The organism is Pseudomonas sp. DTU12.3, assembly GCF_004124275.1.
Lineage (GTDB): Bacteria > Pseudomonadota > Gammaproteobacteria > Pseudomonadales > Pseudomonadaceae > Aquipseudomonas > Aquipseudomonas helmanticensis.
Genome location: NZ_CP027218.1, coordinates 5693685 through 5751355 on the forward strand (window position 1 = coordinate 5693685; position 57671 = coordinate 5751355).

Below are 57671 nucleotides of genomic sequence, written 5' to 3' on the forward strand. Positions count from 1 at the left end.
GCATAGTGAGTGACCAGTTCAGCCTTGACCGGTTTCTCGGCCTGACTGAAGGCGAACACACCGAGTTGCGGCTGATCGCCCTTGCGGAATTTACTCGGGCCGCTCCACTTCAGGTACAGAGGTTTTTCCGAACGGACGAACTGTTTCTTCTGCCCGACCTGACCGTCATCGGCGATGGCGCGGGCGGTGATGCGCCAGCGGGTCAGCGAGTCCGGCATCTTGAAGGTGAAGCGGGTTTTGCCGTCGGCACCGGTCAACAACTCCGGCTGCCACGCGGCGGTGTCGACGTCTTCACGACGCGGACGCTCCAGCACTTTTACCCCACGCTCGCTGCGGTTGGCTTTGCCCGGTGCACCGGGGCTGCCCGGCAACGCGACGTCGTAACTGATGAACGACAGACTGGCGCTGGTGCGCACGTTGTTGCGGCGCGGGTGATAGAAGAACTGGTCGATAGTCGGCGCCACTTCCGGTTGCAGCGCATAGACCATTTCGTCGACGACGCTGACGGTCAGGTGCGCCGGGACTGCTTTGCCGGCGAACTGCGTGGTCAGGTCAACCGTGACCGTGTCGCCCGGCAGATACACCGCTTTGTCGGTGCTGATCGCCACGTCGATTTGCGGCGCGACAACCTTGATCCCGGCGTTCTGGAAGCTGTACTGCCCGCCCTTGGTGTAGAGCACGGAGAAGGTCAGGTTCGGTGCGAAGTTGTCTTTCACCGGGATGCGCGCGCGGTATTGGGTGTCGCTGAGTTTTTCCAGTTTCAGCCAGTCGCCGCCTTTGGCCAGCAGCGCGGTGGCTTCGACCTTGTCGCGCTCCAGCGACAGCAGAGCATCACTGACCGGTTCCGGGAAAGTGATCAGCGCCAGCGCTTCATCGCCGGCCTTGTACTCAGGCTTGTCGAGGACGATTTCCACGGTGCCCGGCACCGCTTTCACACCGTCGCCAGTGACCGAGTGCCCGGTGGCGCCAAGGACGCGGCCGTGCAGGTCTTTCAAGGTCAGGTTATAAGTGCCCGGACGTTCGAAAGCGAGACTGAAGCCCTTATCCGTCGCTGCGAGTTTGCCTTCGCCGGTGCTCTGGTCTTCCAGGCGCACCCAGCCATACGTGCTCGGCGTCACCGCTTTGCTTTGCTCGGTGCCGCCCTCGTTGGCGTAGCTGAACGCAACCTTGTCGCCGACCGCACTGAAGCGTTGCGGTGCGCTCAGACGGAAACTCGCCGCGCCACGGTCGATAAGGATTTCCTTGGTGGTCTTGACCCGGTACGCCGCGCCATCGCTGGCGAACACCGTGAGCATGTAGCGGCTCGGTTTGTCGGCGGCTGGCAGATCAAGGCTCGCGTTGCCTTTGCTGTCAGTGGTGAGTTCGGTGCTGGTCAGTTCCACCGGGAATTGCCCGAGGTATTGCAGTTCGTTGTCGACCATCGACAGTTGCTGGGCACGCAGGCTCAGGGTCAGCTTGGCGTTGGCCACCGGTTTGCCGTCCGGGTAGAGCAACACCAGACTGCCCTTCACCGGCTCGCCGGTGCGGTAATCCTGCTTGGCCAGGTTCAGCGAAATCTCGAAGTGCGGCTTGATGTATTCCGCCACGCGGAAAGCGCTGCTGTAGGCCTGATCCTTATAGTTGAAACGAATCTCGTAACCGCCCGCCACCGCGTTATCCGGCAACTGGAAGCGGCCCTGAGTGCCTGCCTTCGAATCGAGTTTCAGATCGAGGTGTTGCAACTCGGTGCCCGTCGCATCCAGCACACTGACGCTGACATCCGCCGCCCCCGGCAACACCGAATCCCGCGCGTTCTTGAACTCGCGGCCAACGATTTTCAGCGACACCCAATCACCCGGGCGATACAGCGGCCGGTCGGTAAAGGCATAGAGTTTGGTGTCGTAGATTTCGCTGTCGTAGTAGAAGTTTTCCGAGACGAACACGCCGCCCTCTTCGTCCTCGCCGATCACGAACGAACGTTCAGGGCTGACGTGTTTCAGCCGCAGCAAACCGTCGGCATCAGTCGCGCCACTGCTCATCACGCCGAGGCCATCGGTCCACAGCACATTGACCTTCGGCACCGAACTGCCTTCGTGTTTGCGCGCAGCCCAGACCAGCAATTCATCGCCGGCAATCTTGCTCACCGCGACGGTATTGGAGACGAACACCATGGTGGTCGCGCGGTACTTGCCAATCAGCGCTTCGACCAGATACAGACCCGGTTTGAGATTGCCCAGCGGAATGTAAACGTTGCCCGGCGCGACGCTGACGAAGTCGCTGGAAGAACCGGCCAGATTGACCCCGGCCGGTGGCTGAATTGGCTTGGCCTGCCACAACGGATAACGGAACTGGCTGACCACCGGCAGACCCGGAATCAGCGCAAATTGCGGCTGCGCGTCGTACGGTGTCGGTGCGGCGATGGCGTTGCCCATCTTCAGTTCCGGCACTTCCTCGGTGACCTGTTTGCGCGACTCATAAGAGAACGCGCGCTGCATCACCCGACGGGATTTGCGGTACCAGTTGTCCCACAGGTACGCGAGGGTGTTGGACAGACCTTCGCCCTTGAACTGGCCGTCGCTGACCACGCGGTGCAGGTTTTTCTGACGCTTGAGAAAATCCAGCGGCTTGTCGATGCGGTACACGCGAATGTCGGCGCCGCCATACGGCTCCATACGGAAACGACGGTAATCACGGCCCGGCGCTTCGAGGCGCACCATCGCCTGTTCATCGCTGGCGAAACTGCTGTCGGCCAGGAGGAAAAAGCTTTCGCCCGAGACCGGCGTGTAGTTGCTCGGCTCGACCGAATCTTCGGCGCTGACGGTGGCCATTGGCAGCAACAGCGCCAGCAGCAAAGGAATTCGGGAACAGAGTCGCAACATGCGGGCACCGGTCATTGGGAGAGAAAGTTCAGTCGATAGACGCCGATGAAGTTGGGGTTGGCTGCGTCGGGTATCCATCGGGTGTCCTTCCATGTCATGAGTTGCTGCAGGCTTGCCGAACGCATGCCGTTGTCAGTCGGGGTGGTGGTGCCGGTGTGATAGGCGATGTAGCGGCCCATCCAGATCATCAGGTGCTGGTCGTCGCCCTGATCGAAAAACATCAAGTCACCGGGCCGTGCCTGCGACACGTCGCGGCTGACCAGATGGCTGTTGAACTGAATCAGTTTGATCGCGTTGACGTACGGCCCGACCTTGCCGCCGCCCTGCTGCCATTGCTGGGCGAGCTTGCGTTGGTCATCGCTGAGCGACAGTTCCGGCGGCAGATAGCGGTTGGACAGGCCATTGCTGCGCAGCCATTTGTCGTCGTGGACTTTCAATGCTTCGTTGGCGGCAAAGCGCACCAGCCCGGCACAATCCTGCTGATACCAGCGCGGGCTTGGGCCTTGGCTCAGTTGCTCCTGGGCGATGCGCACGAACCAGGCGCGAAACACCTGGGATTGCGCAGGGTCCAGCGCCGGTGCTTCAACGGCGCGGGCGCCCGCACTGAGCAACAGCGCAAGCAGGCCGAGGCTGCGGATCAGTGCGGTCACAGCGCTTTCCATTCCAGCGGCAACCACTGCCAGTGGCCGTCGGGCTCGCTGCCTTCAGGCAAGGTCAGCGCGTATTTGCCGTAGCCGCCGAGGGTGCGCAGTTTCGGGATCAGGTAGGTTTGCGCGGCGTTGTAGAACACCGGCTCCATGTCCTGAGGCAGGCTGTCGAGGGTTTCCTGCTGCATCAGTTGCGCCATCGAATCCGGGCCGAAATAGATCGGCATCAGTACATCTTTGGGCAGCACGTCGGCCATCGGCGGGAAGCGTTTGTCGAGGGTGCCGAGAGCCTTGTCGACCAGTTTGTCGTCGAGGGAAAACAGCAGCGTCGAGCCGTGACGGGCGAGGCTGACTTTCATGAACGCCTTGCCGGAAATCGCGTCCGGGTTCTCGGCAGTCTTCGCCGCATACGGGCCGAAGTTGGAGCTGACCTGACGCTGCCAGACGTGGTTCTGGCCTTCTTGTTTCTCGACCACCGGGAAGACGTTTTCGTCGACATTGGCTTCGAACGCACCGACCATCGAACCGAAAAGCTTGCCGAGGTCGCCGTCGAGTTTGCTGCTGTCCTCATCTTTAAGGCTGGCCACCAATAGCGGCGTGTACAAACGCGAATCGGCGTACCAGCACAAGCCCGCCGCGCCGGCCACGTGATCGGTGAGGGTTTGCGCCACGGCTTCTTCGGCGCCGAGTTTCACCAGCAATGGCTTTTGCGGCTCGGCAGCCACGGGCAGGGTTACGCAAGCACTGGCGCCGAGCGGCATGGCTTGCCAGACCGGTTTGAAATCGAAGTCCGGCTGATTGTCCAGTTCGTCCATGGCGAGGTAGCTGTGCCACCCCTTGTCGTCCATGTCGAAACGCAGCCCGGCGAAGTTCGGGATGAAACGCTGATAACCCATGGCAAGGACGCTGGAATTCACCGACAGGCGCTGTTTGGTTTCCGCAGTTTTCGCCGGCAGACCGAACGCTTCAGGAAAGAGTTTTTCGCCGTTGAGCAGCGCCGCCAGTGCCTGTGGTGAAACGTGGCCGGACTCTTCGGAGGCACCGCTTTCAGGGTCGTAATATTTGGCGGGATTGGACAACACCACCAGTTTGTCGCCATGAGAGGCAAACAACAGGGCTTTGCTGGCGTTGTAGGTCAGCTGGTACAACGGCACCGTGTCGCCACCGACCTTGAGTTCCGCCATTTGGCTAAGCTGCGTGTCATCCAGCGCAACCTTCGCCAATGGCTCAAGCAATTTGGCCAGCCCGCCGCGATCCATCACCAACAGGAAATCCTTCAAGCGACCGTCAGCCCCGCGCCACAGTGCGACATCGGCCGGTTGGTCGAAAAGCTGTTCGATCAGGCTGTCCTGCAACTTCAGGTCATGCTCGTAGATGATCCGGCGCAGGCTGCCGATCAAGCCGAGACGATCGGCATGGGTTTCGTAATAGAAGACGAAATCTTCGGTGAGCGTGGCTTTGAGGAACGGCACCGTCAGCAGATCCTTGGGCAACTGGCTCAAGGAGCGGGTTTCCAGCAAGGCATCCGGTCGGCTCAGGCCAAGCTTGTCACTGGCCAGTTCCGCCGGTGGCGCTTTGGGCTTGTGCAAAAACCAGCCAAGACCGCCCGCCACCCCGGCCACCAGGCACAGCCCGACCAGCAGCAACGGCCATTTGCGGGAAGGTGGAGTCGCTGGCGTTTCGGCAGCTGGAGTCACAGTGTTATCACTCATCGTTAACAAAACCCGATTTCATCCGTGGCGGGATGCTTAATAGTTGAAAGTCTTGACCAGCAGCAGATCACCGATCGCCCGCAGGGGCACGATGAACGTTTCGCGTTTTTCGTCGACGGTGTTTTCGTTGAGCACCAGCGTGATTTGCGAGGTGATCACCTCGTTCTGATTGCTGGTCTCCTCGAAGTTATAGCCGCCGTTGCCGAAGTTGCCCCAATAGTTGACGTAAACCAGATAGGTGCCATGCAGCGGCGCGGTCATGGTGAACATTTCCGGGCCGGGGCCATCGACGCCATCCGGGTCCAGACCACCACCATTGCTCAGCGCCGGCTGCGCCCAGAAAGCATGCTGACCGTCGGGCGTGACAATGTGCAGATCGAGTTCGGCCTTCGGATCGTCCCATCCCAAGACAAGACGAATCCGCGCCGGCGTGCGCAAATTGTTTGCTTCATAAAATTGCACGCGTTTCAGCGACTGGCCTTCGGCGCTGATCACCTCGACACTGTTGGAGCCCGCGCCGAACGCGTAAGGCCGGGCGAAACGGCCCTGGTCGTCGGTGTACAGATTCAGTGGATTGCCATTCACGGCGAGGCTGTGCGGCGGACGCATATGACCGATGGCTTTGAGCTGACCCTGGATCATCGTGCGATTGCGCTGGATGCCGCGATCGATCGGTGGCGTCGGGTAGGCGACTTGCGGGTTTTCCGTGCGATCGAGCAAACCGTGATAGCGCCAGCCACCCACCGGTTCCGCCAGTTCGGCACTCGGCGCGGCCAGCAGCGCGGGCGCGCAGGCCAACCCGATCAGCAGCAAAAGAAATGAACGCATGTGACGCCTCCTGCCATGCCTGAACGAAACCTTGCACCCGATCCTCGGTACTTCACAGCGGTGAAACTGCGTTTCGTCTGAAAGACCCGTGACTATGGGGTCGTAGAAGGCGCGAAGATTAGCCATTCGGTGGTTTTTTAACAATCGGATACATGTGCTTTTGCTGTAGGAATCCAGCCAACCCGGTGGACGGTGAGCCGAATAGGCGTCATATTCGGCTCACAAAATGAGCCGAATAGCTTTTCTATTCGGCTCACGGACTCACGGCAGGTATAAATGGCAGCTCACTGGATCTGGCAACAGCCCGACTGGCCCGACTTCAACTGGCAGGCAGAACGCCTGGTACCGTTGTTGCGCGAGTGTGTACAGGCACAAGGTCAGTTGATGGGTATGGCCGGTTCAGTAGGCGATTCTTTGGGGGCTCAGACCGAACTGGATGCCCTTTTGCAGAATATCGTGACGTCTTCGGCCATCGAAGGTGAGCAACTGAATGTTGGCTCCGTACGGTCGTCCTTGGCGCGACGTTTGGGCCTGGAGTTGATCGACGGAGATAAAGTCAGTCAACGCAGTGAAGGTCTGGCGCAGCTCATGCTTGATGCCACCCGTCGATTTGCCGAACCGTTGACGCTGGAACGCCTGCTGGAATGGCACCAATGGCTGTTTCCCGATCAAGAAGCCGGCCTTACTGCGCGCTCAATGCATGTGGGTGCGCTGCGCGGTGATGAGCCAATGCAGGTGGTATCGGGTCGCATTGATCGTCCAACGGTTCATTTCGAGGCGCCACCTCGCAAAGGTCTTGAGCAGCAGCTCGACCCATTTCTCCAATGGTTCGAGGCCAGCCAGCATCAGACAGCACTGGACCCGATGCTACGCGCGGGCATCGCCCATTTCTGGTTTGTCACTTTGCATCCGTTTGACGATGGCAACGGTCGCCTGACCCGCACCATCACTGATCTGGCGCTGGCACAGGGCGAAGCGCAAGCCATCCGTTTCTACGCCATGTCGGCGAGCATTCTGGATGATCGTTCCGGCTACTATCGGATTCTGGAGTCAAGCCAGAAAGCCACACTGGATATCACAGAGTGGCTCACATGGTTTTTGCAAACGTTGCTACGAAGTCTGCAAGAAGCCATCACCCGGATTGAAAGCATGCTGGGCAAGACGCGTTTCTGGCAGGCACACCGCGAGTCCGAACTTTCGGCGGAGCAGGTCAAAGTGCTCAATCGCCTGCTCGACGGCGGCGAGCGGGGCTTTGAGCACGGCATCAGTGCCGGGCAATATCAAGCAGTGGTGAAAGTGTCGAAGGCCACAGCGACCCGCCACCTCGCGGAGTTGCTGGAGAAAGGTTGCCTGCAACGCTTACCGGGAGGTGGTCGGAGCACGCGCTATCAAATTCGTTATCCGGATTAGCACTGACAATGCCCACCTGTGGCGAGGGGATTTATCCCCGTTGGTCTGCGCAGCAGCCCCAAAAGCTACGAGCACCTATTTTCAGGTCTACCGAGTCAGCATTGATTACGACTGCTGCGCAGCCGAACGGGGATAAATCCCCTCGCCACATTGGATCTTTGTTTTCTCATGGGATATTTGTTCTCACAAGGGATATTTGTTCTCACAAGGGATCTTTGTATTCAGCCTAGATCTTTGCTCTGCACAAGGGATCTTTTCATTCAGAGGGGATCTTTATCCTGCACAAAGGATCATTTGTTCTGGCGCGCATCGCCCTGCTCATTTGCCCATAAACCCCCTATCTGCTAGTGTCGCGCCGGTTTAACGTCAACCGGAAATCGCCGCCATGGCCCGCAAAAAAGCTGCACTGGATTTCGAACAGTCCCTCGCCGACCTGCAAACATTGGTCGAGCGTCTGGAGAACGGTGAATTGTCGCTGGAAGACTCGCTGACCGCTTTCGAGCAGGGCATCGGTCTGACTCGTGACTGCCAGGCAGCGCTGGCGCAAGCCGAGCAGAAGGTACAAGTGCTGCTGGAGCGCGATGGCGAACTCGCCGAGGAACCCTTCGACGCGGAACAGCCAGAATGATTGCAGCGTATACGGCGAGCAGCCAGGCCCGGGTCAACGCGGCGCTGGAAAGCCTGTTCAGCGCCCCGTTGCCGGAACTCGCGCGGCTTTATGAAGCCATGCGCTACAGCGTGATGAACGGCGGCAAACGCGTGCGTCCGCTGCTGGCCTACGCTGCGTGCGAAGCGCTCGGTGGCAAGGCTGAGCAAGCCAACGGCGCGGCCTGCGCAGTCGAGTTGATCCACGCCTATTCGCTGGTGCACGACGATTTGCCGGCGATGGACGACGACGATCTGCGCCGCGGCCAGCCGACCACCCACAAAAAATTCGACGAAGCTTGCGCGATTCTTGCCGGCGACGGGTTGCAGAGTCTGGCGTTCAGCGCCCTGCTCGATCCGCGCCTGAGCGATTGCAGCAGCGACATCCGCCTGCAAATGGTCACCGCGCTGGCTCACGCCGCAGGCCCTGCGGGCATGGTTGGCGGTCAAGCCATCGACCTCGGTTCGGTCGGCCTCAAGCTCGATCAACAAGCCCTCGAACAGATGCACCGGCACAAGACCGGCGCGCTGATCGAAGTCAGCGTCAAACTCGGCGCCCTCGCTAGCGGTCGTGCCGAAAAGGATGAACTCAAGGCCTTGCAGACTTATGCACAGGCCATCGGTCTGGCCTTTCAGGTGCAGGACGACATCCTCGACGTCGAAAGCGATACCGAAACCCTCGGCAAACGCCAGGGCGCCGACATTGCCCGTGACAAGCCGACCTACCCGGCCCTGCTCGGTCTCGACGCCGCCAAAGCCTACGCGCTGGAACTGCGCGATCAGGCCCTGCATGCCCTGCGACCGTTTGACGCGGCAGCCGAGCCATTGCGCGAACTGGCCCGGTATATCGTCGAGCGCCGCAGCTGACGGCGAATCCGCCAAAAAAGACCAACGCGTGGGCAGGGGGCGATGCATCAGGTAAACTGCCGCATCTTCTATACCTATAACGATTCGCCTGATGCCCACGACGTTTCATGAGATTCCCCGCAAGCGCCCGACCACGCCCCTGCTCGACCGCGCGAATACGCCGGACGGCCTGCGCCGGTTAGGCGAAGCCGAGCTGGAAACCCTGGCCGATGAGTTGCGCCTGGAATTGCTCTACACGGTCGGTCAGACCGGTGGGCATTTCGGTGCCGGCCTGGGCGTGATCGAGCTGACCATCGCGTTGCATTACGTCTTCGACACGCCGGACGACCGTCTGCTGTGGGACGTTGGCCATCAGGCGTATCCGCACAAGATCCTCACCGGTCGCCGCGAGCGCATGGGCACCCTGCGCCAGAAGGACGGCATTGCTGCCTTCCCGCGCCGCGCCGAGAGCGAGTACGACACCTTTGGCGTCGGCCACTCCAGTACCTCGATCAGCGCCGCGCTGGGCATGGCGATTGCCGCCCGCCTGCAGAACAGTGATCGCAAGGCAATCGCCGTGATCGGCGACGGTGCGTTGACCGCCGGCATGGCTTTCGAGGCGCTGAACCACGCGCCGGAAGTCAACGCCAACATGCTGGTGATCCTCAACGACAACGACATGTCGATCTCGCGCAATGTCGGCGGCCTGTCCAATTATCTGGCGAAGATCCTTTCCAGCCGCACTTACGCGAGCATGCGTGAAGGCAGCAAAAAGGTCCTGTCGCGCCTGCCCGGCGCCTGGGAAATCGCCCGTCGTACCGAAGAATACGCAAAAGGCATGCTGGTTCCCGGCACGCTGTTCGAAGAGCTGGGCTGGAACTACATCGGCCCGATCGACGGCCATGACCTGCCGACCCTGATCGCGACGCTGCGCAACATGCGTGACCTCAAAGGTCCGCAGTTCCTGCACATCGTCACCAAGAAAGGCAAGGGTTTCGCCCCGGCGGAAGTCGACCCGATCGGTTACCACGCCATCACCAAGCTTGAACCACTGGACGCTCCGGCCGCTGCGCCGAAGAAAGCTGGCGGGCCGAAGTATTCGGCAGTGTTTGGCGAGTGGCTGTGCGACATGGCCGCTGCTGACCCACGCTTGGTCGGGATCACCCCGGCGATGAAGGAAGGCTCGGATCTGGTCGCATTCAGCGAACGTTTCCCGCTGCGCTACTTCGACGTGGCGATCGCCGAGCAACACGCGGTGACGTTCGCTGCCGGCATGGCTTGCGAAGGCGCGAAACCAGTAGTGGCGATCTATTCGACATTCCTCCAGCGCGGTTACGACCAACTGGTGCATGACGTCGCGGTGCAGAACCTCGACGTGCTGTTCGCCATCGACCGTGCCGGTCTGGTCGGCGAAGACGGCCCGACCCACGCTGGCAGCTTCGATCTGTCGTACCTGCGTTGCATCCCGGGCATGGTCATCATGACCCCGAGCGATGAAAACGAACTGCGCAAAATGCTCACCACCGGCCACCTCTACAACGGCCCGGCGGCAGTGCGTTATCCACGCGGCAACGGCCCGAACGCAACCATCGAGAAAGACCTGCAGCCAATCGAAATCGGCAAGGGCATCGTCCGTCGCCAAGGCAGCAAAGTCGCTCTGCTGGTGTTCGGTGTGCAATTGGCTGAAGCGCTGAAAGTCGCCGAGAAGCTCGATGCCACTGTGGTCGACATGCGTTTCGTCAAACCACTGGATGAAGCGCTGGTGCGCGAGATTGCCGGCAGCCATGAGTTGCTGGTGACCATCGAAGAGAACGCGATCATGGGCGGCGCCGGTGGCGCGGTCAGCGAGTTCCTCGCACGCGAGAACATCCTCAAGTCGATGCTGCATCTGGGCTTGCCGGACGTCTACGTCGAGCACGCCAAGCCTGCGCAGATGCTGGCCGAGTGCGGGCTGGACGAGGCCGGGATCGAAGCGTCGATTCGTCAGCGTCTGGCATTGCTCAACCGCTAAGCGCTCCCCCTGTAGGAGCTGCCGAGGGCTGCGATCTTTTGATCCTGCTATTCGGCAGCTCCGGAACTGTTCAAAAGCAAAATCAAAAGATCGCAGCCTTCGGCAGCTCCTACAGGGTTTTGCACAGACCATGGATTGCCATGAAATTTTCGCGCCTTGCCCTGTCCTTTCTGCTGCTGCCAACTGCCAACGCTTTCGCCGACACGTTTGAACGTGATCAGGCGCTGAAGCTGCCGGATGTGCTGATCTCCGCCAACCGTCAGGTTGAAGCGCGCAACGACAGCAGCGCCGCCAACACCGTGTTCACCCGAGAAGACATCGACCGTCTGCAGCCGAGCGACGTGCCGGACCTGCTGCGGCGTGTGCCCGGCGTGCAAGTGGCGCAGACCGGTGGGCGCGGCAGCCTGCCCGGCGTTTACATTCGCGGTACGCAATCGGCGCAGAGTCTGGTGTTGGTCGACGGTCAGCGCATCGGCAGCTCGACCTCCGGCGACAGCAATCTGCAACACTTGAACATCGAGCAGATCGAGCGCGTGGAAGTGTTGCGCGGTTCGCGTTCGGTGATTTATGGCAGCGACGCGATTGGCGGGGTGATTCAGATTTTCACCCGGCGCGGCGTCGAGCAGGGTTTGCAGCCACGGCTGCACGTCGGCTTCGGCAGCAACCAGACGTGGGAACGCAGCCTCGGCGTGTCCGGTGGCGATGAAAAAACCCGTTTCAATCTTGGCGCCAGCCTCGATGAAACCGCCGGGATCGATCGCACCCACGAGTCGTATCCGAGCGACAGCGACCACGACGCCTACCGCAACAAGTCCGTCAGCCTGAGCCTCAGCCATGTGCTGACCGATGACATCGAAATCGGTGCCAACCTGCTGGATAACCGTGGCAAGAGCGAGTTCGACAACCCGTTCGGTCGCTTTGACACCAACACTTTCGAGTCGGTGCAACAGCAGCCCTACAGCGATTTCGACGTCAGCAGCGTCAGCAGTTACGTCGATGCGCGGGTCAACGATATCTGGAAAACCCGCGTCGAATTCGGCCACACCGAGAACCGCGAGAAGACCCTCGACAAGCTCAGCGACGAACGCACCGTGTTCAACACCTACCGCGACTCCGTGAACTGGCAGAACGATCTGACCCTGGATGCACGTAACAGCCTGATCCTTGGCGGCGACTGGTACGAAGACCGGGTCAACAGCAGCACTGCATTCGACGAAGACAGCCGCTGGAACCGCGCCGCCTTCATTCAGCATCGTTATCAGGCCGACAGTTTCTCCACGGAACTGGGTCTGCGCCACGACGACAATCAGCAGTTCGGCAGCCAGAACACCTGGAGCGGCACGTTCACCCTGCCGCTGAATCCGGACAATGATCTGTTACTGAGCTACAGCGAAGGTTTCCGCGCCCCGACTTTCAATGACCTGTACTACCCGGATTTCAGCAACCCGGACCTGAAACCGGAAACCTCGAAAAGCTATGAGCTGCAATGGCGCAGCCAGTTGACCGACAGCAGCCGTCTGGAAGCCTCGATTTACCGCACCGATCTGGAAGACGCGATCATCTTCGGCAGCAATTCACGTCCGGAAAACGTCGCTTCCGCACGAATCAACGGCTTTGAAGCGGCGCTGAAGCAGGAACTGTTCGGCTGGCAGAGCAACCTCGGCGTGGCGATTATCGACCCACGCGATCGAGACACCGGACATACGCTGGCCCGACGTGCCCGGCGCACGCTGAGCTGGGATCTCGATCGCCAGTTTGACCAGCTCAGCCTCGGCGCCAGTTGGCAGGCGGTGAGCGGCAGTTATGACGACCTGAACAACCAGCAGCCATTGGGCGGCTATGCGCTGTTCGGCTTGCGCAGCGGTTGGGCGCTGAACCGTGAGATCAAGCTGGATCTGAAAGTGGATAACCTGTTGGATAAGGCTTACAGCCGCGCGAACTACAGCTACGACGGCAGCCAGTATGGTTATCGCGAGGAAGGCCGGACGTGGATGTTCGGCGTCACCTGGACCCCCGAAATCCGCTAAGACCCCACATCTGGATATCACCCGACACCCTGTAGGAGCTGCCGCAGGCTGCGATCTTTTGATCTTCGGCAATCCCGACTCAGCCACAAAGCAAAGTCAAAAGATCGCAGCCTTCGGCAGCTCCTACAGGGGTTATCGGTGGGGCTGGATGAGTTGGCAGAGTTTGGCGGTGGCTTCGATCATCTGGCCGCTTGGGCGTTCGAGGCCTTTGTCGGTGATCAGTAGCAAGTTCTCCCGCTTTACAGCGGCGACCTGCGGCCAGTTTTTCCAGGCGTTGAGCTGGGACTGGTCGCTGGCCAGAATGACTTCGGGATCACGTTGCAACACTGATTCGATGCTGACTTGCGGTGCAGGCAAGGTCAGATCGCTGAACACATTCCGCGCCCCGCACGCCTCAAGTGCATCACTGATGATCTGCCCGCCACCGACGGTGTACAGCGGCTTGTCCCATACCTGATAAAACACCCGCAACGGCGCATCGCGGTGATAGCGCTGGCGCAGCTCGGCGAGTTTTTGTCGCAGATCAGCCGCCAGTTTCAGCCCACGCTCGGGTCGCCCCAATTGCGTGGCAATGGCTTCAATCTGTGCAGAGAGTTGTTCAAAGGAGTGCGGTTCAGCGACAAAGGTCGGGATGCCCAGGCGCTTGAGCTGATCACGCTGCGCCGGGCCGACGCTACCGGGCCAGAGCAACAACAAATCGGGCTTGAGACTCAGCAGTTGTTCCATGTCGAGCTGGCCGTAGCGGCCGACTGACGCCACGTTGGCGATTTCAGCAGGACGCTCACCGGCATCCAGCACACCGACCAGCAGGTCGGCCGAATCCAGTTCAACGACGATTTCGGAAAGGGACGGTGCGAGGCTGACCACGCGCAACGCAGCCAGCGCAGGCGCGCTGACGGCCAGCAGCAGAAGCGCCAGCCACAGACGGCGCATCAACCGAGTTGACGCGGGATACGGTAAAGGTAAAACAGCACCGCAGTGGACAATGCCAGCAGCATCAACGGCACTGCTTCAAGCTCGACGAACACCGCCAAGGCGCCGATCCATGCCGGCAATGCAGCCGCGAGAAAAGCTCTGCGGCGACGCGCCGCGAGGGCAATCCACGCCGCTGGTTCATCCGCCGTATCGAGGGCTTTCTGGGTGGCGATCAGCGCATGTTTGTAAGGACCGAAAAACTTCAGGCTGACAAACATCGACGCCACGCCGGCAATAAAGAATGGCATCGCCAATACCGGCAAAATACCTTCGCCCTGACCAAACAGCGCGTTGAGCACGAACAGCGGCAGCAGCGCCAGCGCCAGGTATTTCCACCAGTCGACTGCTAAACGGCGCCGCACCTGACCACGCGTCACGCGCGGTCAACCTCGCCCTGATGCTCGTTGCCCATCATGTGGTCGAGCTTGCTGGCCTTGGTTGCCAGGTAGAGTTTGTTGTGCGGATTGTGGCCGGTGTGCAGCGGCACACGCTCGGCGACAGTAATGCCCATGTCGGTCAAGGCTTTGACCTTGCGCGGGTTGTTGGTCATCAGGCGCAGGGATTTCACGCCCAGATGCTCAAGCATCGGCAGGCACATGGCGTAGTCACGCTGGTCGGCGGCGAAGCCCAGACGTTCGTTGGCTTCAACGGTGTCGGCACCGCCGTCTTGCAGCTCGTAAGCACGGATCTTGTTCAACAGACCGATGCCGCGACCTTCCTGACGCAGGTACAGCAACACGCCTCGGCCTTCACGGGCGATCGCCTTGAGCGCGCCTTCCAGTTGCGAGCCGCAGTCGCAGCGCTGGCTGAACAGGGCATCGCCGGTCAGGCATTCGGAGTGCAAACGGCCGAGAACCGGGGCGCCGTCGGCGAATTCACCCAGGCTCAGCACCACGTGCTCGCGGCCGGTGGCTTCATCGAGAAAACCGTGCATGGTGAATTGCGCAAAAGGTGTTGGCAGCTTGGAAGCGGCGACAAAGACGACAGGCACCGGTGTGCTCCTGATCTAAAGAGTCTGAAAATTCGCAGGCGGGCATTGTAACAGCAGGTTCCTACAGACGCTTAGGCTGAATTATCGGGCATAACGATCAAAAAGTTTGATAACAACAGACTTGTCTGGATCCCTGTGGGAGCGGGCTTGCTCGCGAATGCGGTATGTCAGTCGACACATTGGCTGGCTGAGCCAACGCCTTCGCGAGCAAGCCCGCTCCCACAGGGGTTATGTGCAAGCATCCGAATCGGTGTTCAGTTCGTGTTGAAGTTGAAGTTGAAGTTGAAGGGGTATGGCTGTTTCCACTTCTCGAAGATCGGCTTCAGCTCACCGCTTTTCACCAGTTGCTCCATGCGCTGGTCATACAGTGCCATCAGCGCACGCGCCTGCGGGGTATCAGCGAAACCGAGGAACAACGGCAGCTCGGCCAGATGCGAATAGCGATACTGGGCCGGATCGCCCGCGGTTTTCATCACCGCCTCAATCTCGGTCAACGCATCGATGTAGTAATCCGCGCGCCCCTGCTTGAGCATCAACAGAATGCCGGTACGCCGCTCGATCTGGTTGTAGCGCTTGATGTTCGGCAGGTAGTTTTCGTAGCGATAGCCACGCACCCAGGCCAGTCGGTATTTGCCCAGCGTCGCCTGGGTGGGTGCAGGATTGCTCGCCAGGCCCAGCGCGTAGATGTGATCGGAATCGAAATTCCAGTGCGGGTACAGCACTTGCTCGGCTTCATCGCGGTAGGAACCGACCAGCGCGTCGACTTCCTTCAATTGCACCAGCCCGACCGAACGGGTGTACGGCACCGTGCGGATTTCCAGCTTCACCCCGGCAGGTTCGAACACCTTGCGCAGCACATCCCAACCGAGGCCATGGCCGTCGGCGGCGGTGTAGTCTTCCCAGTCTTCGCTGGCCAGATGGATGACCGCAGGCGTCGGCGCAGCGTCCTGCGCACTGGCAGCGTCCTGCGCACTGGCAACAGTGCTCAGCAACACAAAAACCACCAGCGCCAACCAGCGTCCAGCCATCCCTAGTCCCCTTGCTTGAACCTGATCACCCCTTGGATCAGGCGAAAACCCACACCAGCCCTTGCATGGCCAGCCAGGCAAATACGCCGGCCAGCACGTCGTCGAGCATGATCCCCACGCCGCCGTGGACATGCCGGTCGATCCAGCGGATCGGCCACGGCTTGAGAATGTCGAAGAAGCGGAACATCAGGAAACCCGCGAGCAACCAGTACCAGCCTTCCGGCACCAGCCACAGGGTGATCCACATCCCGACCATTTCGTCCCAGACGATGCCTTCGTGGTCGTGCACCCGCAGATCGTCGGCGACTTTCCCGCACAGCCAGAAGCCGAACAGCATGGTGATCCCGAGCATCAGCCAGTAACCCCAGTCGGGCAACATCTGCCACAACGGAATAAAGGGTAGCGCAACTAACGAGCCCCACGTGCCCGGCGCTTTCGGCAAGGTGCCGGAACCAAAGCCGAACGCGAGGAAATGCCAGGGATTGCGCCAGACCGACGGCGGAACGAATTCGGCCGGAACCTGTTTCGGGTGATCTGTCACGGTGTCTCCTGAAAATGTTGATAGCCCCGGATTTGCGGGGTGATGTCGTGCCCTTCGCGATCCAGCAAGACTACGCCCTGCCCTTCTGCGACGCGACCGATCACATGAATCGGCCAGCCATTGGCCAGCAGCGCCGGCAACTCGACGGACGGTAGCGAGAACGCCAGCACGTAATCATCGCCACCGCTCAACGCCGCGCGCTCGGCACCACGCTGGCCGAGAAACGCCACTAAAGCATCCGACAGCGGTACGCGCTCGCGTTCAATCTCGAGCCGCACCTTAGACGCCAGTGCGATGTGACCACAGTCGGCGAGCAGGCCATCGGAGATGTCCAGCGCCGAGGTTGCTTTGCCACGCAGGGCCTGGCCAAGGGCGAGTTGCGGTTGCGGCGACCAGTAATGATCGAGCAGCGGTTGCGCGATATGCGCTTCGGCATCACGTTGACCGAGCACCAGCGGCAGCGCGCCGGCAGCATTGCCCAGTTCACCGCCAACACACAGCAAGTCACCCGGTTGTGCGCCGCTGCGGGTCAACGCCTGACCGGCAGGCACGCGACCGAACACGGTGACCGTCAGGCTCAACGGCCCGCGCGTGGTATCGCCGCCGACCAAGGCAACGCCGCAACTCTGCGCCATACGGTTCAAACCGCGGGCATAGGCTTGCAACCAATCGGCGGTCACCGTCGGCACAGTCAGGGCAAGGGTAAAGGCAACGGGCGTGGCGCCCATGGCGGCCAGATCGCTGACCGCAACGGCCAGCGAGCGCTGACCGAGCAGAAACGGATCGCAGGGGTCGGCGAAATGCACACCGGCCACCAGCGTATCGGTAGAAATCGCCAACTGTTCCCCGGAGGGAACAGCGAGCAAGGCGCAGTCGTCGCCGATTCCCAGAGCAACGCCCTCGCCGCCCTGCGCACAAGGCGCGGCGGCGAAGAAATTGCGGATCAGCTCAAACTCGCCCATGGCGCAGACAAAGGATTCAAGCGCCGGTTAGCGCTTGAACGCCTTCACTTCAGCTTCACGCAGACGCGGGGCCAGCTTGTCGAGCACACCGTTGACGAACTTGTGACCGTCGGTGGAACCGTAGACTTTCGCCAGTTCGATGCCTTCGTTGATCACCACGCGGTACGGCACGTCGACGCGCTTGAGCAGTTCCCAGGTCGACAGGCGCAGGACGCACAGTTCAACCGGGTCGAGCTCTTCGATGGTCAGGTCCAGGCACGGCGCCAGCGCGGTGTCGATCTCGGTCAGACTGGCCGGAACACCGTGCAGGATGTCGTGGAAGTAGCTCTGGTCGGCGAAGGTGAAGTCGTTATCGACGCGAAACTGCGCTTCGATTTCGTTCAGCGAAGCACCAGCCATGTGGCGCTGGTACAACGCTTGCGTCGCCAACTGACGGGCAGCGCGGCGCTTTTCGCTTTTCGAAGGCTTGCCGGCGTCGGTTGGACGCGGCTCGCGCGGGTTGAAACGATCGCTTTCGTCGCTAATCACTTGGCCTCCAACTGTGCCAGCAGGCTGACCATTTCCAGAGCGGACAGGGCAGCTTCGGCACCTTTGTTACCGGCCTTGGTGCCGGAACGTTCGATGGCTTGCTCGATGGAATCAACGGTCAGGACGCCGAACGCGACCGGCACGCCGAACTCCATGGACACCTGGGCCAGACCCTTGGTGCATTCGCCAGCCACGTATTCGAAGTGCGGAGTACCGCCACGAATGACCGCGCCGAGGGCGATGATGGCTGCGAACTCGCCTTTCTGAGCGACTTTCTGCGCAACCAGCGGGATTTCGAAGGCGCCAGGCGCGCGGATGATGGTGATGTCGCTTTCGCTCACGCCGTGGCGAACCAGGGCATCAACTGCACCGCTGACCAGGCTTTCAACAACAAAGCTGTTGAAACGGCCTACTACCAAAGCGTAGCGGCCTTTTGGGGCGATGAAGGTACCTTCGATGGTCTTCAGGGTCATTCGTCAGTTCTCTTAAAGAGCCGGGACGCGTCTCGTACGCGTCCCTCAGTGATATTAGCCACGAATACATGGCCGGAAAAATCCGCATTGCTACCTGATCACAAACTGTGGCGAGGGAGCTTGCTCCCGCTGGGCAGCGTAGCGGCCCCTTTTGTGGGCGCTGCGCACCCAAGCGGGAGCAAGCTCCCTCGCCACAATGAATCTACGTCAACAATGCCGGAAACGACCGGTCATTATTCGGAGGGCACGTATTCTACAACTTCCAGATCGAAACCGGATATCGCATTAAATTTCATTGGTGCAGACATCAAGCGCATTTTGCGTACACCGAGGTCACGCAGGATCTGCGAACCGGCACCGACGATGCTGTAGGTGGTCGGTTTTTTCGGTGCTGGCTGATCGCCGGTTTCACGGATATGCGCCAGCAGCACGTCGCCATCGAGCGGGTGACCAAGCAACAGCACCACGCCGCTGCCGGCCTCGGCAACCGCAGCCATCGCGGCGCGCAGGCTCCAGCGGCCCGGTTGCTTGACCATCAGCAAGTCGCGCAGCGGGTCCATGTTGTGCACGCGAACCAGCGTTGGCTCTTCGGCGCAAACAGTGCCCAGGGTCAGCGCCATGTGCACGTCGCCTTCCACCGAATCACGATAGGTCACCAGGTTGAATTGGCCCAGTTCGCTGTCCAGTGGCTGCTCGGCAATCCGCTGAACGGTACGTTCGTGGATCATCCGGTAGTGAATCAGGTCGGCGATGGTGCCGATCTTGATGTTGTGTTCAGCAGCGAACTCTTCGAGTTCAGCGCGACGGGACATGGTGCCGTCGTCGTTCATCACTTCGCAGATCACGCCGCTCGGCTCGAAACCGGCCATGCGCGCGAGATCGCAAGCGGCTTCGGTGTGGCCCGCGCGAGCAAGGGTGCCGCCGGCCTGCGCCATCAGCGGGAAGATATGGCCCGGGCTGACGATGTCTTCAGCCTTGGCATCCTTGGCAGCAGCCGCTTGCACGGTGCGCGCACGGTCAGCGGCGGAGATGCCGGTGGTCACGCCTTCGGCAGCTTCGATCGAGACGGTGAACTTGGTGCCGAAGCCGGAACCGTTGCGCGGTGCCATCAGTGGCAACTTCAGAGTTTCGCAGCGCTCGCGGCTCATCGGCATGCAGATCAGGCCACGGGCGTGCTTGGCCATGAAGTTGATGTGTTCGGCCTTGCAGCATTCGGCGGCCATGATCAGGTCGCCTTCGTTCTCGCGGTCTTCGTCATCCATGAGGATGACCATCTTGCCTTGGCGGATGTCTTCAACCAGTTCTTCGATGCTATTGAGCGCCACAAGGCACCCCCCTTCTTTCGAATTTAGAGCTTCAGGATTTGAGGTAGCCGTTTTGGGCCAGAAAGCTTTCGGTGATCGTGCCGCCGGACGCCGACTCTGCAGCCTTGTCACCCAAGAGCAGACGCTCCAGATAACGCGCCAGCAAGTCGACTTCCAGGTTCACCCGGCGACCTGGCGTGTACGACGCCATGATGGTTTCGCTCAGGGTGTGCGGAATGATCGTCAGCATGAATTCAGCGCCATCGACTGCGTTCACGGTCAGGCTGGTGCCGTCGACAGTGATCGAACCTTTATGGGCGATGTACTTGGCCAGCTCTTTCGGCGCGCGGATGCGAAATTCCACGGCGCGGGCATTGTCGCTGCGCGAAACGATTTCGCCGACACCGTCGACGTGGCCGCTGACCAGATGCCCACCGAGACGGGTGGTCGGGGTCAGGGCTTTTTCCAGATTGACCGGGCTGCCGCTTTTCAGGTCGTTCATGGCGGTGCAGTCGAGAGTTTCGCGGCTGACGTCAGCCGCGAAACCGTCGCCCGGCAGTTCGACGGCGGTCAGGCAGACGCCGTTGACCGCGATGCTGTCGCCGAGTTTGACGTCGCTCAGGTCGAGCTTGCCGGTTGCGACGTGTACCCGCACATCACCGCCCTTTGGGGTCAGTGCGCGGATACTGCCGATGGATTCGATGATGCCGGTAAACATGGGGTTCTCCTTGAGAACTAGGCCAGCGCTAACGCGATGGCCGGGAATTATACGCTCGCCGAAAGGACAGGGATTGCAGTGACTCGCCAGTCATCGCCAATGGCGCGAATTTCAGTGATTTTCAGCTCGGGAGCATCCTTCATATGGGCCAGCGGCCAGTCCAGCAATGGACGCGCCGTGGAACCGAGAAACTTGCCGGCGATGAAGATTACGAACTCATCGACCAGACCGAGCTGAGCGAAGGCACCGGCCAGACGCGGGCCAGCCTCGACTAGCACCTCGTTGACGCCGCGATTGGCCAGTTCGATCAACAATTGACGCAGATCGACCTGACCGTCATCACCCGGCACGATCAGGCACTCCGGCCCGTGGGCGTATTGCTCTTCGATCGCCAAACACGTGGCAACCAGCGCCGGGCCGGCCTTGAAGAACGGTGCCTCCAGCGGCACGCGCAGACGCCCGTCGATCAGCACGCGCAGCGGCGGCCGGCTCATGGCCAGCGTGGTTTGCTCGCTATCCAGCCCCAACTCGTCAGCACGCACAGTCAAGCGCGCGCCATCGGCCAGCACCGTGTCGGCGCCGGTCAGCACTACGCTGGCCTGCGCACGCAAACGCTGAACCGCCGAGCGTGCGGCCGGGCCGGTGATCCATTGGCTCTCGCCGTTTTCCATCGCCGTACGACCGTCGAGGCTCATGGCCAACTTGACCCGCACAAACGGCAAACCGTGTTCCATGCGTTTCAGAAAACCTTGATTGAGCTGGCGCGCCTGCGCTTCGAGCACGCCGCTTTCAGTGGCGATGCCGGCATCGGCGAGGCGCTGCAAACCACGTCCGGCAACTTGCGGATTCGGATCACGCATCGCTGCCACCACACGACTGACGCCGGCATTCACCAGCGCATCGGCGCACGGCGGCGTGCGGCCATGGTGGCTGCACGGTTCGAGGGTCACGTAAGCGGTGGCGCCACGGGCCAGCTCACCGGCGGCGCGCAGGGCGTGGACTTCGGCGTGCGGTTCGCCGGCGCGCTCATGCCAGCCTTCGCCGACAATCTGCCCAGCACGCACCACCACGCAACCCACCCGGGGATTGGGGTGCGTGGTGTAGTGACCTTTGCGCGCCAGTTCCAGCGCACGCGCCATGAAATGAGCGTCGAGGATGGCCTGCTCGGCGGTGGTGGTCATTCTTTCACCGGTTCGCGGGCGAGGCGGTCGATTTCTTCGCGAAATTCATTGAGATCCTGGAAGCGCTTGTACACCGAAGCGAAGCGGATGTAGGCGACTTCATCAAGCTTCTGCAATTCGGCCATGACCAGTTCGCCGACCACGAGGGATTTGACCTCGCGCTCGCCGGTGGCGCGCAGCTTGTGCTTGATGTGAACCAGAGAGGATTCGAGGCGCTCGACGCTCACCGGACGTTTCTCCAGGGCGCGTTGCATGCCGGCGCGGAGTTTTTCTTCGTCGAACGGTTGGCGGCTGCCGTCGGTTTTGATCAGGCGCGGCAACACCAGTTCGGCCGTCTCGAACGTCGTGAAACGCTCGCCGCAGGCCAGGCATTCACGCCGGCGGCGCACCTGTTCGCCCTCGGCGACCAGACGCGAGTCGATGACCTTGGTGTCGTTGGCACCGCAGAAGGGACAGTGCATGGTGGCTGGCAACAAAAAAAGGGAGGGCCATGGTAGCGCATCCCGGTGGCAAGACAAGCCATAGGGTTTGCGGTATACAGAACGGCATGATCGTTTGATCCATGGATTTCATTTTGCTGGAGCATCCAATGCCGTTACGTCCGCTCGTTTTGCTCAGTCTTTTCAGCCTGCTGGTGGCCTGTGGCAGCGATGCACCCAAGCCCCAGCCGCCAACGCCTGGCCCTGCACCGCAACAGGCGCAGAAAAAAGCCAAGGAAGCCGCCGATCTCGGCCCGCTGCCGGCTTATCAGCGCGAACTGAGCGGCACCCTGCAAGGCGTGCCGGCCGGTGCCGAAGTTGAACTGGCGTTGCTGGTAATCGATGAAAAGGATCGCCCACAACAATTGCTCGCCAGTTCCAGCCTGATCGGCAACAACCAGATCCTGCCGTTCCGCCTGCGCTTCAACCCGGACGCCTTCCCGGCCGGAGCACGGGTTGAATTGCGTGGCCGCGCCAGCCAGTCCGGCCAGTTGATCCTGCATCTGCCGTCGCAAACCATCACCCAGCCGACCACTCAGGCGTTGGGCCAGCTGCAATTTGTCAAAGCACCATGAATGCACCGCACGACCTGCAACAGGCGTTAGGTGAATTGCTCGGCGACGCCAGACTCAAGGTCTGTGCGTTGCCAGACACTGATTTGCAGCTGTGGCTGATTGATGGCGACAACATGGGTCGCGAATTCAGCCAGGAAGAAATTCAGCGAATCCTGCACGAACCACCCTATTGGGGTTTCTGCTGGGCCAGTGGTCTGGCGGTGGCCCGCTATCTGGCGGAGTTCCCCGAGTGGGTGCGCGGCAAGCGCGTGCTGGATTTCGGTGCCGGTTCCGGGATTGCCGGGATCGCGGCGATGAAAGCCGGGGCGCTGGAGGTGGTGGCGTGCGATCTTGATCCGCTGGCGATTGCCGCGTGCCGGGCGAATGCCGAGCTGAATGATGTGCAGATGAACTACTCGACGGATTTCTTTGCCGAGGCCGATCGGTTCGATCTGATTCTGGTGGCGGACGTGTTGTACGACCGGGCGAACCTGCCGTTGCTCGATGCGTTTTTAAGCCGTGGCCGCGAGGCGTTGGTGGCGGATTCGCGGGTTCGGGATTTTCGGCATCCGTTGTATCAGCGCATTGAAATGCTTGAGGCGATGACCTTGCCGGATCTGGCGGAGCCTGAGGAATTTCGGCATGTCAGCCTTTACCATGCGCGGCGTTAGTTAAGAGCTTCGCGAGCAGGCTCGCTCCCACAGGGGAACGCATTCCAAATGTGGGAGCGGGCTTGCTCGCGAAGGCGTCCTGCCAGACAACACATCTCTGCCTTCCGGCCACCCCCCGCCAAGCCGTATAGTTGCCCCATCCACGCTTTGACGAGATCCCCCATGAGTGAGCAAACGCCGTACATCTTCGACGCCACGACTGCCGATTTCGACCAGTCGGTGATCGAGGCTTCTTTCAGCAAACCGGTGCTGGTGGATTTCTGGGCCGAATGGTGTGCGCCGTGCAAGGCGTTGATGCCGATGCTGCAAACCATTGCCGAGAGCTATCAAGGCGAGCTGCTGCTGGCCAAGGTCAACTGTGACATCGAGCAGGACATCGTCGCCCGTTTCGGCATTCGCAGCCTGCCGACCGTGGTGCTGTTTAAGGACGGCCAACCGGTCGATGGCTTTGCCGGTGCGCAACCGGAATCCGCCGTCCGTGCGCTGCTCGAACCGCACGTGCAAATGCCGCCGCCGGCTGCGGCCGATCCGTTCGAGCAGGCTCAGGCCTTGTTCGATGACGGGCGTTACGCCGATGCCGAAGCAGCGCTGGTGGTGATGCTCAATGAAGACAACACCAACGCCAAGGCGCTGATCCTTTATGCCCGCTGCCTGACCGAGCGTGGCGAGCTGGACGAAGCGCAAACGGTGCTCGATGCGGTCAAGAGCGACGAGCACAAGGCTGCGCTGGCCGGGGCCAAGGCGCAGATCAAATTCCTCGGTCTGGCGCGTGATCTGCCGGATGCGGCTGACTTGAAAGCGCGCCTGGCAAAAGATCCGCAGGACGATGAGGCGGTGTATCAACTGGCGATCCAGCAGCTCGCTCGCCAGCAGTACGAGGCGGCGCTGGAGGCATTGCTCAAGCTGTTTATCCGCAATCGCGGTTATGCCGAGGGCTTGCCGCACAAGACCTTGCTGCAGGTGTTTGAGTTGTTGGGCAACGATCATCCGCTGGTGACGGTGTACCGCCGCAAGATGTTTGCTGCGCTTTATTAAGATCAACAGATCGCAGCCTGCGGCAGCTCCTACATGGGGATCGTATGCACCCTTGTAGGAGCTGCCGCAGGCTGCGATCTTTCGCGGTTCACTCGATCCAGCTGTAGAGCGGCGTATCCCCGCCGCTCACCACTTTCACCTCCGAGCTATGGCGCAAACGCACCAGCAAGCGCTTGCCCGCCGCCGCACTGCCGGTCAATCCTTCAAGTTGTTCCAGCAGATCCGGCCCGCTGAGCTGCCCGGCCTTGCGCAACAGATCCTTGGCCACCTGCCACAGCGCATCGTCCTGATTCAACGGTTTCGCCGCTGGCGCCGACGCCGCTGCTTCGGGCTGGCCGATTGGCGCCTGCGTATTCAGCGCCGAACCGAGCCTGGCCCAATCACTGTCATCCAGTTCAACAGTCAAATCCACCGGCACGTCGCCGACGGTTCCACGTATCCGCAACATTGCGTTCGCTCCTGCACATTTCTGACCTGCATGCTCCCACGGGACTTGTGCAACGCCAAGCGCACGGGCAAACTCTGCGGACTTTCGTTATAAGATTACATAACAAACTCTTCACTTTACTTCCCGGAGACCACCATGCGTCGTCTGCTGCTCGCTTTGCCGTTTGCCCTGTTGCCGCTGGCCATCGCCCACGCTGCCGATGAGCACGATCACGACCATGAACACGGCAGCCTCGGCGCGCATGAACACGGCGTCGGTCGCCTGAATGCGGCGCTGGATGGCCAGACCCTGGAGCTGGAGCTGGAAAGCCCGGCGATGAACCTGGTCGGCTTCGAACACCTCGCCACCAGCGATGCCGACAAGGCCAAGGTCGCCGCCGCTCGTGCGCAACTGGAAAACCCGCTGGCCCTGTTCAGCCTGCCAGCGGCCGCCGGTTGCAAAGTCGCAAGCCAGGAACTGCAAAGCCCGCTGTTCGGCGACAAGCCGGACGCCGAGGATCACGACGACGATGAAGCGGACAAGGATGGTCACGAGCATCACCACGACCACAGCGAAATCCACGCGCACTATCAATTCACCTGCGCCACACCGGGTGCACTGAAGACCCTGGATCTGGCGAACATCTTCAATACCTTCCCGGCGACGCAGAAAATTCAGGTACAACTGATCAGCGCGAACGGCCAGCAAGGCACCGAAGTGACGGCCAAGGCTGCCTCGCTGAAATTCTGATCACACCGAAACACCGTAATCCAATGTAGTAGCTGCCGCAGGCTGCGATCTTTTGATCTTGCTTTCAAAAAAGATCAAAAGATCGCAGCCTGCGGCAGCTCCTACAGGGGCTATGAAAACTCATGAAACTGGTGTCATGACCCAAGCACTCATCGAACTGTCCGACCTGGGCTTCAACTGGCCCGGTCACCCGCCGCTGCTGGACATCCCGACGTTTCGTCTGGAAGCCGGCGAAACCCTGTTCCTCAAAGGCCCCAGCGGCAGCGGCAAGACCACCCTGCTCGGCCTGCTCGGCGGTGTGCAGAAACCCGGTCGCGGCAGCATTCGTCTGCTGGGCCAGGAGCTGACCGAACTCTCCGCCGGCGCCCGCGACACCTTTCGCGTCGATCACACCGGCTACATTTTCCAGCAGTTCAACCTGCTGCCGTTTCTCTCGGTGCGCGAGAACGTCGAGCTGCCGTGTCACTTTTCCAAGCTGCGCGCGCAACGGGCGAAACAGCGTCACGGCAGTGTCGACCAGGCCGCCGCCACCCTGCTCGCACACTTGGGTTTGAAGGATGAAAGCATCCTCAGTCGTCGCGCCGATTCGCTGTCGATTGGTCAGCAGCAACGGGTCGCCGCCGCGCGCGCGTTGATCGGTCAGCCAGAGTTGGTGATCGCTGACGAACCCACTTCGGCACTGGATTACGACGCCCGGGAAAACTTCATTCGCCTGCTGTTCGCCGAATGCCGCGAGGCCGGCTCCAGTCTGCTGTTCGTCAGCCACGACCAGAGTCTGGCGCCGCTGTTTGACCGTCATCTGTCCCTGGCCGAACTCAATCGCGCCGCTACGTCTGCCGAGGTCTGAGATGTATCTGTTTCGTCTGGCCATGGCCAGCCTGGCCAACCGCCGCTTTACCGCACTGCTGACCGCTTTCGCCATCGCCCTGTCGGTGTGCTTGTTGCTCGCCGTTGAACGGGTGCGCACCGAAGCCAAAGCCAGCTTCGCCAGCACCATCAGCGGCACCGACCTGATCGTCGGCGCCCGTTCCGGCTCGGTCAATCTGCTGCTGTACTCGGTGTTCCGCATCGGTAACGCCACCAACAACATTCGCTGGGACAGCTTCGAGCACTTCGCCAACAATCCGAAAGTGAAGTGGGCGATCCCGATGTCCCTCGGCGATTCCCATCGCGGTTACCGGGTGATGGGCACCACGCAAGCCTATTTCGAACATTACCAATACGGGCGCCAGCAGCATCTGCAACTGGCCGATGGTCGCGCGTTTGCCACCGATCCGTTTGAAGTGGTGCTCGGCGCTGAGGTGGCCGATGCGCTGCATTACAAGCTCGGCGACCAACTGGTGCTGGCCCACGGTGTGGCGGCGATCAGTCTGGTCAAGCACGACGACAAACCGTTCACCGTGGTCGGCATTCTCAAGCGCACCGGCACTCCGGTCGATCGCACGTTGCACATCAGTCTCGGTGGCATGGAAGCAATTCACATCGACTGGCACAACGGCGTGCCGGCCCGAGGCAATGGGCGGATCAGCGCTGATCAGGCGCGCAACATGGACCTGACGCCGCAAGCGATCACCGCGTTCATGCTCGGCCTCAACAGCAAGATTTCCACCTTTGCGCTGCAACGCGAGATCAACGAATTCCGTGGTGAACCGATGCTGGCGATTCTGCCGGGCGTAGCGTTGCAGGAGTTGTGGAGTTTGATGAGCACCGCGGAAAAAGCGTTGTTCGTGGTTTCACTGTTCGTGGTGCTGACCGGGTTGATCGGCATGCTCACGGCGATTCTCACCAGCCTCAACGAACGTCGTCGCGAGATGGCGATTCTGCGTTCGGTTGGTGCGCGTCCTTGGCACATCGCGAGTCTGCTGGTGCTGGAAGCCTTTGCTTTGGCGCTGACCGGGGTGATCGCCGGCGTTGCGTTGTTGTACATCGGCATCGCTGCCGCGCAGAGTTACGTGCAGGCCAATTACGGTTTGTTCCTGCCGCTGGCTTGGCCGAGCGAGTATGAATGGACGCTGCTCGGTGGCATTCTGGCAGCAGCGCTGCTGATGGGCAGCGTGCCGGCCTGGCGGGCGTATCGCCAATCCCTGGCCGATGGCCTGTCGATCCGTTTATGAGGATGTTCACCATGCCCCGCGCCTTGCTTGCGCTGCTGTTGCTGGTCGCCCTGCCCGTGTGGGCAGCGGCGCCGAAAGATCTGACGTGGTCGGAGATGATCCCGCCGGATGCTGCGCCGGAAGTGCCGAACATGACCCCGCTGCATGACATGTCGAAGATGAGCGATGCGCTGTCTGCCGAGTCGGCGCCAGCGGCGAAGCAGGACCTGCCGAATGCGCCAGTGGTGCAAGCGCTCGACGGGCAGAACATTCGCTTGCCGGGCTACATCGTGCCGCTGGAAGTGAATGAAGAGGGGCGCACCACCGACTTCCTGCTGGTGCCGTATTTCGGCGCTTGCATCCATGTGCCGCCACCGCCGTCGAACCAGATCGTGCATGTGAAAAGCGAGCTGGGCGTGAAGCTTGATGAGTTGTATCAGCCGTACTGGGTCGAGGGGCCGTTGCAGGTCAAGGCGTCGAGCAGTGAGCTGGCGGATGCCGGGTATCAGATGGATGCCGACAAGATTTATGTGTATGAGCTGCCGGAGTAAATCGCGGTAATTTTTTGCTGTTTGCAAGGGCCCTTTCGCGAGCAAGCCCGCTCCCACATTTGGAATGCGTTTCCCCTGTGGGAGATGGATGCCGACAAGATTTATGTGTATGAGCTGCCGGAGTAAATCGCGGTAATTTTTTGCTGTTTGCAAGGGCCCTTTCGCGAGCAAGCCTGCTCCCACATTTGGAATGCGTTTCCCCTGTGGGAGATGGATGCCGACAAGATTTATGTGTATGAGCTGCCGGAGTAAAACCCGGTAATTTTTTGCTGTTTGCAAGGGCCCTTTCGCGAGCAAGCCTGCTCCCACATTTGGAATGCGTTTCCCCTGTGGGAGCGGGCTTGCTCGCGAAGGGGCCGGCAAAGGTTCCGCAAAACCCGGGGACGTCACTGTTTCATTGAGCTGAGTCAAAAGACCGTATCAGTTGGCTTCGTACCATAGGACATCAGAAATTTTTAACGTCCTTTTGGAGCCCCCATGAACAAGTCCTTGCTCAGCGCTTCGTTGTTTGCCCTCGCGCTCGCAGCCCCGCTCGCCCATGCCCACGATGCCGGTGACATCATCGTTCGCGCCGGTGCGATCACCGTCAACCCGAAGGCCGACAGCTCCAGCGTCAAGGTCGATCAGGGTCCGCTGAGCGGCACCAATCTGGGCGGCAAGGCGACCATGAGCAGCGACACCCAACTGGGTCTCAACTTCGCCTACATGGTCACCAACAACATCGGTATCGAGTTGCTGGCGGCCTCGCCGTTCGAACACGACGTGAAGCTCAAGGGCACCGCCTTGCCAGCGGCCAACGGCAAGCTCGGCACCCTGAAGCACTTGCCGCCGACCCTCAGCGTCGTCTACTACCCGCTGGATTCGAAGTCGGCCTTCCAGCCGTACGTCGGCGGCGGTATCAACTACACCTGGATCTACGACGAACACGTCGGCAGCGAAGCGCAATCCAACGGCTTCAGCAACTTCAAGGCGAAAAACTCCTGGGGTCTGGCCTGGCAGGTCGGCGCCGATTACATGCTGACCGACAACATCATGCTCAACGCCCAGGTGCGCTATATCGACATCGATACCCGCGCGACTGTGGAGAACAACGCAGTGGCACCGGGCACTCGGGCCAAAGTGAATGTGGATGTCGATCCGTTTGTGTACATGGTGGGTCTGGGCTACAAGTTCTAAGCTGATTTTTACCGAACGTTCACGTGGTGGTGGATGAGGCTTGGTGGTGGGCAGGCATAGAACTGACGGCGACCGTACGCAGTTGATCGGGGGATAACCTCCCCTCGCCACAGGGATCGCGATAAATTCCGGCCGTGAAAAAGGCGCCTGTCAAAGGGCGCCTTTTTCATGTCTGCCACAAATGTTTGGCGTGAGTTGGATATCCCCCTCACCCCAGCCCTCTCCCTCAGGGAGAGGGGGAAAGGGAGCCGATTTGTGTGCTTTTCAAATCCGAGTTCGACTCGGTATCTCACGTCGGTGTAACTCGAAAGAACACCTCGGTCAGTCCCCTCTCCCCCGGGAGAGGGTTAGGGTGAGGGGGCTTTTCAGGAACGCCCCAACAACCGCGCCAGACCCACGCTCATCGGCGTCTGCTGTGGCAGCTTGAAACGCTCCAGCAAACGAGCGTTGTTGGCCCGCGAATGACGGATATCACCGGAACGCGCGGCGCCGTAGCTGACCGCTGGCAACTCACCCACCACCGTCTGCAACGCCGCGAGCATCTGCTTGAGGTTCATCGACTGATTCCAGCCGACATTGACTGCGCCCTCTTCGACGTGCGGCTTTTCAATCGCCTGCACCAGCACATCGACCAAATCCTCGACGTAGAGGAAATCGCGCGTCTGCTCGCCGTCGCCAAACACGGTGATCGGCAAACCTTTCTGTGCGCGTTCGCTGAAGATGCTGATCACACCGGAGTACGGCGAGGACGGATCCTGGCGTGGCCCGAAGATGTTGAAGAAACGGAAGATCGCCGGCTCCAGACCGTGCTGGCGGCGATAGAAATCGAAGTAATGTTCACCCGCCAGTTTGTCCGAGGCGTACGGTGTCAGCGGCGCTTTCGGCGTGTCTTCGTCAATCGACTCGCCCTCGCCATTGTTGCCGTACACCGCCGCGCTGGAGGCGAACAGCACACGTTTGACCCCGGCCTGACGCATGGCTTCGCAAACATTCAGCGTACCGATGAAATTGCTCTGGTGAGTCTTCACCGGATCATCCACCGAGGCCTGCACCGAAGCCACGGCAGCCAGGTGAGCCACCGCACTGCAACCTTGCATCGCCTGAGCGACCAGTGCCGCATCGGCGACATCGCCAACAATCAGTTCGACCTTGGGATTGTCCAGCGGCAGATTGGCGCGTTTGCCGGTCGACAGATCATCGAGAATGCGCACCGAATGGCCCTTGGCGAGCAAGGCATCGGTCAGGTGCGAGCCGATGAAACCGGCGCCGCCGGTGATTAAAACAGGGCCTTCAGCCATGACGATAAAACCTATCCAGTAAAGCCGGGAGCGCGGCACGCCAGGCGCGCGGCTTGATCCCGAAAGTGTGCAGAATTTTCTTGCAGGCGAGCACCGCGTGTTGCGGCTCTTCGGCTGCGTCCGGACGCGCGGCGTGGGCTTGCGCGGTCGGCGCTTCGATGGCCAGAGCGTGCAGGCTGCGCGCTTCGGTCAGAATCGCCTGACCCAGCGCCAGCGGTGTGGTCGCCTCGTGGCCGGCGTAGTGGTAAGTGCCCCACAGCGGCGCGGCGCAATCGAGTTGCTTGAGCACCGAGATGATCACCCGCGCAGCGTCGTCGACCGGGGTCGGATTGCCGCGGCGATCATCGGCCAGGAGTAGTTCTTCCGGTTGCTCGGCGCGGGCGAGGAAACGCCCGAGGGTGCCGTCCGGGCTGTCATCGAGCAGCCAGCCAAAACGCAGCAACACATGCTGCGGACAGGTGGCGCGAACGCTCTGCTCGATGCGCCACAACGCCTGACCGCGCAGGCCCAACGGCACTGGCTCGTCTTTTTCGCTGTAAGCGGTGGCACGCGAGCCGTCGAACACCCGATAACTGGAGGGCTGCACGAGGACGATGTTGTGGTGCTGGCACAGTTCGGCCAGGCGCTCGATCGCACGCTCTTGCCCGGCCATCCGGGTTTCGCTGACGGCCTCGGCCTGGAACCAGTCGAAATAGTAGGCGAGGTTGATCAACGCGTCGGGACGGGTGTCGTCGAGCAATTGGGTCAGGCTCGCGGCATCCCAGCCGTTTTCGGGCGGGCGGGGGGCGAGGAAACCGATGTCTTCCTCCGCACCGAGGCGAATCAGCGCCTGCCCAAGGGCATTTCCGCCGCCCAGTAACATAAGGCGCATTCGCATAGAGTCAGCAGGCCCAGTCTGATTGGAACGATGGCTTTTGCGACGGATCTTGTGGATCCGTCGCCGATAATTGCCGGAATCGTTGCATTTTGCGGGTTTAGTGCGCAACCGTCATCCGTAAAGTGTTCATCCCAAGGATTTGTGCTGTGGCATCTGGCCCCTTCGCGAGCAGGCTCGCTCCCACAAGGGATGAGCGGTGCACATAAATCCACTGTGGGAGCGAGCCTGCTTGCGAAGGGCCCTGCCAGACGCTGAAGATCCCAGCGGTACTTGCATCTTCCCCCCAGCGACCGCATAACTTAAGCCATGAATCTGCCCCTCCCCGCCGACAGCGCCTTGGCAGGCTTTCACCCCGCCGTGAGCGCCTGGTTCCGCAAGACCTTCCCGACGGTCACCGCCGCCCAGGCCCGTGCATGGCCGTTGATCCGCCAGCGCCGCTCGACACTGATCGCGGCGCCCACCGGCTCGGGCAAAACCCTGACCGCGTTCCTCGCCGTGCTCGACGATCTCGTCCACCGTGGCCTGGAAAACCCCGACGGCCTGCCCGACGAAACCCTGGTGGTCTACGTTTCGCCGTTGAAAGCGCTGTCCAACGACATTCGCATCAACCTGCAAAATCCATTGTCCGGGATCACCGAACAGCTGCGGCAAATGAACTTGCCCGAGCTGGAAATTACTACCGCCGTGCGCACCGGCGACACCCCGCAGAAAGAACGCGCCGCCATGCGCAAGACCGCGCCGCACATTCTGGTGACCACGCCGGAATCGCTTTACGTGCTGCTCGGCTCGGAATCCGGGCGAAAAATGCTCGGCACCACGCGCACGGTGATCATCGATGAAATCCACGCCATGGCCGCCGGCAAACGCGGCAGCCACTTGGCTTTGAGCCTTGAGCGCCTGCAAGCGCTGTGCGCCGAACCGCTGACCCGCATCGGCCTCTCCGCCACACAAAAACCGGTCGAAGCCGTGGCGAAATTCCTCGTCGGCCATGATCGCCCCTGCGAAATCATCGACATCGGTCACGCCCGGCCACGGGATCTCGGCATCGAAGTCCCGCCCGTGCCGTTGTCGGCCGTCATGGCCAACGATGTCTGGGAACTGGTTTACGACCGCCTCGCCGAACTGGCCCGCGAGCACCGCACCACACTGATTTTCGTCAACACCCGGCGTCTGGCCGAACGCCTGAGCCGGCACCTCAGCGAGCGCCTCGGCAAGCACGCGGTGGCGGCGCATCACGGCAGTCTGGCCAAGGAGTTTCGCCTCGACGCCGAACAACGCCTCAAGCGTGGTGAGTTACAAGTGTTGATCGCCACCGCGTCGTTGGAGCTTGGCATCGATATCGGTGAAGTCGATCTGGTCTGTCAGATCGCCTCGCCGCGTTCAATCGCCGGGTTTCTACAACGCGTCGGCCGTTCCGGACACCAGGTGGGCGGCACGCCCAAGGGTCGTTTGTTCGCCACCACCCGCGATGACTTGATTGAATGCGCCGCCCTGCTCGACTGCGTGCGCCGTGGCGAACTCGACACGCTGCACATTCCCGAAGCGCCGCTGGATGTGTTGGCGCAGCAAATCATCGCCGAAGTCAGCTGCCAGGAATGGCCGGAAGACGCCTTGCTGGCGATGTTCCGCAAAGCTTCGCCGTATCGCGACCTCGACGAAAAACACTATCAGGCCCTGCTGAGCATGCTCGCCGAAGGCTACAACGGTCGTCAGGGCATCCGCAGCGCCTACCTGCACCGCGACGCCGTCAGCCGCACCTTGCGTGGCCGCCGTGGTGCGAAACTCGCTGCCGTGACCAGCGGCGGCACCATCCCCGACAACGCCGATTACAGCGTGATGCTTGAGCCGCAAGGCTTGAACATCGGCAGCGTCAACGAAGACTTCGCGGTGGAAAGCATTGCCGGCGATGTGTTCCAGCTCGGCAATACCTCCTACCGCATCCTCCGTGTGGAAACCGGCAAGGTGCGCGTCGAGGATGCCCACGGTCAGCCACCGACCATACCGTTCTGGCTCGGCGAAGCGCCGGGGCGCAGCGATGAACTGTCGTTCGCCGTGGCGCGCCTGCAAGCGCAGCTCGACGCGTTGCTTGGCGCCAGCCCCGGCGATCTGCAACCGGCGCTCGACTGGCTGACGCAGACCCTCGGCCTCGACCTCGCCAGCACCGAACAACTGGTCGAATACCTCGCCCGCGCCCGCCAGACCCTCGGCGCCCTGCCCTCGCAAGACACGCTGCTCATGGAGCGGTTTTTCGACGAGTCCGGCGGCACCCAACTGATCATCCACTCACCGTTCGGCAGCCGTATAAACCGCGCTTGGGGCCTGGCCCTGCGCAAGCGTTTCTGCCGCACCTTCAACTTTGAATTGCAGGCGGCCGCCAGCGAAGATGCGATCGTGCTGTCGCTGTCCACCAGCCACAGCTTTGAGCTGGATGAGATCTGGCGCTACCTGCACAGCAACAGTGCCGAGCACATCCTTATTCAAGCGGTGCTCGACGCGCCGCTGTTCGGCGTGCGCTGGCGCTGGAATGCCGGGGTGGCGCTGGCGTTGCCACGCTTTACCGGCGGGCGCAAAGTGGCGCCGCAGTTGCAGCGGATGAAAAGCGAAGACCTGATTGCCAGCGTGTTTCCCGATCAGATTGCCTGCCTGGAAAACCTCGCCGGCGAACGGGAAATTCCCGAACATCCGCTGATCGAGCAGACGCTGGACGATTGCCTGCATGAGGCGATGGACAGCGAAGGCTGGCTCAATCTGCTGCGACGCATGGAGCGTGGCGAAGTGCGCTTGATCAGTCGCGACCTGCCAGCGCCCTCACCGCTCGCGGCAGAAATTCTCAGTGCGCGGCCGTACACCTTTCTCGACGATGCGCCGCTGGAAGAACGTCGCACGCAAGCGGTGATCAACCGGCGCTGGAGCGATCCGCAATCGACTGATGATCTCGGTGCTTTGGATGCCGACGCGATTGCTGCCGTGCGCGAAGAAGCCTGGCCGACGCCGAACGCTGTGGATGAAATGCATGAGGCGCTGATGAGCCTGGCGTGTATCAGTGGGGATGAGGTGCAAGCGAACGAAGGCTGGCGCGAATGGCTGGAAACCTTGGCCAAAAGTGGCCGCGCCTGCCGTTTGCAAATTGACCCCGAGCATTGTTTATGGCTGGCCCGCGAACGCCTGACGTGTCTGCAAGCACTTTATCCACAGGCCAAATTGCAACCCGAGCTGGAGGCGTTGCCGGGATTCGATGAAGCCTGGACGTTCGATGAGGCATTGGTCGAAGTGATCCGCGCGCGCCTCGGTGCGTTCGGCCCACTGCCGTTACCTGCCATTGCCGAACCGCTTGCGCTGCCGCCTGGTCAAGTCAACCAGGCCCTCACCCAACTGGAGCGCGAAGGTTATGTCCTGCGCGGCCAATTCACGCCGAAACTGCACCTCGAGGAATGGTGCGAACGGCATCTGCTCGCACGCATTCATCGCTACACAGTCAAGCGCCTGCGCCGGGAAATCGAACCGGTGGCGTTGCAGGATTTCATGCGTTTTCTGTTTGACTGGCAGCATCTTTCGCCGTCGACTCGCGGTCAGGGCAGCGCAGTGTTGCCGTCGATTGTCGGCCAGTTCGAAGGCTACGCGGCGGCGGCTTCCGCGTGGGACAGCGACATCCTTCCGGCGCGCCTGAAAGACTATTCGCCGAGCTGGCTGGATGATCTGTGCCGCAACGGCAAACTGGTATGGACACGCTTGAGTGCCCGGCAAAAAGTCAGCGGCACGGCGTTGCGCAGTACGCCGATTGTGTTGCTGCCGCGCAGTCAGGTTGGCTTATGGAGCGCGTTGGCCGAACAGACACCCGTGAGCGAGCTGTCGCCGAAAACCCAGAAGGTCTTTGAAGCCTTGAGTCAGCACGGCGCGCTGTTTTTCGATGAGCTGATTCATGAAGCGCATCTGCTGCGCACCGAACTGGAAATCGCCTTGCAGGAACTGGTCGGCGCCGGACTGGTGAACGCTGACAGCTTCGCCGGCCTGCGCGCGTTGATCACCCCGGCTAGCAAGCGCCAACAGCGCAGCAGTCGGCGCGGACGCGGGGCGTTTGTCGGCGGGATGGACGATGCCGGGCGTTGGGCGTTGCTGCGGCGTGGGGCAGCTGTGGATAACAGCGAGACGCTGGAGCACGTCGCGATGACCTTGTTGCGCCGTTACGGCGTGGTGTTCTGGCGCTTGCTGGAGCGTGAGGCGGATTGGTTGCCGAGTTGGCGGGAATTGCTGCGCACCTTTCATCGACTGGAAGCACGCGGCGAGATTCGTGGTGGACGGTTTGTCAGTGGTTTGGCCGGTGAACAGTTCGCCCTGCCGGAGGCGATTCCGTTGCTGCGCGAAGTCCGTCGGCGGCCGCATGACGGCAGTCTAGTGGCGGTGTGCGGGGTTGATCCGCTGAACCTGGCCGGGACGTTGTTGCCGGGGGTGAAAGTGCCGGCGCTGGTGAGTAATCGTTTGGTGTATCGGGATGGGTTGCCGGCGGCGGCGGAGATTGCCGGCAAGCAGCAGTTTTGGCTGGAGCTGGATCAGATTGCCATGGAGCAGGTGCGCGTCAAACTGATCCGGCATTGAAGCTGACCTCACCGGCCTCTTCGCGAGCAAGCCCGCTCCCACAGGTTGGCCGCATTCCCCCTGTGGGAGCGGGCTTGCTCGCGAAAGGGCCAGCACTCACAGCTAAAATCAACGGGTTAAGTCCGCGACTCCTGCGGCACCTCGGTCGCAACCACCTCTCCCTCGTGCACCTGCCGCTTCGGCAATAAAACCTGCTGTGGATAAGTCTGCGCGAAATGCACCGTCTCGGTGTTATCCACAAGCTTCTTCAAACGCTGATTGAACGCCCGGCTCACCGCATATTGCCCACCCGACACCGTCCTGAACTGCGCCGTCAGCACCACGCCATTCAAATCCATCCTGTCCACGCCAAATACATCCAGCGGCCCCTGCAGGTTGTACTTGAGGAACGGGTCTTCGCGGATCGAATCGCCGGTTTCACGGATCAGCTCTATGGCTTTATCGACATCCGTGTCATAGGTGAATTGCACCGAGAAAAACGCATAGGCGAATTGCCGCGATTGGTTGGTCACCGCCTTGATCTGGCCGAACGGCACCGAGTGCACAAAGCCTTTACCGTCACGCAACCGCAACGTGCGAATGGTCAGTCCCTCAACCGTACCGGCATGCCCGGAATCGAGCACCACCCAATCGCCAATCGACAGGGTATCTTCGATGATGATGAACAGCCCGGTGATCACGTCCTGCACCAGTTGCTGCGAACCGAAACCGATGGCCAGGCCGACCACCCCGGCACCGGCCAGCAACGGCGCGACATTGATTCCCAGGTTGGCCATGGTGGTGATTGCGCAGATCACCACGAGGATGATTTTTATCGCGTTGCGCAGCAGCGGCAGGATGGTTTTCACCCGCGTGCTCGGCTGGCGTGCCGCGCGTTTGCTGACCGGTGGTTTCAGGGCTTCCTGAATCGCCGTGTCGAGCACCACCCACAGCAGCCACGTAACCAGAAAGATCAGGCCGATGCGGCTCAACGCGTCACTGATCGCGCGCCCGACTGTGCTGCTCTGAGCGAAATCGAGCAGCGACACGCCCCAGATCCGCCCGAGGATATCGATGAAGGCAATCGCGATGACGATCCGCAGCAAGGCATGCAACAGGCTGAGAAAGCGCTCCTTGTAAGCGCTGCTGCGCTGGATCGCTCCGGCTTTTCGCGACTTGAACAGGTGCTGCAGGATCGTGCTGAGAAACACCGTGCCGATCAGTAATACGGTGGTGAACAACGCGCAGCGCAGGGCCTTTTGATTGTCCTCGCCGATACCGATCAAACTCACCACTGAGACCAGCACCATCAACACAATCGGCCAGTACCACAGCCCGGAAAAAATCCGCAGCGACTCCTGCAACGAAGGTTGTTTCAGGCGTTGGCTCAGCGAGCGATTGCGGATCAGATGCGCCACCGGACGGCGCAGTCTAATCACCAATAATCCGAAAATCACCGAGGCGATCAGGCCGGTAAATACCGCAACGCTGCTGGTGATATTGCCGCCCAGTTGCCGGGCGATCTGCGGGCTGGTCAGCGCATCGCTGAGGGCGGCGAGGAAGCCGATCAGGAACAAGGGTTTTGGACAGTAATCACGAATGATCTTCGCCGCCGGACGTTTGTGCCCGGTATTGAACATCACCACCACACATAAAAATATCGAGGTGGAGAAGATGCCACTGCTGGTGGCGTAGGCCAGACACAGCGCCAGCGCGCGCCCCACCGATGCTTGCAGAAAATGGCTGACGTAGAGCGTCAATGGCAGGCAGATCAGTGCTGGCAGCGTGTAGGGCAGCAAATAACCCATCAGATCCTGACTGCGTTGGCGGGTGCGTAACCAGCGACCTCCACGCATACGGTTGGCCAACAAACTGCCGAGTACGGTGAGCAGCGCAAAACTGCCGAGCCAGGTGCCTGAGAGCGTAAGGAAATCCCCGGCGACGCTCCAGCCCGAGCGGTTCGAGGGTTGGTTGACCAGTTTGTCGACTTCATCGGCCGCACGGTCGGCACGCAGGCGCCAGGCGTCGACCAGATGTTCGTTGATGTCGAGTTTGTCCTGTACGTCGTCGATGCTCGAACTGATCGCACCAAGCAGACCGCCCTGCACCAGCGGCTCGGGTTCGGCGGCTTTTTCAGCGGCGGCCGGAACGCCCGGCAGCGCGGCGGCGTCGATTTCACTGGCACCGAGAAACAGCAATGCTCCCAGCAGAATGGCGATCCTGAACTTGATCAAAACTCCGATCTCCCGTGGCTGAACCTGTAAGGAACTGATCGATAATTGGGCGGCAAGTTCAAGAGCCCCCTCACCCCAGCCCTCTCCCCGACAGGAGGAACTTCGCGCAGTCGGGCCACAGAGCCAGCGCAAATCTCATGGTGGATTACAAATCCCTGTGGGAGCGGGCTTGCTCGCGAAGGCGCGGTGTCATTCAGCATATCCTTGGGCTGACCCACTGCCTTCGCGAGCAAGCCCGCTCCCACATTGGGATTTGTGGTGTTCATCAAAATGTACCGTCGGTAACGCCATCGAAACTTTCCCGAACCGCCCGCAGTCATCAAAAGACAGTGGCAACACGAGGGCTTTCGAAGGGAGGGTGGCATGGCGACGATTCACATCGGTATTTCCGGCTGGCGCTACGCACCGTGGCGCGGGGACTTCTACCCTAAGGGACTGGGGCAAAAGCGCGAACTGCAATTCGCGTCGCGGGCGGTCAACAGCATCGAAATCAATGGATCGTTCTACGCCCTGCAACGCCCTGAGCGTTATGCTCAGTGGTATGCCGAAACGCCCGACGACTTCGTCTTCAGCGTCAAGGCGCCACGTTTCATCACCCACATCCGCCGCTTGCGCGAGATCGAAAAACCGCTGGCGAACTTCTTCGCCTCCGGGGTGCTGGAACTGAAGGAAAAACTCGGGCCGATCCTTTGGCAATTTCCGCCGAACTTCAAATTCGAACCCGAACGCTTCGAACACTTCCTCGCCCAACTGCCCCACAACACCGAAGCCGCAGCCGCCCTCGCCCACCAGCACGATGCCCACCTGCACGGCCATGCGAGCATGAAGGCTTACGGCAAAAAACCGTTGCGCCACGCCGTGGAAATTCGCAACGACAGCTTCATTGATCCCGACTTCGTGCGCCTGTTGAAACGCCACAACACCGCGCTGGTGATCGCCGACACCGGCGGTAAATGGCCGTACCGCGAAGACCTCACCAGCGACTTTGTCTACCTGCGCCTGCACGGTGCCGAAGAGCTCTACGCCAGCGGCTACACCGCGCCAGCGCTCAAGCGTTGGGCCGAGCGCATCGACGCCTGGCATCACGGCGAGCAACCTAAAGATGCCCATCTGATCGCGCCACGCCTGAAGCCACGCGCACGCAAATCCCGCGAAGTGTTCTGCTATTTCGATAACGACATCAAAGTCCGCGCGCCCTATGACGCACGCGATCTGTTGCAGCGTTTCGAACTGGATAAAGACCTCGCCACCACCCCCGGCGAACCCGCTGGCGAAGGAGTGCTGGCATGAGTATTCCAGAACCGGTCGGCTTCACCGATGAAGGTTCGGTCGTCGCGCCTTCGGTACGCACGTTCACCGTGTTGACGGTCAATACCCACAAGGGTTTCACCGCACTCAACCGACGTTTCATCCTCCCGGAATTGCGCGAAGCCGTGCGCAGCGTGGCCGCCGACGTGGTGTTCCTGCAGGAAGTCCACGGCACCCACGAGCATCATCACAAGCGCTACAGCAATTGGCCGACGATGCCGCAGTACGAATTCCTCGCCGACAGTCTCTGGCCGCAGTTCGCCTATGGGCGCAACGCGGTGTACCCGGACGGCGATCACGGCAATGCGTTGCTGTCGAAATTCCAGATCATCCGCCACGACAACCTCGACGTGTCGATCAGCGGCCACGAGAACCGTGGCTTGCTGCATTGCGTGCTGCGCCTGCCCGGCGACGGCGCCGAAATCCATGCGATCTGCGTGCATCTGGGCCTGCGCGAAAGTCATCGCAACGCACAGTTGAAACTGCTCGGCGAACGCCTTGCCGAATTGCCCGACGACGCACCGGTGATCGTCGCCGGCGACTTCAATGACTGGCGCCAGCGTGCCGATGCACTGCTCAAACCTTGCGGCCTGCGTGAAGTGTTCGCCGAGCACCACGGCAAACCGGCGCGCAGTTTCCCCGCACGCCTGCCGACCCTGCGGCTCGATCGCATCTACGTGCGCAACCTCAAGGCCAGCCAGCCGAAAGTCCTCGCCAACCGCCCTTGGTCACACCTTTCCGACCACGCACCGTTATCGGTGGAGATCGAACTATGAACAGCGCGCCGCTGGAGAAATCCGCCGTGGAACCCATCAGCATCAACCCGCCGATACGCGAGCCCGGCCAGGTCGACGTCGAGTACCGCTGGCAGGGCGGCAACCATGTGCAATTGCTGGAAAACGGCGAGGAGTATTTCCCTCGCGTATTCGCGGCGATGCGCGCGGCGAAAAGTGAAATCCTCCTGGAGACATTCATCGTCTTCGAAGACAAGGTCGGCGCCGAACTGCAGGAGATTCTGATTGATGCGGCGCAGCGCGGCGTGCGCACCACCGTCAGCCTCGACGGCTTCGGCTGCGGTGAGTTGAGCACCGCCTATCTCACCGCGCTGAGCGAGGCCGGGGTGCATTTGCAGATCTTCGACCCGGCGCCCAAGCACTTGGGCATTCGCACCAATTGGTTTCGCCGCCTGCACCGCAAGATCGTCGTGGTCGACGGCCTGATTGCATTCATCGGCGGAATCAACTTTTCCGGTGATCACCTCGCCGATTTCGGCCCCGAGGCCAAGCAGGACTATTCGGTGGAAGTACAAGGTCCGGCGGTCGCCGACATCCACCATTTTGCCCTGCTGCAAAGTGGCAGGCCAGGCCGCGCGCGGTTCTGGTGGCAACGCCGGCGCCAGCGTCGCGCCGAGATGGCTTTCGACGACCACGATGGCCAGGTGCGCCTGGTGTTCCGCGACAACGATCAGCACCACACCGATATTGAAGACGTTTATTTGCAGGTATTGCGCCGTGCCAAACGCCGGGTGGTTATCGCCAATGCGTATTTCTTTCCCGGTTATCGTCTGCTGCGCGAAATGCGCAATGCCGCGCGCCGAGGCGTCGATGTCCGACTGATCCTGCAAGGCCAGCCGGACATGCTGGTGGCCAAGCTCACCGCACGCATGACCTACGATTATTTGCTCAAGGCCGGGGTGCAGATTCACGAATATTGCCAGCGCCCGCTGCACGGCAAAGTGGCGCTGGTCGATGACGAATGGAGCACTGTCGGTTCGAGTAATCTCGACCCGCTGAGCCTGTCACTGAATCTGGAAGCCAACGTGCTGATCCGTGATCGCGCGTTCAATCAGCACTTGTTCGAGCGCCTCGAAGACCTCAGCCAGAACCATTGCAAAGCCATGGACGCCAGCAAGTCTCCGCGCGGACGCATATGGCACATGACCATTGGTTTTCTGGTGTTCCACTTTCTGCGGCATTTCCCGGCGATGGCCGGTTGGTTGCCTGCGCACAAACCGCGGCTCAAGCCGTTTCGAGGTAACCGCTCATGAGCCATTCCGAGGTGCATCCGAATGCTCATGCCGCGCCAGCGACTCACTCGAAATGGAGTCGCTGGAAACGTCCGCTGACGCTGCTGTTTTTCCTCGCGCTGATTGTCTTGCTGACGTTGTTCGCCACGCGCATTGAATGGGCCGAAGTGCTGCAAACCCTCGCCGACTTCAAGGTGCGCACGCTGATCATTGCCGCCAGCCTGACGCTGCTGAGTTTTCTCGTATACGCCAGTTTCGACCTGATCGGCCGCACCTATATTCGTCAGGATCTGACCTGGAAACAGATCCTGCCGGTGGGGATCATCAGCTACGCGTTCAACCTCAATCTCAGTGCCTGGGTCGGCGGCATCGCCATGCGTTATCGGCTGTATTCGCGACTGGGCGTGAGCAAGGGGAATATTGCCAAGATTCTTGGCCTGAGCCTGGCGACCAACTGGTTTGGCTACATGACCATTGCCGGCGTGGTGTTCAGCAGTGGCCTGGTGAGCATGCCGCCGGGTTGGAAAGTCAGCAGCGACGCGCTGCAAGGTATTGGTGTTTTGCTGCTGCTGATCAGCGCCGGGTATCTGCTGGCGTGTCAGTTTTCCAAGCGCCGCGAATGGTCGATTCGCGGGGTGGAAATCAATCTGCCGTCGCTGCGCATGGCGGTCCTGCAATTACTCCTTGGGGCGTTGAACTGGTCGTTGATGGCAGCGGTGATTTTCACTTTGTTGCCGAGCAAGCTCGACTATCCGTTGGTGCTGGGGGTGTTGTTGATCAGTGCGATTGCCGGGGTCATCACGCATATTCCGGCGGGGCTTGGGGTGTTGGAGGCAGTGTTTGTCGCGCTGCTGCAGCACGAGGCTTCGCGTGGGAGTCTGGTGGCGGGATTGCTGGCGTATCGGGCGATTTATTTTCTGTTGCCGTTGTTGATTACGCTGGTGATGTATCTGGTGGTGGAGGCAAAAGCCAAGGCGTTGCGGATCGAAAAGACGCCGAGGCATTAAGAGCAAAAGATCGCAGCCTGCGGCAGCTCCTACAGAAATCTCTGTAGGAGCTGCCGCAGGCTGCGATCTTTTGCTTTCAGGATTGAATAATGCTCAACCGTTCGCCAACGACCATCTCGGTAATCCAGTCCACCAATATCGAGGTATACGCCTGCTGCGACACCGGTTCGCTCAACGCATGGTCTGCGCCATCGATAATCCGGTGCGTCAGTGAGTGCGTCTGCTGACACGCCGCGCGGTAACTCATGATCGCTGCATGCGGGACGTAATCATCGGTTTCCGACTCCACCAGCAATACATCGCCAGTGAATTGCGAACACGCGTGCAATGCCCGATTAGTGTCAGCGCGCACCAGCGTGCTGCGATAATCACGCAAATCCGCCTTGTCCAGATCACGCTTCGGAGTGTGCCATTGCTCGTCGCGATACAGTGCCGGCACGCGCAGCGCCAGCCAGCGCACCGGGCGCAGTGACGTGAGGATGGAGGCGAGATAGCCGCCATAACTGGTGCCCACCACGGCAATGGCCGAGGTATCGAGCGCCGGATGCGCCAGCAATCGATCATAGGCCGCGAGCAAATCGCGCAGATTGTCTTCGCGGGTAACTCGGGTCAGTGGTATCCCGGTGTCGCCAGTGTGCCCGCGCAAGTCGAATGTCAGACACACACAACCGAGACCGGCGATGCCTTTCGCGCGCTCAAGATCGCGCTCTTGGCTACCGCCCCAACCGTGGACAAACAACACCCCCGGGACTTTCGATTTGGGACTGAGAAAAGTCCCGCTCATCTGTTCATCATCAATGTCGATTTGAATGCTTTCGCTTCTAGCCGTCATAGGATTTGACCGTTACGTATTTGAGAAGAAACTCGCTGTTTTCAGCCGGGCCGCGATACACCTCGATGGCATCCGCCGGCAACGGCTGATCGATGTAGGTTTCCACCGAAGACACGCGGATCGCGCGCATTCCCGGATCGTTGACGAAACTTTGCAGCGCCGCGACTTCGGCGCTGCTGGCACCGCCCATGCGCCAGGATTGTTCGAGCACGCCGCTGCGTGTCTTGCCGTTGCCGTCCAGGCCTTGGGCGATGTCGTAGTTGCGCCGCGAGGCGTAGAAACGTGGGTAGGCTTCGTCGGCGGCGCTGTCGAAAATCTGCGCCTGCTCGATGGCCAGACGCACATCATCGGGCAACTCCAGTGCCAGCAGTTCTTCGTATCCGCCCTGCACCACCAGCAGGTTCGAACCGCCGTAGACATCTTCGTCGTGAGCGTCTTTGGTCAAGTATTGATCACCGCAGTAGCTCAGCACTTTGTCGCCGATGAATGACTGGCCGACGCTGTGGGTGATGACGTCGCGCAAGTCCTGCTCCAGCACCACACCTTCGCTGAACTGTTTGGCAACGTCGGCGCGGGCGAGCATTTCATCGAAGGCGTCCAGACTCTTGATCACCTCCTGACCGCGACCGGCACAGGCGTGGATCGGCTTCAGGCGGATCGGCCCGCTGTACAACAAGTGTTCGGCGGCGGCCCGCGCATCTTCGAGGGCAAACACACTCAAACCATCGAGTACCACGTTACGCGTGCGTTCGCTGAACAGCGGCGACCAGCCTTGCGGCGCATGCGCGAGATGACTGCGCAGGCCGTGGCTGATGGCTTTGGTGCAGATGAAATCGTGTTCGACAAACCCGCCCCATAGATCATCCGGACCGTTGATCCCCAGCGCCTGCGCCTGCCCGGCGCCGACGATGGTTTGCGTCGGCAACAGATACAGATCACGACCGCGGTGTTTTTCCGGGTTGTAGCTGCCACCGAACTTCAACCCGAGAATCTGCGCCAGCCAGCGGGCCAGAGCTTTGTTGGTCTGCACTTCATGTTGCGGCGCGTCGGCGCGTACCGAATGGGCGACAACGGTTTTCCTGCGGGGTGTCGGGGTCATGCGTCCCCCTTCCATCGGTTCGATGACTGTAGCGGTGAAGGGTGCAGAGATCAGGCCAACCGCTGCTCTATGGAAATCCTCGGTTAATCAGAAACTTGCCGGAATCGTGCTGGCATCGCGCCTGTTTCAATCTGCACGACCATGCGCTAAACCCCGGCAAATTGCACGATCCAAAATCGGATCGGAGCCCCGTGTGGGAGCGGGCTTGCTCGCGAAGGCGTAGTGTCAGCCAGCACAATGTAACCTGCCACACCGTCTTCGCGAGCAAGCCCGCTCCCACATCAGGGATTCATTGCTTTCGGGTTCGGGGTTACGCCAAACCGTGCCCGATAATCACTCGGCGCCAGCCCGGTGATTTTTCTGAAAATCGCGCGAAACGCCCCGGGATCCTGATAACCCACCGTCCACGCAATGTGATCGATGGTGCCATTGCTGAACTCAAGCATCTCGCGAGCTTTGCCCACCCGCAGATGCTGGCAATACTCCGTTGGCTTCAACCCGGTCGCCGCACGAAAGCGGCGCAGGAAGGTGCGCTCCTCAAGCCCCGCACGCTCGGCCATGGTCGTGAGCGAAACCTCGGTGGCGCCGGTACTCTGCAACCAATGCTGAACCTTGAGAATCGCGGCGTCGCCGTGACTGAGGATCGGCGCAAAATTACTGCCGCATTCACTGGCACTGTCGCTGTGTTCGACCACCAGAAAGCGTGCCGTACTTGAAGCGATACTCGGCCCGAGCAAACGATCAACCAGACGCAGCCCCAACTCTGACCACGCCATTAACCCGGCCGTGGTTATCAAGTCGCCGTCATCGACAATCGGTGTATCTGCCTTGAGTTTGATTTTCGGATAACGCTCGGCGAAAGCCTTGGCCGACGTCCAGTGGGTGGTAGCGCTGCGACCATCGAGCAGACCGCTTTCCGCCAGCAGCAGCGAACCCACGCAGACGCCGCCCAGCGTGGCGCCGCGAGCGTGCTGAGCGCGCAGCCATTGCGCCAGGGCGGGGGACATTTGCCCCGCGCTAAAACCACCGATGGACGGCGGAATCAGCACCGCCAGCAAAGCACTGTTAGCCTGCGGATAACTGTCGTGAACCCGCTGCGGCGGCTGGTCACCTTCGACCTGCCAATGACTGACCCGCAGCAGCGGCAGTTGCGCAGCCTGATGCTCGGCAGCAATCCGGTTGGCCACCGCAAACAGATCGGTCAGGCCATGCACCGCCGCCATCTGCGCACCGGGGTAAATCAAGATGCCCAGTTCAGCGACAGCAGCCCTTTCTGCGCCCATTGTCAGTTTTCCCCTGTCTATTGTCGGTGCGGCCAATCCCCGAATCGTCGGCCGTCGCCAATACTGAAGCCACTTCCAGCCAATCCATCGAGGACACACCATGGCCAAGCAAGCGCTCATCGTAGTCGATATCCAGAACGACTACTTCCCCCAAGGCAAGTGGCCGTTGGCCGGTGCCGACGCCGCTGCTGACAACGCCGCGCGACTGCTTGCAGCGTTCCGCGAGACGGGTGATTCAGTGGTGCACATCCGTCACGAGTTCACATCGAACGATGCGCCGTTTTTCATTCCCGGATCGGAGGGCGCCAAGCTGCACCCGAAAGTGCTCAACCGCGCCGACGAGCCCGTCGTGCTCAAGCACTTCGTCAATTCGTTTCGCGAAACCGAACTGCAAGCGATCCTCGATGAACAAGGCATCAAGGAGCTGGTGGTGGTTGGCAGCATGAGCCACATGTGCGTCGACGGCATCACCCGTGCGGCGGCTGACCTCGGCTACACCGTCACAGTGATTCACGATGCCTGCGCCAGCCGCGACCTGGAGTTCAACGGCATGACCGTGCCTGCCGCGCAGGTACACGCCGCTTTCATGTCGGCGCTGGGTTTTGCCTATGCCAGTGTGGTCTCGACTGATGAGTTTCTGGCCTCCAGCCATTAAGACACACTTTGTTAAATGTCTCGGCCCGCCTGGTTGCGGGCCTTTTTTCGCTTGCTTTAAAAATCTCACGCGTGAGCCATTGATGGCGCTTTGATTTGGTTGTAGTGTGGCTCACGCGTGAGATATTCATAACCGAGTCAATGCCATGAAAAGCCGTTCTCCCACATCGAAATCAGAAAGCCCCAAGGGAGAGCGCGCAAAAGTGTCCGCGAAGAAACCATCGAGCTTCTATATGAAGCAGATGCGCGCGGGCCTGGCCGCCGCCGGTTATGTGAAACACGAAACTTGGGTGCTTCCCGAAAACCGAAGCTTGCTCAAGCAAATGGAGCAACAGCTACGCCAACCGATTCTGGCTGGCTCTTTCATGTCGGAGAATTACATGAGCGCAGGCAACAACTGGAATATCGATAGCCTCTTCAACGCCCTCAAGGCCCTGGACGAGGTGGCTTCGCAAGAAATCACGCTGTCGCTGATCCAGAGCTCCGAACCCAGCATCAAACTGGAAATGAATGAATTCGGCGGTCTGCCGATTCACATCGCCGTGGCCGGCCAGCAGATCATCGTCGACACCGTGCTGGTGGACATCGATTCGATCACTGACGTGCGCGCCTTCAACGACGCCGTGCTGCGCAGCCGGGAAATGTTCCCGCTGTCGTCGATCGGTATCGAGTCGATGCCGAACGGGCAGACCGTTTACAACATGTTTGGCGCCCTCAGCGCCGACTCGAGCCTGACCAACGTGGTGACCGAGGTGAAAACCCTGGTCGACAACGTGCAGCGCGCGAGTGAAGCCTTCGAACACTTCTTCAAGTAATCAACAGGGAATATCCAATGACTCAGTCCATCTGGAGCAAGTTGTTCACCGCACTGCGCGGCGGCGCCAATGAAGTCGGCGAAGCCATCGTCGACCAGCAGGCCCTGCGTATCCTCGATCAGGAAATCCGCGACGCCGACACCGCGCTGTCGAATGCCCGTCGCGAACTGGTCACTATCATGGCCAAGCACAAACTGGCCGCCGACCGCGTGAGCGAGTACGACGCCAAGATCAAGGATCTCGAAGCCAAGGCTGTCGCAGCCCTGAGTGCCGGTCGCGAAGACCTGGCGCTGGAAGTGGCCGAAGCGATCTCGACCCTGACCAACGACCTCGATGCCGAGAAAAAACAAAGCGACGAGTTCGGCACCTACGCCGAGAACATGCGCAAAGACATCAACAAGGCCGAAGCCCGCATCAAGAGCCTGCGCCAGCAAGTGGACATGGCCAAGGCGCGTGAAAGCGTGCAGAAAGCCCAAGTCAGCGCATCGATTGCCAGCGGCGGCGCCAACGGCAAACTGGAAACCGCAGTGGGCACCCTCAACCGTCTGCAAGCCAAGCAGCAGCAGCGCGCTGCCGAGCTGAGTGCGGCGGACGAGCTGGCGGATGCATCGTCCGGCAACGACCTCGATCGCAAACTGCGCGACGCCGGCATCACGCCGAACGAAGGCAGCGCCAACGCGATTCTTGAGCGCCTGAAGCAGAAGTCCGCGCAGTAAGCGTTTTGCACAAAACCTGTGGGAGCGGGCTTGCCCGCGAAGGCCATGTGTCAGTCGGTACTTTAGCCGCCTGACTCACCGCCTTCGCGAGCAAGCCCGCTCCCACATGGTTTACGGCGTGTCGTTCATCGCTCGGCCCGGTACACTAACGACGTTTTTTTGCCGACGAACACCTCCACCCGCTTCAAGGAACGTATCCATGGGATGGTTTAAAGATTTGCTGGGCACCAGTAATTGGCAGACCGCTGCGCCAACGCCAACCGTTGCCAGTGGCCCACTCGGGATGGCCCAGGGCAAAGCCGTCAGGTTCGATACGACTCTGGCGCTGCTGCTCGACGGTTCGACCTCGGTGCGCGTGCCCTTCGACCAGGCGATCTGGAGCGCCGGCTGGGTCGACCTTGGCCAGTCCAACAAACTGCACCGCTATTACATGAACGACGAGGATTTCTGGGTACAGATCCACGTTACCGGTGACGACCAGATCGAGTCGGTCACCCTGTTCAACTACCTCAGCTACGTGACCGTCAACAGTGACGCCGAGCTGCAGCGACTCGCCGGCCCAAGCAGCCCGATCGGCCTGCCGACCTACAGCCACGAAGGTGTCGAGTACACCCGTGAATGGGGCACTGAACAAGACCAGACAGAACTCGTACCGATGACCGAACAAGTGATCAATCCGGATGAGAGCTACACCATCGAACATCACTCGATGCTTTACGCCCGCGACACCGGCCTGACCGATCGCCGCGAATTGCTGCTGTTCTCCGTCGAACAGGACGAAGAAGGCACCGTCAGCCTGAGCACCTCACTGGGCATCTCGCTGTACACGACTGATATCGGCACCATTTAAAAAGGAAGTTTTTCATGCTGGAAGTGCTGGCCGTTTCCCTCAACAAGACCGCATTGGTCGGTTTCGTCGTCTACCTGATCGGCGCCGTCTTGCTGTTCATGCTGTTTCAATTCGTCTACACGCGCATCACCCCGCACAAGGAATTCGAGCTGATCCGCGCCGGCAACAGCGCCGCCGCAATTGCTTTGTCTGGTGCGATCATCGGTTTTGCGATTCCGGCCAGTAACGTGATCGCCTTTTCGGTCAACGTCGTCGACTTCGTGCTTTGGGCGGTGATCGCGGCGGTTGTACAACTGCTGGCGTTTCTCGCCACAGGCCTGGTCCTCAAAGGCACTTCGCAACGCATCGTCAACGGTGAAGTGGCTTCCGGCATTTACGTCGCTGCGGTGGCGATCAGCGTCGGCATGCTCAATGCCGCGTGCATGACACCGTCCAACTGACCGGCAGGAAGCCCTCGATGAAACGCAGTAAATACGTTCAGTTGTCCCTCGCCGCTTCGGTGGCCCTGGCCATTTCCGGCGAAGCGGCAGCAATCGATCAGCCACGCAGCTTCCAGAGTGTCGAGCAGTGTGTCGATGCCGAAGTCGCCGCCGATGTCTGCTCGAACGCCTACGTCGCCGCCCTGACCGAACACCGGCGCATCGCCCCGGCGTACGATGACAAGGCCGAGTGCGACGCCGACTTTGCCGCCAACTGGTGCCAGAAAAACTCGTCCGGCAAATTCGTGCCGAAACTGGGCGGCTTCAAGATCCGCCAGAACGCTGAAGCGCCGCAGAATCTTGATGCGCTTGCCGATGCGCAAATGCCCGCCGGTGACGCCAACGCCGCACAGGCCGCACAGGCTACGAGCCACTCTTCCGGCAGTTCGACCAGCGGCCTGCTCACCGGATGGCTGATCGGCAATGCGATGAGCAACAATTCCAATCGCACGGTTTATCGCGATCGCGACACACGCCAGACCTACAACACCTCGACGCAGTACCGCAAAGTCGAATCGGCACCGGTCACGCGCAGCCAGCCCGACTACGAGAGCAGCAAGAGCAAGCCGGTGAACGTCGCTTCCTCGACTTCCCGTGGTGGTTTCGGCAGCCAGTCCAGTGCCCGTAGCGGTTGGGGTGGCTGGGGCAGCAGTTCCGGTCGTTCGAGCAGCTGATCATGAAAAAGATCCACTGCGCCGAGCGCCCCGACTGGAAACAGACCGCCGAGAGCCTCGGCTTCATGTTCCATACCATCGACGACGAACCGTACTGGGACGAAAGCGCCTACTACCAGTTCTCGCTGGCGCAGATCGAAAACGATCTCGAGGATCCGACCACCGAACTGCACGAGATGTGCATGGACCTGGTCGACCGTGTCGTGCGCAGCGAAGAGTTGCTCGACCGCTTGAGCATCCCGCCGTCGTACTACGACATGATCCGCACCTCTTGGCTGGAAGGTCATCCGCATCTGTACGGGCGCATGGACTTTTCCTACAGCGGTAACGGCCCGGCGAAACTGCTCGAGCTCAATTACGACACGCCGACCAGCCTCTACGAAGCGGCGGCGTTCCAGTGGGGCTGGCTTGAGCAATGCATCGAGCGCGGTACGCTGCCGCGCCATGCCGACCAGTTCAACAGCATCGACACCAAACTGCATCAGGCTTTTGCCGAGTTGCAACTGAAGCGGCCGTTCTACTTTGCTTCGATGCGAGACTCGGTCGAGGACAAAGGCACCACCGATTACCTGCGATTGATCGCCGAGAAAGTCGGTATCGAATCGCGGCACATCGACATCGAGGACATCGGCCTGACGGTTGAAGGTCGCTTTGTTGATCTGCAAGATCGCTGGATCCCGCACCTGTTCAAGCTGCACGCCTGGGAATTCATCTTCCACGAACCCTTCGGTGCGGCAATTGCCGAGTGCGACACGCAGTTTTTCGAACCGGCATGGAAGGCGATCCTGTCGAACAAAGGCGTGTTGCCGTTGCTGTGGGAAATGCACAAGGGCCATCCGAACCTGCTGGCCGCGCATCTTGATCCAGATCCGGCCAGTGCAGTGCCCAAGGGCTGGGTACGCAAGCCGTACTTTTCCCGCGAAGGCGCCAACATTGAACTGCAGACGGCTGACGGTCTGATCGTCAAAGAGGACGGGCCGTACACCGATGCGCCATTTATCCTGCAGGAGTTTGCGCCGCTGCCGAAATTTGGCGACAGCTACACGCTGATCGGCTCGTGGGTGATTGGCGATCAGGCGGCGGGGATTGGTGTGCGGGAGGACAACAGTTTGATCACCAAGGACTCCAGCCGCTTCCTGCCGCACCTGATTCTTGACTGAAACGCCCTCCGTGTAGGAGCTGCGGCACGCTGCGATCTTTTGACTTTGTTTTTAAGATCAAAAGATCGCAGCGTGCCGCAGCTCCTACAGGGCGCGTGTTTTATGCAGGCACAAAAAAGGCCCGTCGCTTGATGCGACGGGCCTTTTTATTGGCAGCGGTTACAACATCGGATCAGAACGGGATATCGTCATCAAAGCTGTCGAAATCCGGAGCTGGTTGCGGTGCCGCCTGCTGTGGAGCCGGGGCCGAACGCTGTTGCGGAGCCGACTGCTGAGGACGCGGAGCCTGCTGGCGTGGAGCCGGAGCGGACTGCTGGTAGTTGTTGCCGCCACCTTGTTGGTCGCCCTGTTGTGGACGGCCGCCGAGCAGTTGCATGGTGCCTTGCATGTCGACCACGATTTCGGTGGTGTAACGCTTGATACCGTCTTTTTCCCACTCGCGGGTCTGCAGCTTGCCTTCGATGTAGACCTGCGAACCTTTACGCAGGTATTCGCCGGCGATTTCCGCAACCTTGCCGAACATCGAAACACGGTGCCACTCGGTCTTCTCGACCTTCTGACCGGTTTGCTTGTCGGTCCACTGTTCGCTGGTTGCCAGACTCAGGTTGGTCACGGCGTTACCGTTAGGCAGGTAGCGAACTTCGGGATCCTGGCCGCAAGTGCCGACCAATATGACTTTGTTAACCCCACGGGCCATAACGTTCTCCTAGGCTTCGCAAGCAGCCTCGGCCGGGTTGTTCACCAGGCGTTCGAGGGTGTCGCGATCCACTAATTCTTTGTCCAGTTTGATGTAAACAGCCGCTTCGTCAGCAACTATCACTGCATCGGTTACCCCTACAAGGGCCTTGAGGCGCTCGACCAGACCCGCTTCGCGGATCGCCTCGGGCGACAACGGCAAGCGCAGGCTCGTCACGTAGGGAGGTTCACGCATGGTAACAGCAAAGGCCAGCCAGATGGCAGCCAGACCCGCGCATCCAAGGAACACAACCGACAGACCGCCATGCTGAAACAACCAGCCGCCGAGTATCCCGCCGAGTGCCGAACCGAGGAACTGACTGGTGGAATACACGCCCATGGCCGTGCCCTTGCCACCCGCCGGTGAAACCTTGCTGATCAGCGACGGCAATGAAGCCTCCAGCAGATTGAACGCGGTGAAAAACACCACCGTGCCGATCACCAGAGCCCGCAGGCTGTCGCCGAACTGCCAGAAGAATAGCTCAGTCAGCATCAGCGTCAGGACGGCGCCGAGCAAAACTCGTTTCATTTTGCGTTTCTTCTCGCCATAGATGATGAACGGGATCATGGCGAAGAACGAAATCAGCAACGCGGTGAGGTAGACCCACCAGTGCTGCTCCTTGGGCAAACCGGCTTTTTCCACCAGCGCCAGAGGCAGTGCGACGAAGCTCGACATCAACATGGCATGTAACACAAAGATGCCCAGATCGAGTCGCAGCAGGTCTGGATGCTTGAGCGTCGGCATCAACGCCTGACGCGCCACACCGGACTCGCGATGCGTCAGCGGCCCGGTGGATTTCGGCACCATGAACATCACGATCACGATCCCCACCAATGCCATACCACCGGTGGCGAGGAACAACCCCGACAGACCGAACGCGCGGGTCAGCAATGGCCCGACGACCATGGCCACGGCGAACGACAGACCAATTGTCATGCCGATCATCGCCATGGCTTTGGTGCGGTGTTGTTCGCGGGTAAGGTCGGAAAGCAAGGCCATGACCGCAGCAGAAATGGCGCCGGCACCTTGCAGGATTCGTCCGGCAATCACGCCCCAGATCGAATCGGCTTGCGACGCGAGGACGCTACCGAGGGCGAAGACGATCAGCCCGAGGTAAATCACCGGGCGACGGCCGATGCGGTCAGAAATGATCCCGAACGGAATCTGGAAAATTGCCTGGGTCAGGCCGTAGGCGCCGATGGCCAAACCGATCAGGGCCGGGGTCGCACCCGCCAGATCCATGCCGTAGGTCGCCAGTACCGGCAACACCATGAACATGCCAAGCATACGGAAGGCGAACACCAGGGCCAGACCGCTCGCCGCGCGGGTCTCGCTGCCACTCATGCGTTCGCTGTGGGGATCGTGCATGGAAAAACCTCGTGTGAACCGGCGGCGATTCTACCAGTCCCATCGAAAGACGGGGTAGATCGCGACGCTTTGACGCGTATAGATGAAACTCTCTTCATCCAGGGTAAAAAACCCTTCGTTTGATAGTGTGCATCCATCCAGTATTTGGCCGTATACTCCTACGTTTTCGACGCCCGCCGAGCGAGGCCACTTTGGACAAGATCCTGATACGTGGGGCCCGTACCCACAACTTGAAGAACATCGACCTGACCCTGCCACGGGACAAGCTGATCGTCATCACCGGCCTGTCCGGATCCGGCAAGTCGTCCCTGGCCTTCGACACACTGTACGCCGAAGGTCAGCGCCGCTATGTCGAATCGCTGTCGGCCTACGCCCGCCAGTTCCTGTCGATGATGGAAAAACCCGACGTCGACACCATCGAAGGCCTGTCGCCGGCGATCTCCATCGAACAGAAGTCGACCTCGCACAACCCGCGCTCCACGGTCGGCACCATCACCGAAATCTACGACTACCTGCGCCTGCTCTATGCACGCGTTGGTACGCCGCGCTGCCCGGATCACGATATTCCGCTGGAAGCGCAAACGGTCAGTCAGATGGTTGACCTGGTGCTGGCGCAACCGGAAGGCAGCAAGCTGATGTTGCTGGCACCAGTGATCCGCGAGCGTAAAGGTGAACACCTGTCGGTCTTCGAAGAGCTGCGCGCACAAGGTTTCGTCCGCGCACGGGTCAACGGCCGGATCTGCGAACTCGACGAACTGCCGAAACTGGATAAGCAAAAGAAGCATTCGATCGATGTGATCGTCGACCGCTTCAAGGTGCGCGCCGACCTGCAGCAGCGTCTGGCCGAGTCTTTCGAGACCGCGCTGAAACTGGCGGACGGCATCGCCCTGGTCGCACCGATGGACGATGAGCCGGGCGAGGAGATGATCTTCTCCGCGCGCTTCGCCTGCCCGATCTGTGGCCACGCGATCAGCGAACTCGAACCCAAGCTATTTTCCTTCAACAACCCGGCCGGCGCCTGCCCGACGTGCGATGGCCTGGGGGTGAAGCAGTTCTTCGACATCAAGCGACTGGTCAACGGCGAGCTGACGCTGGCCGAAGGCGCGATTCGCGGCTGGGACCGGCGCAACGTCTATTACTTCCAGATGCTGGGGTCACTGGCTTCGCATTATGGTTTTAGCCTGGAAGTGCCGTTCAACGATCTGCCGGCCGATCAGCAGAAGTCCATCCTGCACGGCAGCGGCTCGCAGAACGTCGACTTTAAATACCTGAACGACCGTGGCGACATCGTCAAACGTTCGCACCCGTTCGAAGGCATCGTGCCAAACCTGGAGCGTCGCTACCGAGAGACCGAGTCGGCGAGCGTGCGCGAAGAACTGGCCAAGTTCCTCAGCACCCAGTCCTGCCCGGATTGCCGTGGTACCCGTTTGCGTCGTGAAGCGCGACATGTGTGGGTTGGCGAGAAGACACTGCCAGCAGTGACCAATCTGCCGATCGGTGACGCTTGCGAGTATTTCGGCCAGCTGAAGATGACCGGTCGACGCGGCGAAATCGCCGACAAGATCCTCAAGGAAATCCGCGAGCGTCTGCAGTTTCTGGTCAACGTCGGTCTCGACTACCTGTCGCTGGATCGTAGTGCTGACACGCTGTCCGGTGGCGAGGCGCAGCGGATTCGTCTGGCCAGTCAGATCGGCGCGGGTCTGGTCGGCGTTCTGTACATTCTCGATGAACCGTCGATTGGTTTGCACCAACGCGACAACGACCGGCTTCTCGGCACGCTCAAGCATCTGCGCGATATCGGCAACACCGTGATTGTCGTCGAGCACGACGAAGATGCAATTCGCCTGGCCGATTACGTTGTGGATATCGGCCCGGGCGCAGGCGTGCATGGTGGGCAAATCGTTGCCGAAGGCACACCGGCAGAAGTCATGGCGCACCCGGATTCCCTGACCGGCAAATACCTGTCGGGCCGGGTGAAGATTGAAGTGCCGGCCAAACGCACGCCACGCAACAAGAAGCTCAATCTGTCGCTGAAAGGCGCGCGCGGCAATAACCTGCGCAACGTCGATCTGGACATCCCGATTGGCCTGCTGACTTGCGTGACCGGCGTGTCCGGCTCAGGCAAATCGACGCTGATCAACAACACGCTGTTTCCGCTGAGCGCCACAGCACTCAACGGCGCAACCACTCTGGAAGCGGCAGCGCACGACAGCATCAAAGGCCTTGAGCATCTGGACAAAGTCGTCGACATCGACCAGAGCCCGATCGGTCGTACACCGCGCTCCAACCCGGCAACTTATACCGGTTTGTTTACACCGATCCGCGAGCTGTTCGCTGGCGTGCCCGAGTCGCGCTCCCGTGGTTATGGCCCGGGGCGTTTCTCGTTCAACGTCAAGGGCGGTCGCTGCGAAGCGTGCCAGGGCGATGGCCTGATCAAGGTGGAAATGCACTTCCTGCCAGACATCTACGTGCCGTGCGACGTGTGCAAGAGCAAGCGCTACAACCGCGAAACCCTCGAGATCAAATACAAGGGCAAGAACATCCACGAAACCCTCGAGATGACCATCGAGGAAGCCCGGGTGTTCTTCGACGCGGTGCCGGCACTGGCGCGCAAACTGCAGACCTTGATGGATGTTGGCCTGTCGTACATCAAGCTCGGTCAGTCGGCGACCACGTTGTCGGGTGGTGAGGCACAGCGGGTCAAGCTGTCTCGCGAGCTGTCCAAGCGTGACACAGGCAAGACCCTGTACATCCTCGATGAGCCGACCACCGGTTTGCACTTCGCGGATATCCAGCAGTTGCTCGACGTACTGCATCGGCTGCGCGACCACGGCAATACGGTGGTGGTGATCGAGCACAACCTCGACGTGATCAAGACGGCCGACTGGCTGGTCGACCTCGGGCCGGAGGGTGGTTCCAAGGGTGGTCAGATCATTGCCACCGGTACGCCGGAAGAAGTGGCCGAGATGAAGCAATCTCACACCGGCCACTACCTCAAGCCACTGCTGATCCGTGATCGGGCTTAAACGCCGAGCATGAAAAAGCCCCTTTCACTTCAACAGTGACAGGGGCTTTTTTGTATCTGCTGCAATCAGGACGTGTGGGATTGCAGGTAGTTCTCGAGACCGATCAGCTTGATCAGTCCCAACTGCTTTTCCAGCCAGTAGGTGTGATCTTCTTCGGTATCATTGAGCTGAACCCGCAGGATCTCGCGGCTGACGTAGTCTTTGTGCTGCTCGCACAACTCAATGCCTTTGCACAGCGCGGCGCGAACTTTGTACTCGAGGCGCAGATCTGCTTCGAGCATCTCCGGCACCGTGGTGCCGACGTCGAGGTCATCCGGACGCATGCGTGGCGTGCCTTCAAGCATCAGAATCCGGCGCATCAACGCATCAGCGTGACCTGCTTCTTCTTCCATCTCGTGGTTGATTCGCTCGTAGAGCTTGGTGAACCCCCAGTCCTCATACATCCGCGAATGAACGAAATATTGGTCACGCGCGGCCAGTTCGCCGGTCAGCAACGTGTTGAGGTAATCGATAACGTCTGGGTGGCCTTGCATCGCCCTACATCTCCCTACTTGAAAGTCTGTAGTTTGAACCAACCTGACTGGAAGGTCACCCGCTACGCGCAATAAAAGCGAAGATATTCCTAGAAAAGCAGCCTAAATAACGCAAAAACCGCCCAAATGAGGGCGGTTCTGCTTCTCGTTTAGACTTCGTTAAGCTGTACGTTGAGCAGCTTTGCGATTGCTTCTCCATACGCCACATCGGCTTTGTAGAAATGCTGCAATTGGCGGTCGACTACATCACTGGAAACACCTGCCATTGCACCGGCGATGTTGCTCACCAGCAAAGCTTTCTGTTCGTCGCTCATCAACCGAAACAGCGCACCGGCGTGGCTGTAGTAATCGGTGTCTTCGCGGTGATCGTAGCGATCGGCCGCACCGCTTAGAGCCAGCGCAGGCTCAGCGTAGTTCGGAGCTTGTTTCGGCGTCTCAATGTAGCTGTTCGGCTCGTAGTTCGGTGCTGCGCCGCCATTACTGCCGAATGCCATTGAACCATCACGCTGGTAAGTGTTTACCGGGCTACGTGGCGCGTTCACCAGCAATTGCTGGTGATTGGTGCCGACGCGGTAGCGATGGGCGTCAGCGTAAGCGAATACGCGACCTTGCAGCATGCGGTCTGGCGACAGACCTACACCTGGCACCATGTTGCTCGGGCCAAACGCTGCCTGCTCGACTTCAGCGAAGTAGTTCTGCGGGT

53 protein-coding genes (2 of these 53 cut by a window edge) are annotated in these 57671 nt (G+C 60.5%); 26 read left to right on the plus strand and 27 right to left on the minus strand.

Features of this window, described 5'->3' with window-relative positions; translation table 11 throughout:
• The 4 genes in view from C2E19_RS26175 to C2E19_RS26190 are tightly spaced (at most 36 nt apart) and all read right to left on the minus strand, a layout consistent with a single transcriptional unit that may run on beyond the window.
• Positions 1-2873 carry the 5' portion of an alpha-2-macroglobulin gene (locus tag C2E19_RS26175; protein WP_129395690.1) on the minus strand. The gene continues 1702 nt to the left of window position 1, outside the view, so the window shows 2873 of its 4575 coding nt (coding positions 1-2873); its start codon is at positions 2871-2873; its stop codon lies beyond the left edge, outside the window.
• Positions 2870-3520, minus strand: coding sequence for a DUF1175 domain-containing protein (locus tag C2E19_RS26180; RefSeq protein WP_129395691.1), 651 nt, complete (start codon positions 3518-3520; stop codon positions 2870-2872). The genes C2E19_RS26175 and C2E19_RS26180 overlap by 4 nt, the downstream gene beginning before the upstream one ends.
• Entirely contained in the window at positions 3505-5217 is a 1713-nt protein-coding gene (locus C2E19_RS26185) for a DUF2138 domain-containing protein (protein ID WP_129395692.1), read from the minus strand. The genes C2E19_RS26180 and C2E19_RS26185 overlap by 16 nt, the downstream gene beginning before the upstream one ends.
• A 36-nt stretch (positions 5218-5253) precedes the next feature.
• Positions 5254-6045 (minus strand): YfaP family protein, encoded by a 792-nt coding sequence (locus tag C2E19_RS26190; protein WP_129395693.1) that lies wholly within the window; start codon positions 6043-6045, stop codon positions 5254-5256.
• Between the two features lie 276 nt (positions 6046-6321).
• Between C2E19_RS26190 and C2E19_RS26195 the strand changes: the two genes are divergently transcribed.
• The 5 genes from C2E19_RS26195 to C2E19_RS26215 all read left to right on the plus strand — a co-directional run bounded on the left by C2E19_RS26195 (position 6322) and on the right by C2E19_RS26215 (position 12984).
• On the plus strand, positions 6322-7455 hold the full coding sequence (locus C2E19_RS26195; protein WP_129395694.1) for a Fic family protein: 1134 nt from the start codon (positions 6322-6324) through the stop codon (positions 7453-7455).
• Between the two features lie 385 nt (positions 7456-7840).
• Positions 7841-8083, plus strand: a complete 243-nt coding sequence (locus C2E19_RS26200) for an exodeoxyribonuclease VII small subunit (protein WP_003228627.1) — start codon at positions 7841-7843, stop codon at positions 8081-8083.
• The gene (gene ispA, locus C2E19_RS26205; RefSeq protein ID WP_129395695.1) at positions 8080-8967 is read left to right on the plus strand and encodes a (2E,6E)-farnesyl diphosphate synthase; all 888 of its coding nucleotides are present in this window, start codon (positions 8080-8082) and stop codon (positions 8965-8967) included. The genes C2E19_RS26200 and ispA overlap by 4 nt, the downstream gene beginning before the upstream one ends.
• 91 nt (positions 8968-9058) lie before the next feature.
• On the plus strand, positions 9059-10957 hold the full coding sequence (dxs, locus tag C2E19_RS26210; RefSeq protein WP_129395696.1) for a 1-deoxy-D-xylulose-5-phosphate synthase: 1899 nt from the start codon (positions 9059-9061) through the stop codon (positions 10955-10957).
• 140 nt (positions 10958-11097) lie between these two features.
• On the plus strand, positions 11098-12984 hold the full coding sequence (locus C2E19_RS26215) for a TonB-dependent receptor domain-containing protein (RefSeq protein WP_129395697.1): 1887 nt from the start codon (positions 11098-11100) through the stop codon (positions 12982-12984).
• 132 nt (positions 12985-13116) lie between these two features.
• Here C2E19_RS26215 and C2E19_RS26220 read toward each other — a convergent pair whose 3' ends face one another.
• The 12 genes from C2E19_RS26220 to nrdR all read right to left on the minus strand — a co-directional run bounded on the left by C2E19_RS26220 (position 13117) and on the right by nrdR (position 22146).
• On the minus strand, positions 13117-13917 hold the full coding sequence (locus tag C2E19_RS26220) for a cobalamin-binding protein (RefSeq protein ID WP_129395698.1): 801 nt from the start codon (positions 13915-13917) through the stop codon (positions 13117-13119).
• A complete protein-coding gene (locus C2E19_RS26225; protein WP_129395699.1) occupies positions 13917-14336 on the minus strand; it encodes an MFS transporter in 420 nt (139 codons plus the stop codon). Before C2E19_RS26225 ends, C2E19_RS26220 begins: the two co-directional genes overlap by 1 nt.
• Complete coding sequence (gene ribA, locus C2E19_RS26230) at positions 14333-14950, minus strand: GTP cyclohydrolase II (protein ID WP_008081835.1); 618 nt, start codon at positions 14948-14950, stop codon at positions 14333-14335. Before ribA ends, C2E19_RS26225 begins: the two co-directional genes overlap by 4 nt.
• A gap of 254 nt (positions 14951-15204) precedes the next feature.
• The gene (locus tag C2E19_RS26235) at positions 15205-15978 is read right to left on the minus strand and encodes an ABC transporter substrate-binding protein (RefSeq protein WP_129395700.1); all 774 of its coding nucleotides are present in this window, start codon (positions 15976-15978) and stop codon (positions 15205-15207) included.
• 37 nt (positions 15979-16015) lie between these two features.
• On the minus strand, positions 16016-16519 hold the full coding sequence (locus tag C2E19_RS26240; protein WP_127651238.1) for a phosphatidylglycerophosphatase A: 504 nt from the start codon (positions 16517-16519) through the stop codon (positions 16016-16018).
• Entirely contained in the window at positions 16516-17481 is a 966-nt protein-coding gene (gene thiL, locus C2E19_RS26245) for a thiamine-phosphate kinase (protein WP_129395701.1), read from the minus strand. The genes C2E19_RS26240 and thiL overlap by 4 nt, the downstream gene beginning before the upstream one ends.
• Before the next feature lie 27 nt (positions 17482-17508).
• Positions 17509-18009 (minus strand): transcription antitermination factor NusB, encoded by a 501-nt coding sequence (gene nusB / locus C2E19_RS26250; protein ID WP_053124252.1) that lies wholly within the window; start codon positions 18007-18009, stop codon positions 17509-17511.
• Positions 18006-18482, minus strand: a complete 477-nt coding sequence (gene ribE, locus C2E19_RS26255) for a 6,7-dimethyl-8-ribityllumazine synthase (protein ID WP_003228649.1) — start codon at positions 18480-18482, stop codon at positions 18006-18008. The genes nusB and ribE overlap by 4 nt, the downstream gene beginning before the upstream one ends.
• 233 nt (positions 18483-18715) lie before the next feature.
• Complete coding sequence (gene ribBA, locus C2E19_RS26265; RefSeq protein WP_129395702.1) at positions 18716-19807, minus strand: bifunctional 3,4-dihydroxy-2-butanone-4-phosphate synthase/GTP cyclohydrolase II; 1092 nt, start codon at positions 19805-19807, stop codon at positions 18716-18718.
• A 31-nt stretch (positions 19808-19838) separates the two neighbouring features.
• Positions 19839-20504, minus strand: coding sequence for a riboflavin synthase (locus tag C2E19_RS26270; protein WP_102354582.1), 666 nt, complete (start codon positions 20502-20504; stop codon positions 19839-19841).
• A gap of 47 nt (positions 20505-20551) precedes the next feature.
• The gene (gene ribD / locus C2E19_RS26275) at positions 20552-21685 is read right to left on the minus strand and encodes a bifunctional diaminohydroxyphosphoribosylaminopyrimidine deaminase/5-amino-6-(5-phosphoribosylamino)uracil reductase RibD (RefSeq protein WP_129395703.1); all 1134 of its coding nucleotides are present in this window, start codon (positions 21683-21685) and stop codon (positions 20552-20554) included.
• Positions 21682-22146 carry a transcriptional regulator NrdR gene (gene nrdR / locus C2E19_RS26280; protein WP_007910946.1) on the minus strand — a complete coding sequence of 155 codons (465 nt, stop codon included), beginning with the start codon at positions 22144-22146 and terminating at the stop codon, positions 21682-21684. Before nrdR ends, ribD begins: the two co-directional genes overlap by 4 nt.
• A gap of 128 nt (positions 22147-22274) precedes the next feature.
• Between nrdR and C2E19_RS26285 the strand changes: the two genes are divergently transcribed.
• From C2E19_RS26285 to trxA, 3 genes are all read left to right on the plus strand, one after another.
• Entirely contained in the window at positions 22275-22739 is a 465-nt protein-coding gene (locus C2E19_RS26285) for a YbaY family lipoprotein (RefSeq protein WP_103303777.1), read from the plus strand.
• On the plus strand, positions 22736-23389 hold the full coding sequence (locus tag C2E19_RS26290) for a methyltransferase (RefSeq protein ID WP_129395704.1): 654 nt from the start codon (positions 22736-22738) through the stop codon (positions 23387-23389). The genes C2E19_RS26285 and C2E19_RS26290 overlap by 4 nt, the downstream gene beginning before the upstream one ends.
• Positions 23390-23551: 162 nt before the next feature.
• Positions 23552-24424, plus strand: coding sequence for a thioredoxin (gene trxA, locus C2E19_RS26295; RefSeq protein WP_129395705.1), 873 nt, complete (start codon positions 23552-23554; stop codon positions 24422-24424).
• Positions 24425-24512: 88 nt separating this feature from the next.
• On the opposite strand, the gene C2E19_RS26300 is transcribed toward trxA, so the two are convergent.
• Positions 24513-24872 carry a hypothetical protein gene (locus C2E19_RS26300; RefSeq protein ID WP_129395706.1) on the minus strand — a complete coding sequence of 120 codons (360 nt, stop codon included), beginning with the start codon at positions 24870-24872 and terminating at the stop codon, positions 24513-24515.
• 135 nt (positions 24873-25007) lie between these two features.
• Between C2E19_RS26300 and C2E19_RS26305 the strand changes: the two genes are divergently transcribed.
• The 5 genes from C2E19_RS26305 to C2E19_RS26335 all read left to right on the plus strand — a co-directional run bounded on the left by C2E19_RS26305 (position 25008) and on the right by C2E19_RS26335 (position 29421).
• On the plus strand, positions 25008-25601 hold the full coding sequence (locus tag C2E19_RS26305) for a DUF2796 domain-containing protein (protein ID WP_129395707.1): 594 nt from the start codon (positions 25008-25010) through the stop codon (positions 25599-25601).
• A 136-nt stretch (positions 25602-25737) separates the two neighbouring features.
• Positions 25738-26448, plus strand: a complete 711-nt coding sequence (locus C2E19_RS26315; RefSeq protein ID WP_129395708.1) for an ABC transporter ATP-binding protein — start codon at positions 25738-25740, stop codon at positions 26446-26448.
• Position 26449: 1 nt separating this feature from the next.
• Positions 26450-27715, plus strand: a complete 1266-nt coding sequence (locus C2E19_RS26320) for an ABC transporter permease (protein ID WP_129395709.1) — start codon at positions 26450-26452, stop codon at positions 27713-27715.
• 11 nt (positions 27716-27726) lie between these two features.
• On the plus strand, positions 27727-28245 hold the full coding sequence (locus tag C2E19_RS26325; protein WP_129395710.1) for a DUF3299 domain-containing protein: 519 nt from the start codon (positions 27727-27729) through the stop codon (positions 28243-28245).
• Between the two features lie 477 nt (positions 28246-28722).
• Positions 28723-29421 carry an OmpW family protein gene (locus C2E19_RS26335; RefSeq protein WP_008081866.1) on the plus strand — a complete coding sequence of 233 codons (699 nt, stop codon included), beginning with the start codon at positions 28723-28725 and terminating at the stop codon, positions 29419-29421.
• 365 nt (positions 29422-29786) lie between these two features.
• On the opposite strand, the gene C2E19_RS26340 is transcribed toward C2E19_RS26335, so the two are convergent.
• A complete protein-coding gene (locus C2E19_RS26340) occupies positions 29787-30719 on the minus strand; it encodes an NAD-dependent epimerase/dehydratase family protein (protein ID WP_129395711.1) in 933 nt (310 codons plus the stop codon).
• Entirely contained in the window at positions 30712-31596 is an 885-nt protein-coding gene (locus C2E19_RS26345) for a sugar nucleotide-binding protein (RefSeq protein WP_129395712.1), read from the minus strand. Before C2E19_RS26345 ends, C2E19_RS26340 begins: the two co-directional genes overlap by 8 nt.
• Before the next feature lie 306 nt (positions 31597-31902).
• On the opposite strand from C2E19_RS26345, the gene C2E19_RS26350 reads away from it, so the two are divergent.
• Positions 31903-36189, plus strand: coding sequence for a DEAD/DEAH box helicase (locus C2E19_RS26350; protein WP_129395713.1), 4287 nt, complete (start codon positions 31903-31905; stop codon positions 36187-36189).
• A 116-nt stretch (positions 36190-36305) separates the two neighbouring features.
• Here the strand turns inward: C2E19_RS26350 and C2E19_RS26355 are convergent, their stop codons facing one another.
• Entirely contained in the window at positions 36306-38402 is a 2097-nt protein-coding gene (locus C2E19_RS26355; protein ID WP_129395714.1) for a mechanosensitive ion channel family protein, read from the minus strand.
• A gap of 363 nt (positions 38403-38765) precedes the next feature.
• Here C2E19_RS26355 and C2E19_RS26365 point away from each other — a divergent pair, with 363 nt between their 5' ends.
• The 4 genes from C2E19_RS26365 to C2E19_RS26380 are packed head-to-tail and all read left to right on the plus strand — an operon-like array spanning position 38766 to position 42743.
• The gene (locus C2E19_RS26365; RefSeq protein ID WP_129395715.1) at positions 38766-39692 is read left to right on the plus strand and encodes a DUF72 domain-containing protein; all 927 of its coding nucleotides are present in this window, start codon (positions 38766-38768) and stop codon (positions 39690-39692) included.
• Positions 39689-40486, plus strand: coding sequence for an endonuclease/exonuclease/phosphatase family protein (locus tag C2E19_RS26370; RefSeq protein ID WP_129395716.1), 798 nt, complete (start codon positions 39689-39691; stop codon positions 40484-40486). Before C2E19_RS26365 ends, C2E19_RS26370 begins: the two co-directional genes overlap by 4 nt.
• The gene (gene clsB / locus C2E19_RS26375) at positions 40483-41757 is read left to right on the plus strand and encodes a cardiolipin synthase ClsB (protein ID WP_129395717.1); all 1275 of its coding nucleotides are present in this window, start codon (positions 40483-40485) and stop codon (positions 41755-41757) included. The genes C2E19_RS26370 and clsB overlap by 4 nt, the downstream gene beginning before the upstream one ends.
• Entirely contained in the window at positions 41754-42743 is a 990-nt protein-coding gene (locus C2E19_RS26380) for a lysylphosphatidylglycerol synthase domain-containing protein (protein ID WP_129395718.1), read from the plus strand. The genes clsB and C2E19_RS26380 overlap by 4 nt, the downstream gene beginning before the upstream one ends.
• A gap of 76 nt (positions 42744-42819) precedes the next feature.
• Here C2E19_RS26380 and C2E19_RS26385 read toward each other — a convergent pair whose 3' ends face one another.
• The 3 genes from C2E19_RS26385 to C2E19_RS26395 all read right to left on the minus strand — a co-directional run bounded on the left by C2E19_RS26385 (position 42820) and on the right by C2E19_RS26395 (position 45957).
• The gene (locus C2E19_RS26385) at positions 42820-43575 is read right to left on the minus strand and encodes a S9 family peptidase (RefSeq protein ID WP_129395719.1); all 756 of its coding nucleotides are present in this window, start codon (positions 43573-43575) and stop codon (positions 42820-42822) included.
• Positions 43565-44674 carry a DUF3182 family protein gene (locus C2E19_RS26390; RefSeq protein WP_129395720.1) on the minus strand — a complete coding sequence of 370 codons (1110 nt, stop codon included), beginning with the start codon at positions 44672-44674 and terminating at the stop codon, positions 43565-43567. Before C2E19_RS26390 ends, C2E19_RS26385 begins: the two co-directional genes overlap by 11 nt.
• Positions 44675-44955: 281 nt before the next feature.
• Positions 44956-45957 (minus strand): GlxA family transcriptional regulator, encoded by a 1002-nt coding sequence (locus C2E19_RS26395; RefSeq protein WP_129395721.1) that lies wholly within the window; start codon positions 45955-45957, stop codon positions 44956-44958.
• 100 nt (positions 45958-46057) lie between these two features.
• On the opposite strand from C2E19_RS26395, the gene C2E19_RS26400 reads away from it, so the two are divergent.
• The 7 genes from C2E19_RS26400 to C2E19_RS26430 all read left to right on the plus strand — a co-directional run bounded on the left by C2E19_RS26400 (position 46058) and on the right by C2E19_RS26430 (position 51305).
• On the plus strand, positions 46058-46612 hold the full coding sequence (locus C2E19_RS26400) for a cysteine hydrolase family protein (protein ID WP_129395722.1): 555 nt from the start codon (positions 46058-46060) through the stop codon (positions 46610-46612).
• A gap of 232 nt (positions 46613-46844) precedes the next feature.
• Positions 46845-47426, plus strand: a complete 582-nt coding sequence (locus tag C2E19_RS26405; protein ID WP_227698851.1) for a YjfI family protein — start codon at positions 46845-46847, stop codon at positions 47424-47426.
• 17 nt (positions 47427-47443) lie between these two features.
• Positions 47444-48142, plus strand: a complete 699-nt coding sequence (locus C2E19_RS26410) for a PspA/IM30 family protein (RefSeq protein ID WP_129395724.1) — start codon at positions 47444-47446, stop codon at positions 48140-48142.
• Between the two features lie 199 nt (positions 48143-48341).
• Positions 48342-48992 (plus strand): DUF2491 family protein, encoded by a 651-nt coding sequence (locus C2E19_RS26415; protein ID WP_129395725.1) that lies wholly within the window; start codon positions 48342-48344, stop codon positions 48990-48992.
• A 14-nt stretch (positions 48993-49006) separates the two neighbouring features.
• The gene (locus C2E19_RS26420) at positions 49007-49432 is read left to right on the plus strand and encodes a DUF350 domain-containing protein (protein ID WP_129395726.1); all 426 of its coding nucleotides are present in this window, start codon (positions 49007-49009) and stop codon (positions 49430-49432) included.
• 17 nt (positions 49433-49449) lie between these two features.
• The gene (locus tag C2E19_RS26425) at positions 49450-50145 is read left to right on the plus strand and encodes a DUF1190 domain-containing protein (protein ID WP_129395727.1); all 696 of its coding nucleotides are present in this window, start codon (positions 49450-49452) and stop codon (positions 50143-50145) included.
• A gap of 2 nt (positions 50146-50147) precedes the next feature.
• Positions 50148-51305 carry a glutathionylspermidine synthase family protein gene (locus C2E19_RS26430; RefSeq protein WP_129395728.1) on the plus strand — a complete coding sequence of 386 codons (1158 nt, stop codon included), beginning with the start codon at positions 50148-50150 and terminating at the stop codon, positions 51303-51305.
• A gap of 172 nt (positions 51306-51477) precedes the next feature.
• Here C2E19_RS26430 and C2E19_RS26435 read toward each other — a convergent pair whose 3' ends face one another.
• Positions 51478-52002 carry a single-stranded DNA-binding protein gene (locus tag C2E19_RS26435; protein ID WP_008081898.1) on the minus strand — a complete coding sequence of 175 codons (525 nt, stop codon included), beginning with the start codon at positions 52000-52002 and terminating at the stop codon, positions 51478-51480.
• Between the two features lie 9 nt (positions 52003-52011).
• The gene (locus C2E19_RS26440; RefSeq protein ID WP_129395729.1) at positions 52012-53409 is read right to left on the minus strand and encodes an MFS transporter; all 1398 of its coding nucleotides are present in this window, start codon (positions 53407-53409) and stop codon (positions 52012-52014) included.
• A 191-nt stretch (positions 53410-53600) separates the two neighbouring features.
• Between C2E19_RS26440 and uvrA the strand changes: the two genes are divergently transcribed.
• Positions 53601-56435 carry an excinuclease ABC subunit UvrA gene (uvrA, locus tag C2E19_RS26445; protein ID WP_129395730.1) on the plus strand — a complete coding sequence of 945 codons (2835 nt, stop codon included), beginning with the start codon at positions 53601-53603 and terminating at the stop codon, positions 56433-56435.
• A 65-nt stretch (positions 56436-56500) separates the two neighbouring features.
• Here uvrA and bfr read toward each other — a convergent pair whose 3' ends face one another.
• Together bfr and C2E19_RS26455 are read right to left on the minus strand one after the other, a co-directional pair.
• On the minus strand, positions 56501-56968 hold the full coding sequence (gene bfr / locus C2E19_RS26450; protein WP_007918444.1) for a bacterioferritin: 468 nt from the start codon (positions 56966-56968) through the stop codon (positions 56501-56503).
• A gap of 149 nt (positions 56969-57117) precedes the next feature.
• Positions 57118-57671, minus strand: the 3' end of a protein-coding gene (locus C2E19_RS26455; protein WP_129395731.1) for a catalase. It continues 901 nt past the right edge of the window; the window shows 554 of its 1455 coding nt (coding positions 902-1455); its start codon lies off the right edge, out of view — the gene reads right to left on this strand; it ends in the stop codon at positions 57118-57120.

Coding starts and splice junctions, on each gene's coding strand:
- C2E19_RS26315 (WP_129395708.1), top strand. CDS start 25,738: ATGACCCAAGCACTCATCGAACTGTCCGACCTGGGCTTCAACTGGCCC.
- C2E19_RS26425 (WP_129395727.1), top strand. CDS start 49,450: ATGAAACGCAGTAAATACGTTCAGTTGTCCCTCGCCGCTTCGGTGGCC.
- trxA (WP_129395705.1), top strand. CDS start 23,552: ATGAGTGAGCAAACGCCGTACATCTTCGACGCCACGACTGCCGATTTC.
- thiL (WP_129395701.1), bottom strand. CDS start 17,481: ATGGGCGAGTTTGAGCTGATCCGCAATTTCTTCGCCGCCGCGCCTTGT.
- C2E19_RS26195 (WP_129395694.1), top strand. CDS start 6,322: ATGGCAGCTCACTGGATCTGGCAACAGCCCGACTGGCCCGACTTCAAC.
- C2E19_RS26350 (WP_129395713.1), top strand. CDS start 31,903: ATGAATCTGCCCCTCCCCGCCGACAGCGCCTTGGCAGGCTTTCACCCC.
- C2E19_RS26440 (WP_129395729.1), bottom strand. CDS start 53,409: ATGCACGATCCCCACAGCGAACGCATGAGTGGCAGCGAGACCCGCGCG.
- C2E19_RS26400 (WP_129395722.1), top strand. CDS start 46,058: ATGGCCAAGCAAGCGCTCATCGTAGTCGATATCCAGAACGACTACTTC.
- C2E19_RS26235 (WP_129395700.1), bottom strand. CDS start 15,978: ATGGCTGGACGCTGGTTGGCGCTGGTGGTTTTTGTGTTGCTGAGCACT.
- C2E19_RS26300 (WP_129395706.1), bottom strand. CDS start 24,872: ATGTTGCGGATACGTGGAACCGTCGGCGACGTGCCGGTGGATTTGACT.
- C2E19_RS26410 (WP_129395724.1), top strand. CDS start 47,444: ATGACTCAGTCCATCTGGAGCAAGTTGTTCACCGCACTGCGCGGCGGC.
- C2E19_RS26290 (WP_129395704.1), top strand. CDS start 22,736: ATGAATGCACCGCACGACCTGCAACAGGCGTTAGGTGAATTGCTCGGC.
- C2E19_RS26420 (WP_129395726.1), top strand. CDS start 49,007: ATGCTGGAAGTGCTGGCCGTTTCCCTCAACAAGACCGCATTGGTCGGT.
- ribD (WP_129395703.1), bottom strand. CDS start 21,685: ATGACCACCACCGCCGAGCAGGCCATCCTCGACGCTCATTTCATGGCG.
- C2E19_RS26380 (WP_129395718.1), top strand. CDS start 41,754: ATGAGCCATTCCGAGGTGCATCCGAATGCTCATGCCGCGCCAGCGACT.
- C2E19_RS26305 (WP_129395707.1), top strand. CDS start 25,008: ATGCGTCGTCTGCTGCTCGCTTTGCCGTTTGCCCTGTTGCCGCTGGCC.
- C2E19_RS26285 (WP_103303777.1), top strand. CDS start 22,275: ATGCCGTTACGTCCGCTCGTTTTGCTCAGTCTTTTCAGCCTGCTGGTG.
- C2E19_RS26335 (WP_008081866.1), top strand. CDS start 28,723: ATGAACAAGTCCTTGCTCAGCGCTTCGTTGTTTGCCCTCGCGCTCGCA.
- clsB (WP_129395717.1), top strand. CDS start 40,483: ATGAACAGCGCGCCGCTGGAGAAATCCGCCGTGGAACCCATCAGCATC.
- C2E19_RS26190 (WP_129395693.1), bottom strand. CDS start 6,045: ATGCGTTCATTTCTTTTGCTGCTGATCGGGTTGGCCTGCGCGCCCGCG.
- C2E19_RS26435 (WP_008081898.1), bottom strand. CDS start 52,002: ATGGCCCGTGGGGTTAACAAAGTCATATTGGTCGGCACTTGCGGCCAG.
- C2E19_RS26180 (WP_129395691.1), bottom strand. CDS start 3,520: ATGGAAAGCGCTGTGACCGCACTGATCCGCAGCCTCGGCCTGCTTGCG.
- C2E19_RS26390 (WP_129395720.1), bottom strand. CDS start 44,674: ATGACCCCGACACCCCGCAGGAAAACCGTTGTCGCCCATTCGGTACGC.
- C2E19_RS26320 (WP_129395709.1), top strand. CDS start 26,450: ATGTATCTGTTTCGTCTGGCCATGGCCAGCCTGGCCAACCGCCGCTTT.
- nrdR (WP_007910946.1), bottom strand. CDS start 22,146: ATGCACTGTCCCTTCTGCGGTGCCAACGACACCAAGGTCATCGACTCG.
- C2E19_RS26370 (WP_129395716.1), top strand. CDS start 39,689: ATGAGTATTCCAGAACCGGTCGGCTTCACCGATGAAGGTTCGGTCGTC.
- bfr (WP_007918444.1), bottom strand. CDS start 56,968: ATGCAAGGCCACCCAGACGTTATCGATTACCTCAACACGTTGCTGACC.
- ribE (WP_003228649.1), bottom strand. CDS start 18,482: ATGACCCTGAAGACCATCGAAGGTACCTTCATCGCCCCAAAAGGCCGC.
- C2E19_RS26385 (WP_129395719.1), bottom strand. CDS start 43,575: ATGACGGCTAGAAGCGAAAGCATTCAAATCGACATTGATGATGAACAG.
- C2E19_RS26325 (WP_129395710.1), top strand. CDS start 27,727: ATGCCCCGCGCCTTGCTTGCGCTGCTGTTGCTGGTCGCCCTGCCCGTG.
- C2E19_RS26200 (WP_003228627.1), top strand. CDS start 7,841: ATGGCCCGCAAAAAAGCTGCACTGGATTTCGAACAGTCCCTCGCCGAC.
- ispA (WP_129395695.1), top strand. CDS start 8,080: ATGATTGCAGCGTATACGGCGAGCAGCCAGGCCCGGGTCAACGCGGCG.
- C2E19_RS26340 (WP_129395711.1), bottom strand. CDS start 30,719: ATGGCTGAAGGCCCTGTTTTAATCACCGGCGGCGCCGGTTTCATCGGC.
- C2E19_RS26395 (WP_129395721.1), bottom strand. CDS start 45,957: ATGGGCGCAGAAAGGGCTGCTGTCGCTGAACTGGGCATCTTGATTTAC.
- C2E19_RS26220 (WP_129395698.1), bottom strand. CDS start 13,917: ATGCGCCGTCTGTGGCTGGCGCTTCTGCTGCTGGCCGTCAGCGCGCCT.
- C2E19_RS26215 (WP_129395697.1), top strand. CDS start 11,098: ATGAAATTTTCGCGCCTTGCCCTGTCCTTTCTGCTGCTGCCAACTGCC.
- C2E19_RS26415 (WP_129395725.1), top strand. CDS start 48,342: ATGGGATGGTTTAAAGATTTGCTGGGCACCAGTAATTGGCAGACCGCT.
- C2E19_RS26365 (WP_129395715.1), top strand. CDS start 38,766: ATGGCGACGATTCACATCGGTATTTCCGGCTGGCGCTACGCACCGTGG.
- C2E19_RS26430 (WP_129395728.1), top strand. CDS start 50,148: ATGAAAAAGATCCACTGCGCCGAGCGCCCCGACTGGAAACAGACCGCC.
- C2E19_RS26405 (WP_227698851.1), top strand. CDS start 46,845: ATGAAGCAGATGCGCGCGGGCCTGGCCGCCGCCGGTTATGTGAAACAC.
- dxs (WP_129395696.1), top strand. CDS start 9,059: ATGCCCACGACGTTTCATGAGATTCCCCGCAAGCGCCCGACCACGCCC.
- C2E19_RS26345 (WP_129395712.1), bottom strand. CDS start 31,596: ATGCGAATGCGCCTTATGTTACTGGGCGGCGGAAATGCCCTTGGGCAG.
- C2E19_RS26185 (WP_129395692.1), bottom strand. CDS start 5,217: ATGAGTGATAACACTGTGACTCCAGCTGCCGAAACGCCAGCGACTCCA.
- C2E19_RS26270 (WP_102354582.1), bottom strand. CDS start 20,504: ATGTTTACCGGCATCATCGAATCCATCGGCAGTATCCGCGCACTGACC.